Origin of the sequence: Pseudomonas sp. P4795 (genome assembly GCF_048822895.1) — a bacterium.
Lineage (GTDB): Bacteria > Pseudomonadota > Gammaproteobacteria > Pseudomonadales > Pseudomonadaceae > Aquipseudomonas.
In genome coordinates this window covers 114,743-171,150 of record NZ_JBMFBT010000011.1, presented here as the reverse complement: position 1 = coordinate 171,150, position 56,408 = coordinate 114,743, and the positions used below count along the sequence as shown (strand labels likewise).

Annotated in this window: 55 protein-coding genes and 2 pseudogenes (1 of these 57 cut by a window edge); 35 read left to right on the top strand and 22 right to left on the bottom strand. The window is 58.6% G+C overall.

Translation table 11 applies throughout. The features are described from left to right. Positions 1-35 precede the first annotated feature (35 nt). The 3 genes from ACOI8A_RS25970 to ACOI8A_RS25960 form a co-directional block, all read right to left on the bottom strand. Positions 36-398, bottom strand: coding sequence for a DUF6124 family protein (locus ACOI8A_RS25970; RefSeq protein WP_420650226.1), 363 nt, complete (start codon positions 396-398; stop codon positions 36-38). Between the two features lie 590 nt (positions 399-988). After that, a complete protein-coding gene (locus ACOI8A_RS25965; RefSeq protein ID WP_420650227.1) occupies positions 989-1,987 on the bottom strand; it encodes an NADP-dependent oxidoreductase in 999 nt (332 codons plus the stop codon). A gap of 3 nt (positions 1,988-1,990) precedes the next feature. Further along, complete coding sequence (locus tag ACOI8A_RS25960; protein ID WP_420650228.1) at positions 1,991-2,779, bottom strand: SDR family NAD(P)-dependent oxidoreductase; 789 nt, start codon at positions 2,777-2,779, stop codon at positions 1,991-1,993. A gap of 174 nt (positions 2,780-2,953) precedes the next feature. Between ACOI8A_RS25960 and ACOI8A_RS25955 the strand changes: the two genes are divergently transcribed. Together ACOI8A_RS25955 and ACOI8A_RS25950 are read left to right on the top strand one after the other, a co-directional pair. Continuing rightward, positions 2,954-3,538, top strand: coding sequence for a TetR/AcrR family transcriptional regulator (locus ACOI8A_RS25955; RefSeq protein WP_420650229.1), 585 nt, complete (start codon positions 2,954-2,956; stop codon positions 3,536-3,538). A 12-nt stretch (positions 3,539-3,550) separates the two neighbouring features. Further along, entirely contained in the window at positions 3,551-4,312 is a 762-nt protein-coding gene (locus ACOI8A_RS25950) for an alpha/beta fold hydrolase (RefSeq protein ID WP_420657876.1), read from the top strand. A gap of 10 nt (positions 4,313-4,322) precedes the next feature. On the opposite strand, the gene ACOI8A_RS25945 is transcribed toward ACOI8A_RS25950, so the two are convergent. Continuing rightward, entirely contained in the window at positions 4,323-5,135 is an 813-nt protein-coding gene (locus ACOI8A_RS25945; RefSeq protein WP_420650230.1) for a DUF1206 domain-containing protein, read from the bottom strand. Positions 5,136-5,327: 192 nt separating this feature from the next. Here ACOI8A_RS25945 and ACOI8A_RS25940 point away from each other — a divergent pair, with 192 nt between their 5' ends. Both ACOI8A_RS25940 and ACOI8A_RS25935 read left to right on the top strand, forming a co-directional pair. After that, complete coding sequence (locus ACOI8A_RS25940) at positions 5,328-5,903, top strand: TetR/AcrR family transcriptional regulator (RefSeq protein ID WP_420650231.1); 576 nt, start codon at positions 5,328-5,330, stop codon at positions 5,901-5,903. A gap of 141 nt (positions 5,904-6,044) precedes the next feature. Beyond that, positions 6,045-6,599, top strand: a complete 555-nt coding sequence (locus ACOI8A_RS25935) for an OsmC family protein (protein ID WP_420650232.1) — start codon at positions 6,045-6,047, stop codon at positions 6,597-6,599. A gap of 164 nt (positions 6,600-6,763) precedes the next feature. Here ACOI8A_RS25935 and ACOI8A_RS25930 read toward each other — a convergent pair whose 3' ends face one another. Together ACOI8A_RS25930 and ACOI8A_RS25925 are read right to left on the bottom strand one after the other, a co-directional pair. Beyond that, positions 6,764-7,870: an alkene reductase gene (locus ACOI8A_RS25930; RefSeq protein WP_420650233.1), complete on the bottom strand. Its 1,107-nt coding sequence runs from the start codon at positions 7,868-7,870 to the stop codon at positions 6,764-6,766. Between the two features lie 43 nt (positions 7,871-7,913). Continuing rightward, entirely contained in the window at positions 7,914-8,246 is a 333-nt protein-coding gene (locus ACOI8A_RS25925; protein ID WP_420650234.1) for a carboxymuconolactone decarboxylase family protein, read from the bottom strand. 339 nt (positions 8,247-8,585) lie between these two features. Between ACOI8A_RS25925 and ACOI8A_RS25920 the strand changes: the two genes are divergently transcribed. Further along, positions 8,586-8,834: a hypothetical protein gene (locus ACOI8A_RS25920; protein ID WP_420650235.1), complete on the top strand. Its 249-nt coding sequence runs from the start codon at positions 8,586-8,588 to the stop codon at positions 8,832-8,834. Between the two features lie 53 nt (positions 8,835-8,887). On the opposite strand, the gene ACOI8A_RS25915 is transcribed toward ACOI8A_RS25920, so the two are convergent. The 3 genes from ACOI8A_RS25915 to ACOI8A_RS25905 all read right to left on the bottom strand — a co-directional run bounded on the left by ACOI8A_RS25915 (position 8,888) and on the right by ACOI8A_RS25905 (position 10,948). Continuing rightward, positions 8,888-9,349, bottom strand: a complete 462-nt coding sequence (locus ACOI8A_RS25915; RefSeq protein WP_420650236.1) for a hypothetical protein — start codon at positions 9,347-9,349, stop codon at positions 8,888-8,890. Between the two features lie 86 nt (positions 9,350-9,435). Next, on the bottom strand, positions 9,436-10,008 hold the full coding sequence (locus tag ACOI8A_RS25910; RefSeq protein WP_420650237.1) for a hypothetical protein: 573 nt from the start codon (positions 10,006-10,008) through the stop codon (positions 9,436-9,438). A 142-nt stretch (positions 10,009-10,150) separates the two neighbouring features. Beyond that, positions 10,151-10,948 (bottom strand): helix-turn-helix transcriptional regulator, encoded by a 798-nt coding sequence (locus ACOI8A_RS25905; protein WP_420650238.1) that lies wholly within the window; start codon positions 10,946-10,948, stop codon positions 10,151-10,153. Between the two features lie 105 nt (positions 10,949-11,053). On the opposite strand from ACOI8A_RS25905, the gene ACOI8A_RS25900 reads away from it, so the two are divergent. Next, entirely contained in the window at positions 11,054-12,013 is a 960-nt protein-coding gene (locus tag ACOI8A_RS25900; RefSeq protein WP_420650239.1) for a threonine dehydratase, read from the top strand. Between the two features lie 66 nt (positions 12,014-12,079). Here the strand turns inward: ACOI8A_RS25900 and ACOI8A_RS25895 are convergent, their stop codons facing one another. The 3 genes from ACOI8A_RS25895 to ACOI8A_RS25885 all read right to left on the bottom strand — a co-directional run bounded on the left by ACOI8A_RS25895 (position 12,080) and on the right by ACOI8A_RS25885 (position 16,844). Continuing rightward, positions 12,080-13,357: a carbohydrate porin gene (locus ACOI8A_RS25895; protein ID WP_420650240.1), complete on the bottom strand. Its 1,278-nt coding sequence runs from the start codon at positions 13,355-13,357 to the stop codon at positions 12,080-12,082. Positions 13,358-13,452: 95 nt separating this feature from the next. Next, a complete protein-coding gene (locus ACOI8A_RS25890) occupies positions 13,453-15,858 on the bottom strand; it encodes a glucose/quinate/shikimate family membrane-bound PQQ-dependent dehydrogenase (RefSeq protein WP_420650241.1) in 2,406 nt (801 codons plus the stop codon). 86 nt (positions 15,859-15,944) lie between these two features. After that, positions 15,945-16,844 carry a LysR family transcriptional regulator gene (locus ACOI8A_RS25885; RefSeq protein ID WP_420650242.1) on the bottom strand — a complete coding sequence of 300 codons (900 nt, stop codon included), beginning with the start codon at positions 16,842-16,844 and terminating at the stop codon, positions 15,945-15,947. A 115-nt stretch (positions 16,845-16,959) separates the two neighbouring features. Here ACOI8A_RS25885 and ACOI8A_RS25880 point away from each other — a divergent pair, with 115 nt between their 5' ends. The 17 genes from ACOI8A_RS25880 to ACOI8A_RS25800 all read left to right on the top strand — a co-directional run bounded on the left by ACOI8A_RS25880 (position 16,960) and on the right by ACOI8A_RS25800 (position 39,435). Beyond that, on the top strand, positions 16,960-18,000 hold the full coding sequence (locus ACOI8A_RS25880; protein ID WP_420650243.1) for an AbrB family transcriptional regulator: 1,041 nt from the start codon (positions 16,960-16,962) through the stop codon (positions 17,998-18,000). Positions 18,001-18,091: 91 nt separating this feature from the next. Next, complete coding sequence (locus ACOI8A_RS25875; protein ID WP_420650244.1) at positions 18,092-19,216, top strand: alkene reductase; 1,125 nt, start codon at positions 18,092-18,094, stop codon at positions 19,214-19,216. Between the two features lie 52 nt (positions 19,217-19,268). Next, positions 19,269-19,589: an ArsR/SmtB family transcription factor gene (locus ACOI8A_RS25870; RefSeq protein ID WP_420650245.1), complete on the top strand. Its 321-nt coding sequence runs from the start codon at positions 19,269-19,271 to the stop codon at positions 19,587-19,589. Positions 19,590-19,878: 289 nt separating this feature from the next. Further along, on the top strand, positions 19,879-20,412 hold the full coding sequence (locus ACOI8A_RS25865) for a fimbrial protein (RefSeq protein WP_420650246.1): 534 nt from the start codon (positions 19,879-19,881) through the stop codon (positions 20,410-20,412). A gap of 85 nt (positions 20,413-20,497) precedes the next feature. Further along, positions 20,498-22,942 carry a fimbria/pilus outer membrane usher protein gene (locus ACOI8A_RS25860; protein WP_420650247.1) on the top strand — a complete coding sequence of 815 codons (2,445 nt, stop codon included), beginning with the start codon at positions 20,498-20,500 and terminating at the stop codon, positions 22,940-22,942. A 48-nt stretch (positions 22,943-22,990) separates the two neighbouring features. Next, positions 22,991-23,728 (top strand): molecular chaperone, encoded by a 738-nt coding sequence (locus tag ACOI8A_RS25855; RefSeq protein ID WP_420650248.1) that lies wholly within the window; start codon positions 22,991-22,993, stop codon positions 23,726-23,728. After that, positions 23,725-24,744, top strand: a complete 1,020-nt coding sequence (locus ACOI8A_RS25850; RefSeq protein ID WP_420650249.1) for a fimbrial protein — start codon at positions 23,725-23,727, stop codon at positions 24,742-24,744. The genes ACOI8A_RS25855 and ACOI8A_RS25850 overlap by 4 nt, the downstream gene beginning before the upstream one ends. Before the next feature lie 117 nt (positions 24,745-24,861). Further along, positions 24,862-26,049, top strand: coding sequence for an EAL domain-containing response regulator (locus tag ACOI8A_RS25845; RefSeq protein WP_420650250.1), 1,188 nt, complete (start codon positions 24,862-24,864; stop codon positions 26,047-26,049). A 42-nt stretch (positions 26,050-26,091) separates the two neighbouring features. Beyond that, positions 26,092-26,718 carry a response regulator gene (locus ACOI8A_RS25840; protein ID WP_420650251.1) on the top strand — a complete coding sequence of 209 codons (627 nt, stop codon included), beginning with the start codon at positions 26,092-26,094 and terminating at the stop codon, positions 26,716-26,718. Further along, on the top strand, positions 26,719-30,357 hold the full coding sequence (locus ACOI8A_RS25835; protein WP_420650252.1) for a transporter substrate-binding domain-containing protein: 3,639 nt from the start codon (positions 26,719-26,721) through the stop codon (positions 30,355-30,357). 206 nt (positions 30,358-30,563) lie between these two features. Then, the gene (locus ACOI8A_RS25830; protein WP_420650253.1) at positions 30,564-32,774 is read left to right on the top strand and encodes an autotransporter outer membrane beta-barrel domain-containing protein; all 2,211 of its coding nucleotides are present in this window, start codon (positions 30,564-30,566) and stop codon (positions 32,772-32,774) included. Positions 32,775-32,889: 115 nt separating this feature from the next. Next, the gene (locus tag ACOI8A_RS25825) at positions 32,890-34,095 is read left to right on the top strand and encodes an EAL domain-containing response regulator (protein WP_420650254.1); all 1,206 of its coding nucleotides are present in this window, start codon (positions 32,890-32,892) and stop codon (positions 34,093-34,095) included. A gap of 198 nt (positions 34,096-34,293) precedes the next feature. Then, complete coding sequence (locus ACOI8A_RS25820) at positions 34,294-35,079, top strand: EAL domain-containing protein (RefSeq protein WP_420650255.1); 786 nt, start codon at positions 34,294-34,296, stop codon at positions 35,077-35,079. Positions 35,080-35,162: 83 nt separating this feature from the next. Further along, positions 35,163-35,984, top strand: coding sequence for an alpha/beta fold hydrolase (locus ACOI8A_RS25815; protein WP_420650256.1), 822 nt, complete (start codon positions 35,163-35,165; stop codon positions 35,982-35,984). Continuing rightward, positions 35,974-37,479, top strand: a complete 1,506-nt coding sequence (locus ACOI8A_RS25810) for a PAS domain-containing sensor histidine kinase (protein ID WP_420650257.1) — start codon at positions 35,974-35,976, stop codon at positions 37,477-37,479. Before ACOI8A_RS25815 ends, ACOI8A_RS25810 begins: the two co-directional genes overlap by 11 nt. Before the next feature lie 123 nt (positions 37,480-37,602). Then, positions 37,603-39,045, top strand: a complete 1,443-nt coding sequence (locus ACOI8A_RS25805) for an ATPase domain-containing protein (RefSeq protein WP_420650258.1) — start codon at positions 37,603-37,605, stop codon at positions 39,043-39,045. Between the two features lie 24 nt (positions 39,046-39,069). Next, a complete protein-coding gene (locus ACOI8A_RS25800) occupies positions 39,070-39,435 on the top strand; it encodes a response regulator transcription factor (RefSeq protein ID WP_420651473.1) in 366 nt (121 codons plus the stop codon). A 14-nt stretch (positions 39,436-39,449) separates the two neighbouring features. Here the strand turns inward: ACOI8A_RS25800 and ACOI8A_RS25795 are convergent, their stop codons facing one another. After that, positions 39,450-40,337 (bottom strand): LysR substrate-binding domain-containing protein, encoded by an 888-nt coding sequence (locus tag ACOI8A_RS25795; RefSeq protein WP_420650259.1) that lies wholly within the window; start codon positions 40,335-40,337, stop codon positions 39,450-39,452. A 110-nt stretch (positions 40,338-40,447) separates the two neighbouring features. Here ACOI8A_RS25795 and ACOI8A_RS25790 point away from each other — a divergent pair, with 110 nt between their 5' ends. The 7 genes from ACOI8A_RS25790 (at position 40,448) to ACOI8A_RS25760 (ending at position 45,805) form a co-directional block, all read left to right on the top strand. Further along, the gene (locus ACOI8A_RS25790; protein WP_420650260.1) at positions 40,448-40,873 is read left to right on the top strand and encodes a VOC family protein; all 426 of its coding nucleotides are present in this window, start codon (positions 40,448-40,450) and stop codon (positions 40,871-40,873) included. Positions 40,874-40,988: 115 nt separating this feature from the next. Beyond that, on the top strand, positions 40,989-42,248 hold the full coding sequence (locus ACOI8A_RS25785) for a cation:dicarboxylate symporter family transporter (RefSeq protein WP_420650261.1): 1,260 nt from the start codon (positions 40,989-40,991) through the stop codon (positions 42,246-42,248). A gap of 75 nt (positions 42,249-42,323) precedes the next feature. Continuing rightward, positions 42,324-42,905 carry a TetR/AcrR family transcriptional regulator gene (locus ACOI8A_RS25780; RefSeq protein ID WP_420650262.1) on the top strand — a complete coding sequence of 194 codons (582 nt, stop codon included), beginning with the start codon at positions 42,324-42,326 and terminating at the stop codon, positions 42,903-42,905. A gap of 57 nt (positions 42,906-42,962) precedes the next feature. After that, complete coding sequence (locus ACOI8A_RS25775; RefSeq protein ID WP_420650263.1) at positions 42,963-44,066, top strand: alkene reductase; 1,104 nt, start codon at positions 42,963-42,965, stop codon at positions 44,064-44,066. A 39-nt stretch (positions 44,067-44,105) separates the two neighbouring features. Further along, the gene (locus ACOI8A_RS25770; RefSeq protein ID WP_420650264.1) at positions 44,106-44,849 is read left to right on the top strand and encodes an SDR family oxidoreductase; all 744 of its coding nucleotides are present in this window, start codon (positions 44,106-44,108) and stop codon (positions 44,847-44,849) included. A gap of 59 nt (positions 44,850-44,908) precedes the next feature. After that, positions 44,909-45,295: a nuclear transport factor 2 family protein gene (locus ACOI8A_RS25765; RefSeq protein ID WP_420650265.1), complete on the top strand. Its 387-nt coding sequence runs from the start codon at positions 44,909-44,911 to the stop codon at positions 45,293-45,295. Positions 45,296-45,310: 15 nt separating this feature from the next. Continuing rightward, the gene (locus ACOI8A_RS25760) at positions 45,311-45,805 is read left to right on the top strand and encodes an SRPBCC family protein (protein WP_420657875.1); all 495 of its coding nucleotides are present in this window, start codon (positions 45,311-45,313) and stop codon (positions 45,803-45,805) included. A gap of 3 nt (positions 45,806-45,808) precedes the next feature. Here the strand turns inward: ACOI8A_RS25760 and ACOI8A_RS25755 are convergent, their stop codons facing one another. From ACOI8A_RS25755 to ACOI8A_RS25740, 4 genes are read right to left on the bottom strand one after another with little or no spacing between them, the layout of a single operon-like run. Further along, complete coding sequence (locus ACOI8A_RS25755; RefSeq protein ID WP_420650267.1) at positions 45,809-45,949, bottom strand: DUF2256 domain-containing protein; 141 nt, start codon at positions 45,947-45,949, stop codon at positions 45,809-45,811. Then, positions 45,946-47,484 carry a cryptochrome/photolyase family protein gene (locus ACOI8A_RS25750; protein ID WP_420650268.1) on the bottom strand — a complete coding sequence of 513 codons (1,539 nt, stop codon included), beginning with the start codon at positions 47,482-47,484 and terminating at the stop codon, positions 45,946-45,948. Before ACOI8A_RS25750 ends, ACOI8A_RS25755 begins: the two co-directional genes overlap by 4 nt. Positions 47,485-47,515: 31 nt before the next feature. Next, the gene (locus ACOI8A_RS25745; protein WP_420650269.1) at positions 47,516-48,727 is read right to left on the bottom strand and encodes an MFS transporter; all 1,212 of its coding nucleotides are present in this window, start codon (positions 48,725-48,727) and stop codon (positions 47,516-47,518) included. A gap of 58 nt (positions 48,728-48,785) precedes the next feature. Continuing rightward, positions 48,786-49,808 carry an alpha/beta hydrolase gene (locus ACOI8A_RS25740; protein ID WP_420650270.1) on the bottom strand — a complete coding sequence of 341 codons (1,023 nt, stop codon included), beginning with the start codon at positions 49,806-49,808 and terminating at the stop codon, positions 48,786-48,788. A gap of 222 nt (positions 49,809-50,030) precedes the next feature. On the opposite strand from ACOI8A_RS25740, the gene ACOI8A_RS25735 reads away from it, so the two are divergent. Next, positions 50,031-50,891 (top strand): AraC family transcriptional regulator, encoded by an 861-nt coding sequence (locus ACOI8A_RS25735; protein ID WP_420650336.1) that lies wholly within the window; start codon positions 50,031-50,033, stop codon positions 50,889-50,891. Positions 50,892-50,935: 44 nt separating this feature from the next. Here ACOI8A_RS25735 and ACOI8A_RS25730 read toward each other — a convergent pair. From ACOI8A_RS25730 to ACOI8A_RS25715, 4 genes and pseudogenes are all read right to left on the bottom strand, one after another. After that, positions 50,936-51,073: pseudogene (locus ACOI8A_RS25730) on the bottom strand (NAD(P)-dependent alcohol dehydrogenase); the annotation flags it as partial. A 41-nt stretch (positions 51,074-51,114) separates the two neighbouring features. Then, a complete protein-coding gene (yghU, locus tag ACOI8A_RS25725) occupies positions 51,115-51,954 on the bottom strand; it encodes a glutathione-dependent disulfide-bond oxidoreductase (RefSeq protein ID WP_420650271.1) in 840 nt (279 codons plus the stop codon). 29 nt (positions 51,955-51,983) lie between these two features. Continuing rightward, positions 51,984-52,556, bottom strand: coding sequence for an AAA family ATPase (locus tag ACOI8A_RS25720; protein WP_420650272.1), 573 nt, complete (start codon positions 52,554-52,556; stop codon positions 51,984-51,986). Positions 52,557-52,649: 93 nt separating this feature from the next. Then, a complete protein-coding gene (locus tag ACOI8A_RS25715) occupies positions 52,650-53,063 on the bottom strand; it encodes a barstar family protein (RefSeq protein ID WP_420650273.1) in 414 nt (137 codons plus the stop codon). 3 nt (positions 53,064-53,066) lie between these two features. Between ACOI8A_RS25715 and ACOI8A_RS25710 the strand changes: the two genes are divergently transcribed. After that, positions 53,067-53,303 carry a hypothetical protein gene (locus ACOI8A_RS25710; protein ID WP_420650274.1) on the top strand — a complete coding sequence of 79 codons (237 nt, stop codon included), beginning with the start codon at positions 53,067-53,069 and terminating at the stop codon, positions 53,301-53,303. A gap of 100 nt (positions 53,304-53,403) precedes the next feature. Next, positions 53,404-53,784: a type 1 fimbrial protein gene (locus ACOI8A_RS25705; RefSeq protein ID WP_420650275.1), complete on the top strand. Its 381-nt coding sequence runs from the start codon at positions 53,404-53,406 to the stop codon at positions 53,782-53,784. A 1-nt stretch (position 53,785) separates the two neighbouring features. Here ACOI8A_RS25705 and chrA read toward each other — a convergent pair whose 3' ends face one another. Then, entirely contained in the window at positions 53,786-54,997 is a 1,212-nt protein-coding gene (chrA, locus tag ACOI8A_RS25700) for a chromate efflux transporter (RefSeq protein WP_420650276.1), read from the bottom strand. A 126-nt stretch (positions 54,998-55,123) separates the two neighbouring features. Here chrA and ACOI8A_RS25695 point away from each other — a divergent pair. Both ACOI8A_RS25695 and ACOI8A_RS25690 read left to right on the top strand, forming a co-directional pair. Beyond that, positions 55,124-55,634 (top strand): annotated as a pseudogene (locus ACOI8A_RS25695) (GNAT family N-acetyltransferase). 109 nt (positions 55,635-55,743) lie between these two features. After that, positions 55,744-56,408, top strand: partial view of an EcsC family protein gene (locus ACOI8A_RS25690; protein ID WP_420650277.1) — the 5' portion only. 46 nt of this gene lie beyond the right edge of the window; only the first 665 of its 711 coding nucleotides appear in the window; the start codon lies at positions 55,744-55,746; its stop codon lies off the right edge, out of view.

Sequence of the window (56,408 nt, the reverse complement as noted above, 5' to 3'; positions counted from 1 at the left end):
GAGGCGCCTTACTACCAGCAGTCCTCAGCAACCGATCAAACCTTCACCTCAACATTATCCAGCGCCTGATTCACCGCCAATTCCCCCAACATCACCACCTGCGCAATGCCCAGCGCAGTCTTGCGGTGGGCGGGGTCCAGCACGGCAGCAAAGTTGTGGAGCATTTCCCCAGCCGACCCCAGTGATTCACTGGCGTTAGCAAGCAGCGATTCAGTGTCGTAGGCCGTATTGGCGATGAACATTGGGTCGTGTTTGTGGTGGCTGCCCATGATGCGTTGCTTGGGACTCAGGTAATGATCGAGGGCGCGTTCGGCGGCTTCGTTGAGGGTTTTGGAATCAGGGAATTGATAGGGCGAAACTGGATCGGTTTCTGGGGGATTCGGTGTTGGTTTGATCATGAGTGAAACTCCAATGCTATTTAAAGGAGCTTTCACCCTCTCGCTACCAAACGGAGGGTGGCGGCCATACGAAGGTTGGTAGACCGGGCATTGGAACCGGCGCTTCCGAGGAAGCCCTGCGCATGGCCACCGTCAAAACAACCCACTGGGAGGGGTTGTGTCGGGGTGACGCAATGCGTCAATGCTGCGGGTCTACCAAACCCGATCACTGTTTCGCAGTGACCGGCCAACGATAGAACCCGAGCCCAAGACGCACAAGCCGGCGGATTCTGGCGTAGTCGTAGGCAATGGCGCAAGCTGCTGTAGCCTTTAGGGAGTAACGTTTAGTGTCTTTAAACGCCATCGCAAAATCCGATTAAACACGCCAGCTGATTAACCTCTAGCCGATCGAATCTTCCCGAGTTCCCCGCCTGACTCTCATCACTGCTCAAGCATCAAACTCCGCCAAACGATCATCGGCTTTTCTACCGGCGCGACTATTGGCTGCATCTGCTCCGGTGCGTCGCAAGGTGGCTCTTCCTCCGATGCAGGCGCTGGACTCTGATGCTCCGCACCATCCACGTTATCTACTGACATTCTTCGCAATGCACTTATCTCAGTGTCACGGTGACTTTGCCCTTCGATCTGCCTTGCTCAACGTACCGCAACGCCTCCGCCGTCGATTCAAAAGGGAAGGAGCGATCAATAACCGGTTTGATAACTCCAGCCTCGATCAGCGCAGTGATTTTTTGCAGCTGTTTCCTATCAGCCCGCATAAATAAAAACGCATAACTCACCCCGCGCTTGCGGGCCTTCCTGCGAATGCCGCTGCTCAGCAACCGCATGACTTGCCCCAACACCCAAGACAATCCTTGTTCTCGGGCAAATTGCGCAGTCGGTGGCCCTGATAGGGAAATCAGCTTTCCACCAGGCTTGATGACGTTGACCGATTTCGCCAGTACATCGCCGCCGAGGCTGTTCAGCACCACGTCGAAGTCGCGCAGTTCGTTGGCAAAATCCTGCCGTTTGTAATCGACAACCACATCCGCCCCGAGTGCTTTCACCCACTCGACATTCGCCGTACTGGTGGTGGTCGCAACGAAGGCGCCGAGGTGTTTCGCTAGCTGGATGGCAAGCGTGCCGACGCCGCCAGACCCAGCATGGATCAACACCTTCTGACCCTTTTTCACCTGAGCGATTTCAACCAGCGCCTGCCACGCGGTTAACGCGGCCAAGGGGATGGACGCCGCTTCGGCCATGTCGAGATTCGCGGGTTTCAGCGCGAGCGCGTTTTCATCCACGGCGATCAGTTCAGCAAACGTCCCGATCCGCGTCTCGGGAGGTCGGCCATAGACGTGGTCGCCCGGCTTGAATTGCGTCACCGCCGAACCTGTGCGCACGACCACGCCGGCGAGGTCATTGCCCAATACCAGTGGAAATTTGTAGGGCAGAATCAGTTTGAATTCGCCGGTGCTGATCTTCGAATCCAACGGGTTGACGCTGCTTGCATGCACCTCGACCAGAACGTCATGTTCACCGACAGCCGGGTCGGGCACTTCGCCGATCATGCCGTTGTGCTTGCCGTAGCGCTCGATAAAAAACGCCTTCATGGTTCAGACTCGAGTCAAATAACGTTGCGCCACGGCCGACTGGCGGATCTGCGTCAACAGGCCCTGACGCGCGTTTTGCAGGGCATCCCAGCGCTCGCCTTCGTGCAGCGGGGGGATGGTCACTGGTTCGCGACGGTCGAATCCCACCAGCGCGGCATCGACCAGATCACCGACTTCCATGATTTCGCTCAAGGTATTGATGTCGATCCCGGCGCGATCCCAAATCTCGGTGCGGGTGGCGGCGGGCAGTACGGCTTGCACGTAGACACCTTGAGGCGACAGTTCCAGGCTCAGGCCTTGGGACAGGAACAGCACAAACGCCTTGGTCGCTCCGTAGACAGTCATACCGAACTCAGGTGCCAGACCCACCACTGAACCGATGTTGATGATCGCGCCGTCACCCGCTTTGGCCAGACGCGGGGCGATGGCGCTGGCGAGCCGCACCAGCGCGGTGGTGTTGAGGGCCACCAGTTGCGCGACGCTGTCGGTGCTTTGATCGATGAAGTTGCCGGACTGGGCGGCACCGGCGTTATTGACGAGGATGCCGATGCGCGCGTCATCACGCAGACGCGCTTCGACGGTGTGCAGGTCGCTGAGTCGCGTCAGGTCGGCCGCAAGCACTTCAATGGCGACGTTGTGTTCGCCACGCAGTTTCTCGGCGAGGGCTTCCAGGCGCGATTGGTTGCGGGCGACCAGCACCAGATCATGCCCGCGCTGGGCGAAACGCTCGGCGTAAACCGCGCCGATGCCAGTGGAGGCGCCAGTGATGAGAACGGTAGGGCGGTTAGTCATGATGTCGGCTCTTTTCGCAAACGAGGATTGGGATTGATGGGCGAGCGGGACGTCGAAACCGGATCGCTTGAGTTTAGGATGATGACCGAAATCTAAACTGTCAACGGTTTTGATTACGGTCAACATCTATGTATTATCAGGCGATGAATTTCCTGCGGTAGCGAGGTATCGAACATGCGAGTGTCCAAGGTTCAGGCCCAGGCAAACCGCGAGCACATCGTCGAAACGGCTTCAGTGGTGTTTCGCGAACGCGGTTTTGACGGCGTCGGCGTGGCCGATCTGATGGCCGCCGCCGGTTTCACTCACGGTGGTTTTTACAAACATTTCGGTTCGAAGGCTGACCTGATGGCCGAAGCCTCGGCCAACAGTCTGGCGCAGTCGCTGGCCAGTGCCGAAGCAATGAGCGTGCAGGACTTCATCGACGTCTATGTATCCAGAGATCATCGCGACGGGCGCGCCACGGGTTGCACCATGGCGGCGTTGTGCGGTGACGCGGCGCGTCAGTCGGGTGATTTGAAATCGGCCTTCGCCGAAGGCATCGAGCGCACGTTGCAAACGCTCGGCGATAAATACCCGACCGGGCCGGACGCTGCGCCGGATGAGGCGCGGGTGAAAATGATCGACCTGCTGGCGCGCGCAGTGGGCGCGATCATGCTATCGCGCGCCTGTCCTGACGACTCGGTGCTGGCCGATGAAATTCTGGCGGTGTGTCATGCGCAGATGAGCGAATCGCTGGCGGGTCAGTCAGAAGGAATCTAAAGGGAGAAATCCGTGACCACACGCCGACTCACCATTGATGGCCTCACAGTGAATATTTCAATCTGCGGCCAGGGCTCACCGCTACTGTTGCTCAATGGTTTGGGTGGCTTGATGCGTACCTTCGATCCGCTGCGTGAGGAACTTGGGGACTACACGACCATCACCCTGGACGTGCCCGGAGTCGGCAAATCGCAAATGCCCCGTTGGCCAATGCGTCTGCCGCGCCATGCCGATTTGATCGCTGAGATGCTCAAGCAATTGGGAATCGACCAGATCGACGTGTTCGGCGTGAGTTGGGGCGGTGCATTGGCGCAAGAGTTCGCCCTGCGTTATCCGCGCAGGGTGCGCCGGCTGATCCTCGCGGCGACTTCAGCAGGCCCGGCGATGCTGGTGAAGCCTGCCGACATCCTGGATTTTTTTAGCTCAAGCAAAAACGCCAACCTGCGCAAGCAAGAAGGCTCGCGCAATTCGATACAGACGCTGCTGCGCTTGGGTGTGGCGAAGCGCATGCTAACGACGAACCCGCGCAGCTATTTGTACCAACTCGCGGCTCTGGTCGGCTGGACCAGCCTGCTCAGGCTTTTCCGTCTGCGCCAGCGCACGCTGATCCTCACCGGCGACCGCGACACCCTGGTTCTGCCGTACAACGCGCATATCCTGCGCCGCAGCATTCGCCGTGCTGAACTCCAGGTCATAGAGGGCGAGGGGCATTTTTTCGTGGTCACGAGCGCCAAGCGGACTGCCGAAGCAATCCGCGAATTTCTCAGCAAGTGATTGCGACACCTTAAAGTCTCGATACTCCCGGCACATCCATATTGATCTTGCGCCAGAAAGCTTCCGAGAAGCTGTACACGGAGAAGGCAATCAGCCCGAACGCCATCACCATCAAAATCAGCCAGCCAGCGGGGAGATTCTGCAGCGCGTCGAGGGCTTCCTTCATGCCGGGTGGATCCATGGCTTTATAAGCGGAACCGCTGATCGCCAACAGCAAGGCAATCTCGATAAACACCACCCCGCGGGCGATCAACCCGAAGCGCGAGACCGGGCGCACGTAGCGCATGACGTCTTCGTCGTCCTCAAAGTATTTTTCGAACGACGCCTTCCAGCCTTTGATGATGTGCGCAATGCCTACACCCAGCGGAATCAGGGCGACCACATAAATCAACAAGTTCGAGTAATCCCAAGACAGAAGATGCGCCAGCCAATCTTTGGTTTGCCCGCCGGAATTGCCCGAGCTTCGAATACCGCTGATGAGCAAGCCCAGTGCGAAGAGCGCCAGAGCGCCATTGACCAGACCTCCTGCAAACAGCCCCGCGCGAATCACCAGACCTTTGAGATTTTTGCCGTGATGATCGACATCACGCGTCGCTTGCAGCACGCGCCACGCCGCAAATGCCAGCAAGCCTGCCACCACAAGCCCGACTAAAAAATGGCCGAATGGCTGAGCCAGCAATGCTTCCAGGCTCTTGTGGCTATCCTTTGGTTTTGTCGAATCCTGCGCTGCCAGCAGCGCGAAGATACCGATGATCAGATAAAGCACTCCCCGCGCGGCGTAGCCTCCCCGAGCGAGTAGTACAAGACTGTGTTGTGCGGACATGGGTTGTATTTCCAAAAGGTAATACAGAGCAGACCAGTCTCGCCGGGAGGGGTTCTATTGAGGTTGAGCAGGTTTGACTGGAATCCAAGTCCCTTATCTCTTTACAGGGAGGCCTGGCTGAAAATGTCGAGTGCTGTCTTATGAACAACCACTAATTTATGATGCGTGATTACCGATTTTGGAAGCGACCCGATGAGTACACGTTCCGACCTTCTTGCCAGCGCTGAGATTTTGTTGCGTACCAAGGGCTATGCCGCGTTCAGCTACGCCGATCTGGCTGAGGAAATCGGTATCAAGAAAGCGAGTATTCACCATCACTTTCCAACCAAAGAGGGGTTGGCGATCGCCATCGTCGAGAGTTATCTGTTCCGGTTCAAGAATCAGCTGGAAAGCATCGACGATACACATCCCCTTATTATCGACCGACTTAATACGTTCGCCCTGATGTTCGCGCACAGCAGCGAAAGTGCGTTGCTTCCGCTATGCGGCGCGTTGGCGGCGGAGCTATCGGCTTTGCCTGAAAGTCTGAAAGAGATGACACGAGATTTTTTCGAAATTCATCTGAATTGGCTTCAGGCCAATATCGTGCGGGGCCAAGAGGCTGGTGAAATTAAAATCGAGCTCGACAACGTCAAGGTCGCACGACTCATTTTGAATACGCTGGAAGGCGGCAGCTTTGTATCTTGGGCGCTGAACGACAACTACCAACATTTTTCCGGTATCGAGATCATTTTAGATGGACTGCGCACTACCGGGACGCAGCACTGAGGCTCAACCATACGGTAATCGTCTCGGTCGATACTCCTTCTCATTGCAGAACAAAACAATCTGTTGATGATCAACCTACCAGTTGGTAGGCTTGTTTCTCTTTCGGGCTGCTGCCCAGTAAAATTCAAGAGGAACAAGCATATGAGTAACAACCTGAACGGTATCGATGTCGCCGCGCTCCAGCAGTTTGCCCAAGGCGTAGCCGAGGATCAGACAAAACGACTTGCAAGCTTTAACGTAAAGACCGAGTGGAAAGGCCAGACCCGTTCCTTGGCAAAGGTCAGCCGTTACAGCTTGGCGGGTGAAACCTATGCGCGGGATTTCGAAATCACTGCCGACGAACCAAACGAACTGCTCGGGCAGAACTCCGCGCCTAATCCGCAGGAACTGCTGATGGCGGCTCTCAACGCGTGCATGTCGGTCGGTTATGCCGCCAACGCCGCAATGATGGGCATCAAGATTCACAGTCTGGAAATCGAAACTGATGGCACGCTCGACCTGCGTGGTTTTCTGGGTATCGACGAAAGTGTTAACCCGGGTTACGACGAAGTGAGTGTGGTGATCCGCCTGCACACTGACGCATCGCGTGAGCGCGTTGAAGCATTGCACAACGTGGTGCTCAAGACCTCGGTCAACTACGCCAACTTCTCCAGGGCTATCCGCATGGTGCCGACGCTCGAAGTTCTTGAGGGCTGATCGTTTTAGTCTTCGACATTGAACGATGAAACCGGTTTGTATGACACAAAAACGCTCCTTGGACATTGAGTACAAATGCACTCAACGACCAAGGAGCTTTTTTTATTTGAAAGTGCCGCTGATTACTCACTGGCCCGCAATTTCAATTATGTCTCAGCCGGGATTCAGGCTATGGCCGCAGCATATTCCGGATAATCGGTGTACCCCTTGTCAATGGAATCGCTGACACCGTAATAGGTTGCACGATCTCCCTCAGCCAATGGCCAGTCGTTCTGCATACGCTCTACCAGATCCGGGTTGGCAATGTAGGGTGTGCCGAAAGCGATCAGGTCAAGTTCACCTTTGGCCAGCTCAGACTCCGCAAGATCTTTGGTGAAGCCGCCGGCAGCCATCAAGGTGCCTTTGTAAACTTCGCGGAATGCGGCGCCAAAGCCCGGTGGTGTTTGTGCGGCGACGATAGTGGGTTGGTAGTTCAGGTGAACGAACGCCAGTTCGCGCTCATTGAGCGCCGCCGCCATGCTCATCCAGGTTTGTTCTTCGCCCTCGTACACGCCAAAGTCATACAGGCGGCCGAAGGGCGACAGGCGTACACCGATCTTTGAGCCACCGATTTCAGCTGCAATCGCATCAATGGTTTCCAGCAGGAAACGCTGGCGATTGGCGATCGAGCCTCCGTACTGGTCGGTGCGGGTGTTCAGGGTGCTGCTCAGGAACTGGTCGAACAAGAAGCCATTGGCGGCCATGATTTCAATACCATCGAAACCGGCATCCATGGCCATACGCGCAGAGCTTACGAAGTCCGCAATGACGCGTTGCACTTCAGCAGTCTCCAACGCGCGGGGTGCGCTGGGTTGCACTGGGCCTGATTTGCCAGGCTCGATCCAGGCATACACCGTGGTATCAACCGCAGCCACCGTGCCCGAAGAGACTGGCACCATGCCATGCACCGAGACATGGGACATCCGGCCAACGTGCCAGAGTTGCGCAAAAATCTTGCCGCCCTTGGCATGCACTGCGTCAGTCACTTTGCGCCAGCCAGGCAAGTGCTCATCAGCGTAAATGCCCGGCGTATAAAGATAACCGCGCGCCTCGTCGGAAATCGGCAGGCCTTCGGTGATCAACAGGCCGGCGGAAGCACGTTGCGCGTAATACAGCGCGTTGGACTCATTGGGAATGTTGTCCAAAGTTCGGGTGCGAGTCATGGGGGCCATAACCACTCGATTCTTGAGCGCGGTACCTGAAAGATTGTACGGGGTGAACAGCTTATTCATGATTGATCTCGACGTGGTTGACGAATAGAGGGCCGGCGATGCATCAGGACTTGTCGAACGCGTCGAGCACGTGAGTGCTGTAGACCAAAGCGGCACCGGCATTCATGTTGATTGCCACGCCTAGGGCTTCAGCGACTTCTTCGCTGGTGACTCCGACTTTCTTCGCTTCGGCAGCGTGGAACGCGATGCATCCGTCACAACGCGTAGTTACGGCTACGGCCAGGGAGATCAGCTCCCGAGTCTTGGCGTCCAGATGATTGGTTTTCGCGCCAGCGGCACCGAGCGCTGCCATTCCCTTCATGGTTTCAGGGCTCAAAGCGTTGAGTTCCATCAGGCGGGTGTTGATGTCTTTGCGGGTTTGTTTCCAGTCTTGCATGGGATTCTCACGAGAGTAGAGATACGGTGGGAGTCGCGTTGGTGAATCTGCGAAGAACACTACCATCCAGTTGGTAGGCTATCAAATGCCGCGCGTTGATATTAGCTATCAACGATATTTCTATCGTGACGAATCGAGTGCAGATTGGATGCAGATCACGTGGATGACAGATTGAGCATTCGGGTTTGAGTGAGGTTCCGTTTTTACCCGCTTGCCCATCGCGTATCTCTACGCGCAAGAAAATTTGAACCGCCTTCACACGCGTACGCCTAATGATCAGCGTGCGGATAATCCCGCAGGCATTTTGCCAATGTCGGCATACTCCGAGAGGTGGACAACGTGGCTAAAGACGAGAAGAAAAGCAAAAGTGACGCTTCGAAAGCCAGCAAGGACTTGAAAGACAAAAAGTCATCGCCGGAAAAGAAATCAGCAGCAGCCTCGGCTCTGTCGAAATCTTCCGACAAGAAAGACAAGAAGAAAGACGCCGAACCGAAGAAATCTGCAAAGAAAGCTGACAGCAAGCCGGAAAAGGCCAAGAAGTCGGACAAGTCAGAAAAGTCGGACAAACCTGCGAAAAAGAAAAAGTGATCTACGATCTGCCAGGGCTTTATGCCCTGGCTTTCTCTTGGATACAGGCAGACTTAGCGCTCGCGGGTACTGACTACTTCACCCGTGGCTGCATCCTCCAACCACACTTCCAGTCGGTTGAGGCCCACATATTTTGAGCGAGCCATGATTTTCTGACCCGGTTTGCCAACGAACTTCAGATCTGCGAACAGAAAGTGGCGGGGCAGCCGATATTCCAACTGAATAACGTACGTGCCCGGCGTCAGCACAGCGCGTTGTGGGGAATCGTTTTTGTAGTAATAGGTAGAAAACGGGATATTGCCGACTTTTTTATCGTTGATTCTGATGATGTTCAGATTCGGCTGGAGATCGGCATAGTGGCGCTGCGGCCGGCCTGCATAAGTATCAGTCTCGACGACGGTATAGCGCGACTCATCACTCGATGCACCGGACTCCACGTTCGAGTAGGCAGGCATCTCCGCGCACCCTTGCAGGCACAACATCGCCAGGACGAATGGCATGAAAAGCTTGGTCATCGGTAAAACCTTTTCGCTAAAAAAATCGCGGAATATGTGAGTAAGGGGAAGTAATTAACATCTGGCACGGTGAACGCCTCCCCAGGTCATTCTTCAATCAATGAATAATCCGTAGTCGGGTAGACGACTTCCTTGGTATCCAGATTGCGAATCTCGGATTCGATGTTGATTGTTGCTACTTCACGTCCCGGAGGTCCGCTGATGTGGTTGCTGGTGGAGAAATCCACGATGTAGCGCTGGCCCGCGCGGAACTCGACATCGTTCGCACCGAAGCCGCATTTGGCGCCGCCGGTACCCAAGCCGTTCATCGATGCCCAGCACCAGCCCAGCGAGTGCTTGCCCGGCGTAAGGCGAAGTGCCTGCTTGCCGGAGACGTCGAGAATCGACAGGCGCCCGGCACCTGGCAACGATTGGCCATCTACCTGCGTTGCCAACAACAGCCGGTGGAAGGGCACGCCGAGGGCCCGAAATTGAGTGGTCGCGAAGTAAACAACCGGTGCGTCGGCGGCGCCATCGGACAGGTCATACGGCTTCATCGACTCCGGCGCCCACTCGCCTTGGTAATCTTTGTAGTGGTAGTTGGAGCAAGCGGTGGTCAGAGTGGCGGCCAACAGGACCGTGGACAGCTTGAGAAGCGAAATGAATTGCGACGAGCGCATTGTTCTTCCTTGGGGAGATGCCTAAAGTGATGTCTATATGCTATCACTTTCGTTTTGCTCATGGCATCCCGCAAGGTTGCGGTGGACTGATGTTGATCCGAAGTTTGCCGTAATTGATGAGGGATAAATAAATCTGTCCCCATTAAAAAATCTTGCGCAACTCCCCCGGACTCACCCCAAGCCGTTGCCTGAAAACCGTCGTCATATGCGCCTGCGAGTTAAACCCGCACGCCAGTGCAATCTCCGCCAGACTCGCCGCCGAATCGCGCATTTGCGCCCGCGCCTTGGCCAGGCGCCGGTCAATCAGATAGCTATGCGGACTTTTCCCCGTCGCTTGCTTGAAGGCGCGCATGAAATAGCCTTCAGACAACTCGAGCAATTGAGCCATCGCCTGAATACTCAGTGGCCCATCGAGTCCGGCGTCAATGAACTCATCCAGCAAGCGCATGCGATTACCGGTCAAGCAATGCGGATGTTCAAAAGAAAAATCCCCCTGAACCCGCTCAGCCATCGCCAGCGCCCAAGCTTCGATATCGTCATCAACCGAGGCCTGCAACAACGCGCGGCGCATTTGCAGGGCCAGCTCAATCGCCTGCGGATCAACCCGGTTACTGAACTCCCGATCCCCGACCAACGCCGCGCCGTCAGTACGAATCACCCGCAGATATTCGCCACCTGACGGCGACTCGGACAACACGTCACACCCCACCGGCACGAATGCCAAGCCATTGGGTAACGCAGCAAACGGGCGCACCCGGTCACTGCCAATCGCGTGTACGCCGCGCTGGCTGTCGAAGGCGAAACCGATAGCTGACTGAGTCGCCACATAGCGCGTTGCGTAAGCGGCGCCGGGCAGCAGTTCGATCGCCCACGGCCCGGCTTCGATTCGGCAAATCGTTTGCGGGGCGGGCGAGGGCGATGGGCGATTTCGGGCATTCATGAACTGCATAGTAGTGAAGTGCCGAGGCAAAAGTCAGGTGAGTTTTTTGAAAGCCGACGTGTTGCGCCCGCTCCTAGACTGGGCACAATTTCAGGGAGACGACTCATGCACACACTGACTCGCGACGATATCGAACAAGCTGCGCAGCAGGTTTATCAGGTTATGCAGCCTACTGCGCAATACCGTTGGCCGTTGCTGGCCGAGCGCTTGGGCTGCACGGTGTGGGTCAAGCACGAAAACCATACGCCGACCGGCGCGTTCAAGGTGCGCGGCGGTATTACCTTCATGAACTGGCTGCGTCGTGCGCATCCGCATGTGAAGGGCATTGTTTCGGCGACGCGCGGTAATCACGGCCAGAGTCTGGCGCTGGCAGCCAGTGCGGTGGGTTTGCAGGCATTGATTGTGGTGCCGGAAGGTAACTCGGTGGAGAAGAACAACGCCATGCGCGGCTTCGGCGGGGAAGTGGTCGAGTGCGGGAAAGACTTCGACGAGGCCCGCGTGGAAGCCTGGCGTCTGGCGCAAGCGCGCGATCTGTATCTGGTGCCGCCGTTCCACAAAGAATTGGTCAAAGGCGTGGCGACCTACGCGCTGGAGCTGTTCACTGCCGCGCCGGATCTGGACACGGTGTATGTGCCAATTGGCTGCGGCTCTGGCGTTTGCGCCGTGATCGCCGCCCGCGATGCCCTGGGCCTGACCACCGAAGTGGTGGGCGTGGTATCCACCGAGGCCGCCGCTGCGAAGTTGTCGTTTGAAGCGCAGGAGATCCGTGAAACTGCCTCGGCCAACACCTTCGCCGATGGCCTCGCGGTGCGCATGCCGATTCCCGATGCGTTCGCCATTTACGGCGCCGGTGCCGCGCGAATCGTCTCGGTCAGCGAAGAGGAAATCGCCGAGGCGATCCGAGTGTATTACACCGACACCCACAACCTGGCGGAAGGCGCGGGCGCGGCGGCGTTGGCCGCGCTGATGCAGGAACGCGGGATGATGGAGGGCAAGAAGGTCGGGGTGATTTTGTCCGGCGGCAATATTGATCGCTCGGTGTATGCGCGGGTGATCGGCGAGTAGAACTTCAGCAGAACTGAGCCCCGCCGGAATGCAATGGATGAATCCGGCGGAGCTGTACTTTGAGGGTCAGAGCGCGGCTTTGACCTGCAAACCGACCACCAACGCATTGTCGATGTCCTGCCCGGAAAACGCGCCCGGCTCGATGATGTATTGCAGGTTCGGGCGCAGGGTCAGCCAAGGCGTGGCCTGATAACCGTAGCCGAGTTCGATCAACTGCTCGGCGCTGTCCAGATTGGACAGCGGCGTGCCATTGGCCAGCGCGGCGTCTTGCAGCACATCGCGGCTGCGCGGGTTGGGCACGGCGCGGCCGTAGCCCAGAGCCAGGGTGTCACGCGGGCGACCTTCGAACGGCTTGTACAAAACCACGCCCGTGCCGTACCACTTGCTGAACGGCGAGGCCGCTTGGCTGGCCGCCGAATACTGGCCGAAGGCATGCAGGCTGCGGCCCTCGGAAGTCGGCGAGCGCCAGACAGCTTGGTCGACCAGCAGATAATGGCCGCCGCGACCGGAGACTTCTTCGTCGCTGCCGATGCGCTTCACATCAGAACTGTCGTAGTAGTAACCGAGCTTGTATTCGCCGGGCAGGCTGCCGGCGTGTTTGTACACCAGCTCGATTGGCACCACGGTGCCGGTGGTGTGTTTCGGGCCCAGATGCCAGGCGCGACTGGAGTTGCCGTTGCTGTCAGGGTCGACGTTGAACGCGGCCACGCGCAATTGCCAGGCTGACGACAAGTCGTATTTGACCCGCACGCCGAGACGCGCATTCGGGTAGTTGGTCCAGCCGCTGCCGCCGGACATGTTCAGCGGATGGCCGCAGAAACCGGCGTTCATGAAGTTGCACAGAATGCCGCTGTCGAGGCCGCCGAGGTCGTTGCCCATGGCCATGTAGCCGAGTTTGACGTTCAGCGCCGGGGTGAACAGGCTGCGCTCGTAGCTCAATTCGGTCAGGCGCGTGTAGAGGCCGCCGTAGTTTTCCTGGATCGGCAGACGGTTACCAACCAGATCTTCGGAGGCGCTGTTGCCGCGTCGGTCGTTGATCGTCAGCTGGACCTTGCCGGCGTTGTCGACGCCATACAATTTGCTCAGATCGAACTGCACGCCGAGCTTGATGTTCTGCGAGTAACGCGCCGACCGGTGCAGGCCGCCATCGGCGTTGTACGCGGTCTCGCCGCTGTAGTCGCCGGTGAACTTGACGCCGTCTGCGTCGAGCTGATGGCGCAGGCCACCCCAGTCGCCGGTTAGCGTGTTGCGGGTGAATACATTGGAGTCGGTATCGGCGAGGGCGGGCAGGGCGGCCCCGCAGGTCAGGCCTGCCAGCAAGGCGTATTGAGAGAAACGAGACATGTGGATCTTCCTGCTGAAATCTGAAACGCGGGACAAAAAACGACGCGGCACCCGAAGGTGCCGCGCACTGTTGCGATGAAGTTGGGTGCGGCGGTTTACGGCAGGGCGTACGCCATCACGTAGTCGCCACGGTCGGTCGATTGACGCGCGCCACCAGCGGTTATGACGATGTATTGCTTGCCGGTTTTCGGCGAAACGTAAGTCATCGGGCCGCCCTGACTGCCGACCGGCAGACGTGCTTTCCAGACTTCTTCACCGTTGCCGCTGTTGAAGGCGCGCAGGTAGAAATCCTGAGTGCCGGCGATGAAGATCAAGCCGCCCTGAGTCGACAGGGTGCCGCCGAGGGTTGGCAGCCCGATCTTGATCGGCAGGTGCATGCGGATGCCCAGCGGGCCAGTGTCTTCAACGGTGCCGACCGGCACTTGCCAGGCGACTTTCTGGGTCTTCATGTCGATAGCGGTCAGGGTGCCGAATGGCGGCGCCTGGCACGGAATGCCGGCCACCGACAGGAAGCGGTTTTTGTTCACCGCATACGGCGTGCCTTTCAGCGGAACCGCGCCCATGCCGGTGTTCAGCGCTTCGCCGCCGGAGGTTGCCTGACCTTTGTTCTGCGACGGGATCATCTGAATCCACAGGCCCAGACGCATGTCGTTGACGAAGATGAAACCGTGCACCGGGTCAGTCGAGATGCTGCCCCAATTCATGCCACCCAGCGAGCCGGGAAAGCTCAGGGATTTGTCGGTGCCCGGCGCGGTGTACAAGCCGTCATAACGCATGCCTTTGAAGTCGATGCGGCACAGCAATTGATCGTATGGCGTGGCGCCCCACATGTCCGATTCGGTCAGATGCTGAGCACCGATCTGCGGCATGCCCACCGATTTTGGTTGGGTCGGCGAGTAAGGTTCGTTGGGGATATTGGCGGCTTTGACCGACACTTCATCGACCTGAGTCAGTGGTTTGCCAGTAGCGCGGTCGAGCACGTAAATCTGCCCGGCCTTGGTGCCGATCACCAGCGCTGGAACGGTTTTGCCGTCCTTGGTGAAGTCGATCAGGCTCGGCTGCATCGGCAGGTCGAAGTCCCACAGATCGTTGTGTACGGTCTGGAACACCCACTTTTCCGCGCCGCTGTTGGCGTCCAGCGCGAGGATCGAGGCGCCGTAGGTGTGATCGAGTTTGCTGCGTTCGACGCCATAAATGTCGGTCGAAGAGCTGCCCATCGGCAGGAAAACCGTGTTGGTTACAGAGTCATAAGACATCGGCGCCCAGCTGTTCGGCGTGCTGCGCACATAGGTGCTGCCGTCGGCCGGAGCGTTGCGATCCTGCGGGTTGCCCGGATCGAAGGCCCAACGCATGGCGCCAGTGATCACGTCGAAACCACGGATCACGCCGCCCGGCATGTCGGCTTGCACGTTGTCGGCAACTCGACCGCCAACTACCACGGTAGTGCCGGCCATCAGCGGCGCGGAGGACAGTTGGTAGTAGCTGTCCGGCACATCGCCCAGACCAGCCTTCAGATCAACCTGACCGTTGGTGCCGAAACCCTGGCAGAACTCGCCGGTGTCGGCATCGACCGCGATCAGACGCGCATCGATGGTGTTGGTCAGCAAGCGGCGCGTGCAGTTGGCACCCGGTGCAACTGGTGTTTCGGTAATCGGCGAACTGCTCGGTTTGGCCACCGCAGCGCTGGCGTCAAAATAGGCCATGCCACGGCAACGCTGCCAGACTTTCGACTGAGCATTGATGGCGTTTTTCCACAGTTCTTTACCGGTGTCGGCATCCAGTGCGATGAGGTTGTTGTGCGGGGTGCAGATGAACACCTTGTTGCCGATTTGCAGCGGCGTCAGCTGGTCTTCGGCGCCATTGCCGTCGCTCTCGGCGATGTCGCCGGTGTGGTAGGTCCACGCGACTTTGAGTTTGTCGACGTTGCTGCGGTTGATCTGATCCAGCGCAGCAAAGCGGCTGCCGCCTTCGGTATTGCCGTAGTGCGCCCAATCCTTCTGGGCCTTGTCCGGTTCAACCGGGGTCAGGCCCGGGCCGGTACCGGTCGCGGCGACGGTCGGATGCGCGACGAACATGTTGCCGACAGCAACGGCCAGGCCCACTGCCAGAACAGCCGCAACGGCATAAGCACCACGCCCGGCAATGCCACCGTTGGCACGTTTGAGCAGCGGATAAACCAGCGTCACGGCAAGGCCGACGGCGCTGAACATGAACAGCCGCGAGAACACCGGCCAGAATTCCAGACCTACATCAACCACAGCCCAGATCGCCGTGCCGAGCAGAAACGCGGCGAACACCCACGCGCCGGCAGGCTTGTAGCGAGCGATCAACAGACCGGACACGGCCATCACCAGACCGCCCACCAGGAAGTACCACGAGCCTCCCAGACTGACCAGTTTCACGCCGCCAGCAGCGAGTGCCAGGCCGAGCAGGGCGATGATCACCCCGAGCCCGACCAGTATGAATTTTGATACGCCGGAGACGCGTTGACTTGGCTTCACGTTGGGAGTCCCGTTGGAAATGAAGCGGCGATTATATAGGGAGCTATCTATTTAGTAACTGTTTAGTTCAAAGTTGAGCATAGCTGTCATTTCTCGCGCAGGGTTTGCTCGATCACATCGACAAAAGCTTTTACCAACGGACTGCGCTCGCGCTTGCGGGTCAACACCTGCAGGGGGGCGGTGGCACCGGCTTCGGCCAATGGACGATAACTGACGCCACGTTTAACCAGGGCCTGTGCGCATTGCGGAACAATAGCGACACCACGGCCGGCGGCGACCAAAGCGATAATCGAGGTGATCTGTTTGCCCGTCGGCGCCGGTAAAGGCGTCAGCCCATGGCGGCGATACAGCGCTTCGATGATGTCATTCAAGCCGGAACCGTAATCGGTCGGGAAGGCGATCAGCGGGTAGGCGCTCAACTCGGCCAGTGTCACTTGTTCCCTGCGCGCAAGTGGGCTGTCGCTGGCAATCGCCGCGACCAATGGCTCGTTATCCAGGCAGATGGCCTGAACCTCTGAATCGTCTCCGGGCGGCTGCATGCGACTCATGCCGATGTCGAGCCGACCTTCGGTAATCTGCGCACACTGGGTGCTGGAGGCACCTTCTTCCAATGTCAGTTGCACGTCCGGATACAGCGAGCAGAACGCCTGAATCGTCTGGCTGAAGATGTCCGACAGCGCAATCGAGCTGGCGTAGCCCACCGCCAGATGGCCAACGCTACCGGCCGCCAATTTGCTGGTGATGGCTTCTGTGAGGTCGACCTGCTCCAGCACCGCCCGGGCGTAGGGGAGGAAATGCCGGCCCTCGGAGGTCAGCGTCACGCTGCGGGTGTTGCGGTCGAACAGGCGAAAACCCAGTTCGCTTTCGAGTGCCGAAATCTGCCGTGTCAGCGGTGGTTGGGCAGTGTTCAGGCGCAACGCGGCACGGCCAAAGTGCAACTCTTCGCTGACAACCAGAAAGCAGCGCAGGCGGCGGAGATCGATCATCGTCATCCTTGGGTATCAATCGGTCGAAAATAGGTATTGGATCCTTTCGTCGGCCCATCTTATAAAACTGTTTAAAAATATTACGAAGTTTTTCACCCCTCCACGGAATGGACAGATGACCCGAAACAGGCTGCTGGCACTGCAAAACGTTATTCCTGTCCCGGTGGCGGCATTGGGCGCATGGATCGGCTACATGACCGGGTTGCCGCTTGGCGAGTTGATCGGTGCGATTTGCCTGGTCACCGCGCTGAGCAAAATGGGCGTACGCATGCGCATGCCTTACCCGTTTGTGGCCGCGGTGCAGTTGCTGCTCGGGGTCAGCGTCGGCTCGATCGTCACCGCGTCGATGATCAGCGAGTTAAGCGATGTGAGCATTCTGGTCGGCCTGCTGATCTGCATGACCACGCAGATTTTTGTCGGCTACAACTGGCTGCGGCGCATGGAAAAGTGGGGGCATATCGAGAGTTTGCTGGGTTCGATTCCAGGGGCGATGGCGGCCGTGATGACGGTGTCGGGCGAGGAGGGACCAGCGTCCGGGCGCATCGCGTTCGTGCACATCGTGCGTCTGCTTGCGCTGCTGCTGGTGGTGACGATCATTGCCGGTGGGCATGCCGACAGCGTGGCGCCCGCGCTGGGCACTCTGGACAACTACCTTGGCGTCATTCCGCCGGCGATTGCGGCAGTCGCGCTCGGTTATCTGCTCGAGCGTTTCGATGTACCAGCGCCGTACATGCTGACCGGGCTGATTTGCAGCGCAGCGGTGAATGTGGTTTTCCCCCAAGCCCATCTGCGTGTGCCCGACCCGCTGGCGATTGTCGCGCTGATTCTGCTCGGCGGGCTGATCGGCATTCGCCTCAAAGACATCACCTTCAAGGATTTCGTGCGCTACATCCGCGCGGGTCTGGTGGTCACCGCGCTGACCTTTTGCACGACCCTGGTGGTCGCGTTCGGGTTCAGCAAACTGACCGGCAAACCGTTTCTCGCTTTGTTCATGTCTTGGGTCCCCGGCGGCGTCGAGGTGATGACGGCCGCGGCGTTGCTGCTTAAACTCGATCCGGCGTTTGTCATGCTCAATCATGTGGTGCGTATGTCGATCATCCATATTTCGCCAGCGTTTCTGCCCAAGCGTTTGCTGCAAGAGAGTCCTTCAGCCTGATTGAGCGGGGAACAGGTTCTTAAACACAACGCATTCATGTATTCGAATGTGTTAATGTGTGGCTCTCATTCAGCAGAGCTGCAGAAATTTCATGACCGAATCAAGCTTGTTCGCCCCGTTGTCACTGGGCGGCCTGACCCTTAAAAACCGCATCGCACTGCCGCCGTTGACCCGCTCGCGAAGCTCGCAGCCGGGTGACATTCCCAACGACCTGATGGCCACCTACTACCGTCAGCGCGCCACGGCGGGTTTCATGGTCACCGAAGGCACGCAGATCGAACCGCGTGGCCAGGGCTATGCATGGACGCCCGGCATCTACAGCCAGGAACAAGTGGCTGGCTGGAAGAAAGTCACCGAAGCCGTACACCAGGAGGGCGGGGTGATTTTCTGTCAGCTCTGGCATGTCGGCCGCGTATCGCATACGAGTCTGCAACCCGACAACCAAGCGCCAGTCGCGCCTTCTGCGCTGCGTGCGACTGCGGTGAAAGTCTTCATCGAGACCGGCCCCGAGGCGGGCGCATTGGCGGATCCGAGCATGCCAAGAGCGCTGAGCACCGCTGAGGTCAAAGAGTTGGTCGAGCTGTATCGGCTGGCGGCGGTGAACGCCAAAGCCGCCGGCTTCGATGGCGTAGAACTGCACTCGGCGAATGGCTATCTGCTCAATCAATTCATCTCCGAGCACACCAATCAGCGCACCGACGAATACGGCGGCTCACTCACCAATCGCCTGCGTTTTCTGCGCGAAGTCACCGAAGCGGTGATCAGCGTATTCGGCAGTGAGCGGGTCGGTGTGCGCTTTGCACCGTTGTTCGAAACCACTGACGAAGAGCGCGTGTATCTGGGGTTGGTCGAGAGTGACCCGCACGCAACCTACGTCGAGGCAGCCGCCATGCTTAACGAGTTGGCCATCGGTTATCTGTCGATTGCCGAAGCCGATTGGGACAACAGCCCGGACTTGCCAGTGACCTTCCGCGCTGCACTGCGCGAAACCTTCAGCGGGCCGATCATGTACGCCGGGCGCTACACCGAAGCCAAGGCCAAAAGCATCCTCGGTCAAGGCTATGGCGATCTGTTCGGCTTCGGTCGTACGTTCATCGCCAACCCCGATCTGCCGCACCGATTGCAGAATAATTTGCCGCTGAACCCGGTCAACCCCGCAACGCTGTATGGCGGTGGTCAGCAGGGCTACATCGACTATCCGTTCAGCCCGGCATAAAATGCGCCGCTAATCCCGGGGCTCGCTCCGACCGCAAAGGAGCGAGCTGCACATGACCGATCTGAACGAGACGCTCAAAGTCCTGGCAAGCCCGGTCAGGCGCACGGTGCTGACCTGGCTGAAAGACCCGCACACATCGTTCGCTGGCTACGAGCAGCTCTACGATTTCAGCGTGTATGGCGTCTGCGCCAGTTTGATTCAGGACAAGGCCGGTCTGGCGCAACCCGCGACCTCGCTGTGCCTGAAAGCCCTTGGCGACGTTGGCCTGGTGAAAGCCACCAAAGTTGGCAAGTGGACTTATTACCAGCGTAACGAGGAACAGGTAGCTGCTGCCATGGCGGGTTTGTTGGCAGACCTTGAAGTCAATCTCTGAATGCCGACGCGCTGATTTATTCCGCCGGAAAAATCCTACAAATCGGGCGGAAAGAACTTACATTTCCAGTCTTGGGTAACGCGCATTATTTTCCCCGGAGCAGAGCGATACGACTTGCATGATTATTATTGCCGCATAACTTCTCAACTACTGCCGAGCATATGAAAGGGGGCGCCGCAGTTTTTCAGAAGTTCTGGATTTTCCTGAGGGGAAGTTGGATTTCCGGCAATCAATAGTCTGCAAGTCGATCGCTGGGCCTGATAAATAATTATCCCAAGAGATGGATTAAATGAAAAAGATTGTCGCTGTTACCGCCGCTACTGTTGTCATGGGCCTTGCTTCCTTCGCCAACGCCGCCACGCCGCCAAGCGGCAACCCGGGGACTGTGCGTTTCATCGGTGAAATCGTGTCCGGCGCTTGCGGTATCGACGCCAGCTCCCTGGACCAGACCGTGTCCCTGGGCCAGGTGCCATCGAACCAGTTCAAGGCAATTGGTGATCGTTCGACGCCGACCAAGTTCGACATCATCCTGACCGACTGCGACACCGCGACTCAGAAGAACGCGCGCTTCACCTTCAGCGGCGTGCAGGATCCTGCGGTTCCGGCGCTGTTCGCCACCACCGGTCTGGCGCAAAACGTCGGCATTCGTCTGCAGGCCAGCGCCGGCGAAATGCTCGACAACGGCAAGGAGCAAGTTGCACCGGTTGTTCTGCAAAACGGCAACAACACCGTCACTTTTGCGGCCATGTACGAAGCCACCGCCGCGACCGTGACCACCGGTGAAGCAGACAGCGTTGCCAACTTCACCGTGGCTTACAACTGATACGCCCGTATCGAGTGTTGTAAGGAAAAGGGGCGAAAGCCCCTTTTTTCTTGTCCGTTACGCTGCTAATTGAAGGGTACTTTCCGTGTACTGCCGCAAACTATTGGTGTCTTGCGTATTGATCTCCTGCGCGCGTTATTCCGCTGCGCTGGAATTCAATACCGAGTTTCTGAACATTGATCAAAATGACGATATCAGTCTCGGCCAGTTCACCCATGCGCAATACACAGTGCCGGGCAACTACTTGTTGGACATCGTGGTTAATCAACGTTATTTCGGCACTCGCTCCATCGAATTCAAACCTGGCGACAACCCGCAGGAAAGTTACGCGTGCCTGGACGAAGAACTGGTGGCCAAGTTTGGCCTTAAACCGGACTTGTTCAAAAACTTGCCGCGCCTCGCCGAAGGCCAATGCGTGGAGTTGCGTGCCATCGACAACGCCACGATCAAATACCTGAAAAACCTCGGTCGTCTGTCGATCAGTCTGCCGCAGGCGTCGTTTGAATATGACGATCCCAACTACATTCCTCCGGCGGCCTGGAGCGACGGGCTCGATGGCGCTTTACTGGATTACCGGCTGATTGCCAACGATCGCCAGTCCACTGCCGCTTCGGGCGATTCGCGTTCATTGCAGAGTTACGGCACCGCCGGGCTGAACATCGACGCCTGGCGGGTGCGCGCCGACTATCAGGCTCAGCACAATTCCGGCGAGCAGAATCGCGGTTTCAACGACAAGGCATTTCAGCTCAATCGTCTGTACGCCTATCGCGCACTGCCGGCGATTCGTTCGAAATTGTCGGTCGGTGAAGACTATTTGAACTCCGACGTGTTCGATACTTTCGCGCTGCGCGGCGCGACCCTGAGCAGTGACGATCGGATGTTGCCGCCCAACCTGCGCGGCTATGCGCCGTTGATCAGCGGCCTGGCGCGCACCAACGCGACGGTCACTGTTTCGCAGCAGGGCCGGGTGTTGTACTCGACCACCGTGACGCCGGGCGCGTTCAGCATTCAGGATCTGAACAGCAGCGTCCAAGGCACGCTCGACGTGACCGTGCGCGAGGAGGACGGCAGCGAGCAGACCTTCACCGTGTCCACGGCGGCGGTGCCGTTTCTGTCGCGCGAAGGCGAGTTGCGCTACAAGATATCGGCCGGCCAACCACGGCTGACCGGCAGCGGCGGCACGGAGCCGGGGTTTGTCGCCTCGGAAATGGCTTACGGCTTGCCCCACGACTGGACGCTTTACGGCGGGGTGCTGGCGGCCAGCGATTACCTGTCCAACGCGTTCGGCGTCGGCAAAGACCTCGGCGTTTTCGGTGCGCTCTCAGCCGATATCACCACCTCGCGCGCCAAGTTGCGCTGGACCGGCGAGACGGCGGTGGGCAACTCGTACCGCATCAATTATTCCAAGCACTTCGATGGCATTGGCACCGATCTGCGCTTCCTCGGTTACCGTTTTTCCGACCGGACCTTTACCAACTTCTCGCAATTCGTCGGCGACCCCGATTCCTATGCACTGAACTCGGGCAAGCAGCGCTATTCGGTGACGCTGGCCAAGCATTTCGGCTGGCTGTCGACGAGTTTTTCCTACGATCACTCGACCTATTGGGACGCGGCGCCGTCCGACCGTTTCGGCCTGTCGCTGGCGCGCAGTTTTTCCGTGGGCAACGTCAAGAACATCAACGTCAATCTGTCCGCGTACCAGACCCAGAATGCGCAGCGCAACGACTCGCAGATCTACCTCGGGGTGAGCATTCCGTTGGGCGGCAATTCGATGTTGTCGAGCAACGTCCAGCGCTCCGGTTCCGGTGGGTCATCGGCCAACGTCGGTTACAGCCACGACGACGGTCAGGGCGTGAATTACCAACTGTATGGCGGCGTCGGCGACAACAAATACGTGAATGCCTACGTCGGCAAACGTGCCTCGACTTATCGCGCCAATGCTTCGGCGACCACCGATGGCAGCACCTATCGCTCGCTGACCGGCGAACTCGACAGCTCGCTGGTCGTGACCCGTTATGGCGTGTCGGCGCATGGCAACGGTTCCAACGGCGACACCCGACTGCTGGTGTCCACCGACGGCGTGCCGGACGTGGCCTTTACCGGCCAGGCGCGGACCAACAAGGATGGCTACGCGGTGATGGATGGCCTGCCTTCGTTTCAGGCCTATGAGGCGCGGGTCAACATGGAAAAGTTGCCGCTCAATACCGAAGTGACCAACCCGATCCAGCGCCTGGCCTTGACCGAGGGCGCAATCGGCTACGTCAACTTCGCCACCGGCCAGGGCCACAACGCGCTCGTAGCGTTGACTCAGGCCAATGGTCAGCCGGTGCCGTTCGGCGCATCGGTTCAGGACAAGGACACGAACAAGGAAGTCGCAATCGTCGGCGAGGCGGGCGTGACCTATCTGCTCGGCGCCAAAAGTGGCGCGCAACTGGTTGCGCGCTGGGACGACTCGAAAAGCTGTGCGCTTGCCGCGTTACCCGACGAAGACGTGCTGAGCAACGTCGCCAAGCCCGTGCGGTGCCGGTAATTCGGGCATCGATGGATGCCTGTTCCTTGATTTTTGTGGAGAACCCTTATGTCAGTTTTCAAGATCCAGCCTTTATTCAATCGCCTGAGCCTGCTGGTCGGGTTGTGTGTCCCGCTGCTCGCCAACGCGGCCGTGGTGCCGGATCGCACGCGAGTGATTTTTGAAGAGAGTGCGCCGTCGGTGAGCGTCACCCTCAGCAACAAGAACCCGCAATTGCCGTTCGTGGTGCAGTCGTGGATCGAAGACCAGAACAGCAAAAAGGTCAGTTCACCGTTCATGGTGCTGCCGCCCTTGCAGCGCATCGAGCCGAATGAAAGCAGCGTGCTACGCATCGTCAAGCTGCCGGATGTGGCGTTGCCCGCCGATCGGGAGTCGGTGTTCTATCTCAACGTACGCGAGATCCCACCGAAGACCGAAGCGGTGAATTCGATGCAGATTGCCCTGCAATCGAAGATCAAACTGTTCTACCGCCCGGCGGCCGCCAAGCGTGAGCGCGGTGAAGATCTGGCATTGCGCATGAACCTGAAAATCGATCCGGTCGGCAAGCAATTGCTGGTGGACAACCCTTCGCCGTTTCACATCACTGTAGTCGGGCTGCTCACTGGGCCTGACAAGACCAAAATGCCCATGGATACCATCATGATCGCGCCCTTCAGCGGCGCGCGGATTGCCCTGAGCAACACCGGTTTCAGCGAACTGCGGGTGTCGAACATGAACGACTTCGGCGGCCAGACCGACTCGCTGTTCACCTGCGCAGCCAATGTCTGCAAGGCCCTGAAGCCATGACATACCGTGCGTTGCTCAGGCTGGGCGTTGTCGCGTTGTTGTTGGCGTTTTCTCAGGCGTCGTGGGCGCTGGTGTGCAAATCGGCGGACGGCGGCAATTACCTGAGCGAATACATCGGCCCGGTCTCGGTGCCTGACACCGTGCCCGACGGCACAATCATCTGGCGCTCGAAAACCCACGTGGTGCCCGCCGATTGCTGGAAGGTGCACGACATTCACTATCAGGAAAACGATCCGATCTATTTCTACGGCAACCCGGCCGGCCTCGACGCCACGCCATGGGGCATCGAATTCGGCCTGGTGTACCGGCAGGTCACGTCGTGGGACGGTGACTGGAGCGCCAATCCGACGCAGGGCGTCAACAGTGGCTATATATCCCGTGGCTGTCCCGGCGCGGCCAATGATGCCGACATGTTGGCCTGTTCGCGCGTGACCCCAAGCATCGCGTTCCAGGTGGTGATTCGTAAACGCGGGTTGCTACCGTTGCAGCGTCCGTCACAGGACACCTACGACGTGTTTCAGTTTGACGGCCTGTACGGACTCAACGGCGGCCCGAGCAACCCGTTCGGCAACTTCCGCTTTCAACTGAGCGGCTTGCAGAACATTGTCGGCACCGCGTGTACGGTCGATGTCACTGTGACTCCGGAGCCGGGGATCGTCGACTTCGGCGTGATCCAGAAAACCGCCACCGGGTTTTCGCCGCCGAATCCGACCAAGCCGTTCAGCCTGGCGCTGGAGAAGAAATGCAGCAGCGCGATCAACATCGGCGCGACCTTCGTTACGGCCAGTCAGCAGGGTGAGTACAACGTCTTGCCCGCCGCTGACAGCCAGTTCGGTATTCAGGTCAGGGACGCGCACAACAACCTGGTGCCGATCAATGAGCCATTCCCGCTGGCGAATTTTCCGGCGGACGTCAGCCACATTGATGTGCCTTTCAGTGCCTCGGTTGTTTCGCTGGGTGACCCCAAGGTCGGGCCGTTCGAGGCGATCATGGTGGTGCAGGTGATTTACTACTGACTCTTTCAGGGTGTCCGTGGGAATTTTCCTACAAGACGCTCGGATGAATCCTTCGCTCGGCATCACGCACGCTCGCCACTATGCGCTATCACGGGTCGATTGAGCGACGGAAAGACGATGGCCTTCCCACGAGTGTTGGTGCTGGAAAATCAGGGTTTCGCGCGCAGTGTGCTGGTCAGGATGCTGCAGCGACTCGGTGCGCGGGATGTGCTGCAAGCCAGCGATGGCGAACACGCCATGCTGCAACTGCATTTGCTGGGCAAAGTCGATGTAGTGTTCTGTGATCTTGGTGATCGAGGACTGGACTGTCTGGAATTCCTGACCCGTGCCAGCCAGGGCGCAATGGTCCGTTCGGTGGTGCTGTGCGGCGAACTGCAACCGGAGTTACAGCGCACGCTGGGTCAGTTGAGCTCGCTCGCCGGGTTGCGGCTGCTCGGTATGCTGAGCCATCCGATCCAGTTGCGCGCCTTGCATCGTGTCCTGCACGGGTTCACCTTCACACCGCTTCCACGGCATGCACCGTTACCACCCCGCGAGCTGCCCAGTGAAAACGATGTGCGCCGTGGCTTGGCCCTCGGCGAGTTTCGTGGCTGGTTTCAGCCGCAGTTCGATCTACGTAGCGGTGGTGTGGTGGCGGCGGAAGCGCTGGTGCGCTGGGAGCATCCGGCGCGAGGCGTGCTGTTGCCGTGCGATTTTCTCGCCGCGGTCCTCGCGTATGACTTGATCGACCAGATGTTCTTGCAACTGCTCGAACAGGGCTTGAGTCTGTTGCAGATCCTGCGTCGTCGCGGTGTGACCCTGACGCTGGCGTTCAACCTGCACGCTTCGCAGTTGGCGGGCGATGGCTTGATCGAAGACATCAAGCGCACGCTGGAACGCCATGGGTTCAAAGGCTCGACGCTGGTGTTCGAGCTGGCGGAAAACGGCTTGCTCGATTGCCCGCCGCAGACCCACGAAAACCTGTTGCGCCTGCGATTGCTCGGCTGTGGTCTGGCGATCGATGATTTCGGCGTGGGATTTTCCTCGCTGAAATGGCTTTGCCAGCTACCGTTCAACCAGATCAAGCTCGATGGCCGCTTTGTTCAGCGTCTGGATCGCCCGGCTGACCGCGCGATGGTCGCCAGCACCCAGGCGCTGGTGCGGGCATTGGGCATGAGCCTCTTGATAGAAGGCATCAGCAGCCCGCGCATGCGCGACCGACTGCTGGAGCTGGGTTGCGAAACCGGCCAGGGGTTTTATCTGGAAAGGCCCATGAATGGCCATGCGCTGCTGCAATGGCTGGATAAAACCGCAGACGTACGGTAAAAAACCTGGCGCGCTCGCGAAAACATGTCGACAGAGGTTTTTATGTTTAAAGCGATGGTTGTGGACGATCATCCGTTCATTCGCTCTTCGGTCAAGATGCTGCTCAAGCAAGAAAACTTCGACGTGGTGGCTGAAGCGGATAATGGCGCCGATGCGGTGCAAATGGCCCGCGAGCACGCCCCGGATCTGATCGTGCTCGACATCGGCATGCCCAAACTGGACGGCCTCGAAGTGATTTCGCGGATCAGCGGGCTGGGCCTGTCGTCGAAGATTCTGGTGCTGACTTCGCAATCGGCGCAGTTCTATTCGATGCGTTGCATGAAGGCCGGTGCGGCCGGATTCATCTCCAAGACCAACGACATCAACGAGCTGATCAAAGCCATCAAAGCGGTCATGGATGGCTACACCTTCTTTCCCAATCTGGCTGGCAGTTCGGTACGGCGCAGCGATGTCGAGGCTACGGAGCTGGACCTGATTCAGACCTTGTCCGACCGCGAGCTGACTATCCTGCAACAGTTGGCCAATGGTCTGAGCAACAAGGAGATCGGCGAGGCGATGCTGCTCAGCAACAAGACTGTCAGCACCTACAAGACGCGCCTGATCGAAAAGCTCAACGTCAAATCGGTGGTCTACCTCGCTGATTTCGCCAAACGCAATCACCTGGTCTAGATGAATATTTCCGTCAAAAAATGCCTGGCCATTGTGTGCCTGTTCGGCACCTTCGGCGTGTTCAGCGCAGCGGCTGCCGAACCCGATGCCTTGCAAGTGCTCGGCCGTTCGACGGTGGACGAGTATTCAGTCTCTCTTGATGAAGCAGACTGGCAGTGGCTGCGGCACAAACGCAGCTTGCTGCTCGGTGCATCGGCGCCCGATTACTCGCCGTTCGGCATCACCGGCAACAGCGACGATTACGAAGGCCTGACGGCGGATTACGCGCAGTTGGTCTCGCAACTGCTGCACATCAAGGTCGAGGTGCGGCGTTATGCGTCGCGCGCCGAAGTGCTCGCCGCGCTGAAGAACGGCGAGATCGACCTGCTTGGCACCGCCAACGGTTTTGAAGCCAGCGACCCGCAGTTGGCGATGTCCGAGGCCTATGCCGACGATCAGCCGACGCTGGTAACCCGCGTCGGTGACAGCCAGAACCTGCCGGCAGACCTGGCCGGCAAGCGTGTTGCCATGCTTTATCACTATCTGCCGCCGGACACGGTCAAGGCGTTTTACCCCAAGGCCACGGTGCAGCTCTATCCATCGACCCTGAGCGCAATCGGCGCCGTGGCGTTCGGTCAGGCTGACGTCTATCTCGGCGACTCGATCAGCTCCAATTACCTGATCAGCAAGAATTACCTGAACAACGTCCAGCTCAGCGATTTCTCGCGCATGGAAGTGCAGCCGTTTGCGTTCGCCGTGGCTCGGGACAACGCGCGTCTGCTGCGAATTCTCAACGTGGCGCTGAAGGCTATTCCGGTCGACGAACGCATGACGATTCTGCGCCGCTGGAATGCCGGTGGCGCGACAATGCCAGGGCGCAAGGTATTGCACTTCAGCGTCAGTGAGCAGCGTTGGCTGAATCAGCACCCGCGGATAAAAGTCGCGATCAACGAAAACTTTCTGCCGCTGACGTTCATCGACGACGACGGTAACTTTCGCGGCATCAGCGCCGACGTGCTGGCGAAGATCAGCCTGCGCACCGGCCTGAAATTCGATTTGCAGCGCGCTGACTCGGTGCATGACCTGATCGACCGGGTGACCGATGGCGAAGCGGACATGCTCGCCGCGTTCACTCCAAGTGTGGAGCGCGAAAACGAGCTGCGCTTCACCCGGCCGTACCTGACCAATCCGTTTGTACTGGTCACGCCGGTTGGCGCTGATCGGCCGCAAACCCTGGACCAGATGGCCGGCAAACGCCTGGCGTTGATTCGCGGCAACGTGCTGCGCGAATACCTGATCGAGCATTATCCTCGGGTGCAACTGCTGCCGGCGGATAACGCCGTCGACGCCATGGCCATGGTCGAGCGCGGTGACGCCGACGGCGCGATCAATTCGTTGATCAGCGCGCGTTACATGATCTCCCGCCAGTACCGCAATCGCCTGCAAGTCACCAGCACCGTCGGCACCTTGCCGGCGCGCATTGCGTTTGCCACCAATCGTGGCGCGCTGGAGCTGTATTCGATTCTCGACAAGGCTTTGCTGAGCATCCCCCCGGAAGAAATGGACGAGCTGACCAATCGCTGGCGCAGCGAGATCGTCATCGATGACAGCTATTGGCTGCGCAACCGCAGCGCGATCATCCAGGGCTTCGTGGTGGCGGGCGTGTTGTTGCTGGTGGCGCTGGGCTGGATTGCCTATTTGCGCTTGCTGATCCGCAAACGGCGGCAGGCTGAAGCCGCGCTCAATGATCAGATGGAGTTCATGCGCGTGATGATCGACGGCACGCCGCACCCGATTTACGTGCGCGACCGCAATGGTCGTTTGATGACCTGCAACAGCGGTTATCTGAAAGTGTTCGGCGTCGAGCGCGACGCGGTGATCGGCAAAACCGTGACCGAAGGCGTGCTCAATGACGCTGATGAGGCGCGCGCCTATCACGAGGATTATTTGCAGGTCATGGATGAAGGCCTGCCGCGTATTCAGGATCGTCGGCTGACGTTGGCGCAGGGGCGAGTACTGACGATCTACCACTGGATGCTGCCGTACCGTGGCAGTGACGGTGCGGTGAGCGGCATGATTGCCGGATGGATCGACGTCAGCGAACGTCAGCAGCTGTTGCAGCAATTGCAGGAAGCGAAGGAGGGCGCCGACGACGCCAACCGGGCGAAGACCACGTTCCTGGCGACCATGAGCCACGAAATCCGCACGCCGATGAACGCGGTGATCGGCATGCTCGAATTGGCGATGAAAAAAGCCGATCAAGGCGTACTGGATCGTTTCGCCATCGAAGTCGCCTCCGGTGCCGCGCGCGGTTTGCTCGATCTGATCGGCGACATTCTCGACATTGCCCGGATCGAATCCGGGCGTCTGTCACTGGCCCCGGAGCGCGCCAATCTGCGTGAACAGATCGAATCGGTAGCGCGTATTTTTGACGGCCTCGCACGGCAAAAGCAGCTGCGCTTGCAGCTCAATCTCGATGCGCTGAGCAATGTTGAAGTGCTGGTCGACCCGCTGCGCTTCAAGCAGATCCTGTCGAATCTGGTGAGCAACGCAATCAAATTCACCGACACCGGGCATGTGCGCCTGAGCGTGCAAGTCGATACGAATGGCGGGCCGGAGCGTTTAGCGCTGTGTGTGCGGGTCGAGGACAGTGGCCGCGGTATTTCGCTGGAGGATCAGCAGCGGCTGTTCAGCCCGTTCACCCAGGCTGGCAATCACGGACAGACATCGCGTGGCGGCTCCGGGCTGGGCCTGGTGATTAGCCGCACACTGTGCGAAATGATGGGCGGCACCTTGGTGCTGCACAGCACGCCGGGGCAGGGCACGCAGATTGAGGTGCGGCTGAATTTGCCGTTGCTTGAACCTCTGGCCCATGTGCCGGTGGCCGAGGCAGAACCGGTGGAAGTCAGTCGCGCGTTGAATATTCTGGTGATCGACGACTACCCGGCCAACCGTCTGCTGCTGTCGCAGCAACTGAGTTATCTCGGCCACCGGGTCACGGATGCCGAGGACGGTGCCCATGGCCTGCGTGCCTGGCGCAATGAGCACTTCGACGTGGTGATTACCGACTGCAACATGCCGATCATGAACGGCTATGAACTGGTCAGGGCGATTCGTGACGAGGAGGCGGCACGTGGCTTGCCACGCAGTCTGGTGCTGGGTTTCACGGCCAACGCGCAGATCGAAGAAAAGCAGCGCTGCGCCGAAGCCGGCATGGACGATTGCCTGTTCAAACCGATCAGCCTTGAAAGTCTCAACGCACGGCTGGCTTCGGTCACACCGCAGCCTCGCGCAGAACCAGACGACATGCCTGCGGCGCCCGGCCCGGGCGACATAGACCTGAGCAGCCTCGAGCAACTGACTCGCGGCGATCAGGCCTCCATAAAAAGCCTGCTGGCCGATCTGGCGACCAGCAACGATGACGACATGGCCAAGCTGATCCGCTTGTTCAGCCACAACGACTTGCCCGGCCTGGCCGATCTGGCGCACCGGGTAAAAGGTGGCGCGCGAATCATCAAGGCGCAGGCGTTGATTGAGGCCTGCGAAGCGTTGGAAGTCGCCAGCGAGGGCATGGATGCCCCAGCGCTGACCGAGGCGGTCGACAACTTGCAGCAGGCCATGGAGCGGCTGGCCGGGCAATTGGAGATCCATTTGGCTTGATCGAGTGGTTTTTCCTGTTAACGCGTGACCGCTGATTGGCGTGGGAAAATTCCTACAAATGTAGGGAATTTTCCTACTCTTTTCCTCCGCTCTGATCTCTAAATTAGGTACCTCAACTGAGCCACTGGCCTCCCGTCAGATGCTGCTCAGCCTTATGCCATGGGCATTTGCATCGCCGGATCGGCGGTAAGACTGAGGTACTGAACATGACGACCCTTCACCCGAAAAAATCTTCGATTCTGGTTCTGTCGCCACTGGCGATGGCCATCTTCATGCTGCAGCCGATGCAGGCGCAGGCGTTTACTTCGACGGTCAACAACGGCGCGGTCGTTGACGGCGAAACCGTGACGGGAGGGCAGCAGACCATCGGCACTAACGGTACGGCGAACAATAGCCTGATCGAGGTGACCGGCACTCAGGTTGTATTCCTGAATGGCGTGTCGAGTGATGCCACGGTCAATGGTCTTCAAACGGTGCAAGGCGGTACGTCCAATCGCTCTATCGTCAACGCTGGCGGCAGACAGGATTTGAGGATGGGGGGTATCTCTAGCGGCACCGTTTTGAATGGTGGTATGCAGACTGTGGAAGCACTCAATAAATTCGGCCATAGCCGCGCCATTGGCACTGAGATTAACGCTGGCGGCGTGCAAGCTGTTTCGTTTGATGGCGTAGCTGTCGATACGGTTATCAATGACGGCGGGGTGCAGACCCTGCACAGCCTAGGCATGGCCGGTAGGACCGTGGTGCACACCGGTGGTGTGCAGAACATCGAGCGCGGTATCCTGGGCGGTGCGGTGGCAACCGGTACCTTGATCGACGGTGGCGTGCAAAACGTAAGAGACACCGGCACTGCCAACAGCAGTACCGTCAGCAACGGCGGCCAGGTCAACCTGTACAGCGGCGCCCAGGCTAACGGCCTGGTGGCAGAGGCGGGCGGCACGGTCAATGTGATGGAAAACGGCGTGAAGACGGTCGATTCGCTGACCCTCAACGGCGGCCGTCTGGCGTTCATGCCGAGCACCGATGGTACGTTCAAGACGTTTACCGTCAATGCATTGTCCGGCAGCGGCAGCATCTCGATGAACACTGACATCGCCACCGCCCATGATGATTTGCTGGTGGTTGAGGGGGCCGGCCTGGCGAATGGCGACCACACTTTGATCGTGGGCGACTCGGGCCATGAACCGACTACGTCTGACGGGCGTTTGCTGCTGGTCGACACCAACGGCGGTAACGCGAAGTTCGGTCTGTACGGCGGGCATGTCGACGCGGGCGCGTTCCGCTACACATTGCAGCAGGAAGGCAATGACTGGGTACTGGCGAGTGGCGGAACGACTCCAGTGACGCCGGTTGATCCGGTGAATCCAGTCGACTCGGTTAACCCGGTGGATCCGGTAAACCCAGTAAACCCAGTAAACCCGGTCGATCCCGTAAACCCTGTTGATCCAGGCCAACCCGTAGACCCGGTAACCCCTGTTCGCCCGGTCAATCCGGCCCCGGAAAACCTGTCCAAGGGCGCCAACGCCGCCGTGGCCGCGCACACCGCCAGCGCCAGTCTCTGGAGCGCGCAGATGAACGCGTTGGTCAAACGCATGGGCGAATTGCGCATGGGCAAGGATGACGGTGGCGTCTGGACGCGTGCCATCAGCAAGCGCTTCGATATCAGCGAGCAATCCAGTCGTGCCTATACCCAGGACATTTCGGGTGTCGAGATCGGTGCGGACAAGGCTTTCGCGCTGAACAGCGGCAAGGTCTACGTCGGTGGCATGGTGGGTACCGCTCAGTCGGACCTGGAATTCGGTGAAGGTGCGTCCGGCAAAATCGACAGCAAGATGTTCGGCGTTTACGCCACCTATCTGCACGACAACGGCATCTACGTCGACAGCGTTTTGAAGTACAGCCGTTTCGACAACGACATCAAGATGCCAAGCAACCTTGGAGAGTCGGTCAAGGGATCGTATAAAACCAACGGCGTGGGCGCGACTGTCGAGGTCGGCAAACAGATCAAACTGGGCAACGGCTGGTTCGTCGAGCCGCAAGTGGAACTGACCGCAACCCGCACCCAGGGCGCGAGTTACACCGCGAGCAATGGCTTGAAGGTCCAGTCCGACGACATGGATTCCCTGCAAAGCCGCGTCGGTACGCTGTTCGGCCGTAGCATGGAACTGAGCAACGGCATGAAGGCCCAGCCCTACGTCAAAGCCTCTTACGTGACCGAACACGCTGGCAGCAGCAAAGTCAGCGTCAACGGCAACAAACTGGATGCTGAAGTGCCGGGCAATCGGGTCGAGTTGGGTTTTGGTGGTGTGCTGCAAGTCAGCGAGAAGAGCAAGATTTCCATCGATGCCGAATACGCCAAGGGCAACTCCATCGAACAACCGTGGGGTGTCAGCGTGGGCTATCGCTACCTCTGGTAAAGCTGGAAACGTCGCGGATGCTTGGGACATTTCGTACAAGCATCGCGGCATTTTCCTGAATAGATTGGCGCTTGAATGCCGGACACTGTCCTGAACAACAGAGGAGTTGACTACCATGCCCTGCCTTCCACTTCGCGTACTGGTTCTTGAGGATCACACGTTCCAGCGCTCCGTGGCGGTGAGCATGCTCAAGCATCTGGGCTGCAGTGAAGTGCTGGAGGCGGTCGATGGCGCGCAAGCGTTGGCGCTGCTGGAGACTTCAGGCCCGGTCGATATCGCGCTGTGCGATTTGCAGATGGAGGGCATGGACGGTCTGGAGTTCATCCAGCGCATCGGAGCGAGCGGGCAAGTGCGCTCGATCATCATCAGCAGCTCGCTGTCCGCGGATTTACGCCGGGCGGTGCGGCAGATCGTTTCGCTGCTGGGGCTGGAGTTTCTTGGCGACGTGGGTAAACCTTTGCACGCCGAGGCGTTGGGCAAACTGTTGAACAAACAGTTGAATGCCTGCCCGGTCCCGGCATCGCCAGCAGCCGTGGCAACTGACCCGGCCAGTGAATCAGACGTACGCCGGGCGCTCGCCACGCAGCAACTCAAAGCGTTTTACCAGCCCAAGTTCAACCTGCAAACCGGCGATGTGTGTGGTGTCGAAGTCCTTGCGCGTTGGCTGGACCCCTGCAAGGGCGTGATTTCTCCGGCGGCGTTTCTGCCGACGCTTGAGCGCTGTGGCCTGATGGATCAGTGGTTGTATGCGCAAATGGATCAAGCGCTGCACGTACAGGGGCAAGCCAGGCATCAGGGCGTTGTGTTGAACATGGCCTTCAATCTGCATGCTGCGCAATTGGCCAACCCTGAGCTGGCGAGCAACATCCGCCAGTTGCTGACACGTCATGGCGCTGCCGGCAGCGCAGTGACGTTCGAGGTGACCGAAAGCGGGCTGCTGGAGGCGCCGACCATCAGTCTGGAAAGTCTGGTGCGCCTGCGCATGATGGGCTGCAGGCTGTCGATCGACGACTTCGGCGCCGGATTTTCTTCACTGCAACGCCTGTGTCAACTGCCGTTCAACGAAATCAAACTGGACGCCGAATTCGTCCGCACGCTGGAACACGAACCGCGCTGCCTGGCGGTCATCGGCAGCACCCTGGCGTTGGGCGAAACCCTCGGCATGTCAGTGGTCATCGAAGGCATCGAAACCGAAGCGCAGTGTCAGCAATTGCGCGCGCTCGGCTGCACGCAAGGGCAGGGCTACTGGTACGCCCGACCCATGGCCGCTGAAGATCTGCTGAAATGGTTGCCCCGAGCAAACGCTGCTCAGAACGCCTGACCCCTCACAATCGCGCCGCGCCGGCCGATAACGATAACCTTGCACACGGCTGATTGCTCCAGCGACATGCGGCTGACGGGTTGTATGTGAAAAATACAGAACGTCCGCTTGCTGTCCGGGGTCTACGGTCAATAATCCATGCAAGCAGTCTCAAGAGTCACGCCATGGAAGGTGGCACATTATTTGGGCGAGGGCGTCATGACAGATTTTTCAGAACTATTCCCGCCACCCAGTGGCTGTCAGGGATGCAAGCGTAGCGGCGGATCCGATCTGGATTTTTCCTTTGCCTATCAACCTATCGTCGATCTGCGTGATCGAACGGTTTTCGCCCATGAGGCGCTGGTCAGAGGGCCGAATGGCGAGGGTGCCTTGACGGTGCTTAGTCAGATCGACGACCAGAATCGCTACCGGTTCGACCAGCTGTGTCGGGTGCGCGCGATATCCACCGCGGCGCAGCTTGGCATGACGCAGCACTTGTCGATCAACTTTCTGCCCAACGCGGTTTACCGCCCGGAGCTGTGTATTCGCAGCACCCTTGAAGCCGCGCGCACGCACAACTTCCCACTGGATCAGTTGATCTTCGAGGCGGTTGAAAGTGAACACGTAGAAAACAACAAACACTTGACGAACATTCTGCGCGAGTACCGTGAGTTTGGCTTCAAGACCGCCATTGACGACTTCGGCGCAGGCTATTCAGGCTTGAATCTGCTGGCGGATTTTCAGCCGGACCTGATCAAACTCGACATGGCGCTGATCCGCGATGTCCACCTTGATCGTGTACGCCAGGTGATCGTGCGCAGTGTGGTGAATATGTGCATGGAGTTGGGCGTCGAGGTGATCGCCGAAGGCATCGAGCTGTCCGAAGAGCGCGACTTTCTTGCCGACTGCGGGATTTATCTGATGCAGGGCTTCTGGTTCGCCAAACCTGCGTTCAAGTCTCTGGCCGAGATTCCGGACGATGCCTGGCCATCGCTCTCGGAATGAATTAATCATCGCCAGGCATGTCCGAGTTTTATTCGCGCAGCGCGCCTGTGTGCCAGCAACTTCCTTCCATGCAGGAGCTTCATTTGTCCGTCCAGGTTCGCAACAACGTCCGTGTTCGAGGTTCGGGGCCGGCGACGTTGGTATTCGCCCACGGTTTTGGCTGCGACCAGAATATGTGGCGGCTGGTAGAGCCTGCCTTCAGCGAAGGCTATCAAACCGTGCTGTTCGACATTGTCGGCTGTGGCAAATCGGATCTTGCAGCCTATGACGTCGCGCGCTATTCGTCCCTCAAAGGCTATGCGCAAGACATCATCGAGATCATCGAGGAATGCGCGGACGGTCCGGTAATTTTTGTCGGACACTCGGTGAGTGCGATGGCCGGAGTGCTTGCCGCGAATATGCGCCCGGGTTTGATCGGCGCCCACGTGATGGTGGGGCCGTCGCCGTCGTATATAAATGATGGCGATTACTTTGGTGGATTCAGCCGCGAAGACATCGAATCGCTGCTGGAAACCCTGGAAAGTAATTATCTCGGTTGGTCGAGTGCGATGGCGCCGGCGATCATGGGCGCACCTGAGCAGCCACAGCTGGGCGTTGAGTTGACCAACAGTTTCTGTCAGACCGACCCGGAAATCGCCCGGCGCTTCGCCCGCGTGACGTTCCTTTCGGACAATCGCAGCGACGTGGCGAAGCTGGATGCGCCAGCGCTGATCCTTCAGTCCAACGAAGACATCATCGCGCCCGTCGAGGTCGGCGAATACCTGCATCGGGTGATTCCGCACAGTCGACTGGAAGTGATCGACAACGTTGGCCACTGCCCGCACCTGAGTGCGCCAGACCTTTGCATCGATGCGATCCGAAGCTTCCTCGCAAGCGTTCAGGATCGCATCGTCAATGCCGATTGAGTCTGTCGAGCTGCCGGACGCCGAAGCACTTTTCGAGCATGCGACCTGCGCACTGATTCTCACTGACAAGACCGGCCTGATCCTCAGAGCCAATGCCACGTTTTGCGGCTGGCTCGGATATGCCCGCGAGCAACTGGTGGGGCGGCGCAAGTTGCAGGAGCTGCTGAATATCGGTGGGCGGATTTTCCACCAGACTCACTGGATGCCGCTCCTGCAGATGCAGGGTTCGATTTCCGAAGTCAAGCTTGAGTTCAAGGCGCAGGACGGCAAGACCCTGCCGATGATCCTCAACGTCGTCAGGCGCGAACATCCGACTGGCACCTTCGACGAAGTCTCGGCGTTCGTGGTGATCGAACGTCATCGGTTCGAGCAGGAAGTGTTGATCTCCAAGCGCCAGGCCGAGGACTCGCTGGCCGCGCACCTGGCGCTGCAACGCGACCTCTCGGTCGCTGATGCAAGGCTGCGCGTTGCGCTGGAATCGGCGCAGATGCACGTCTGGGATGTGGATCCGGTGACCCGTGAGCGCCGCTATGACGACAGTGTTGCGCAATTGTTGGGTTATGCGTCGAGTCAGACGGTCAGCGCTGCCGAATACTCAAGCTGCATCGAGCCCAAGGATCTGCACAAGGAAGTCGATCTGTTTGCTGCGGCACTCGGATCTGTCGCCCAGGAGTATCGATGCATCTACCGCTTGAATGGCATTGACGGCATGCAGCGCACCGTACTTTCGACCGGGCGCGCAGCGTTTGATCCGGATGACCGGCTCGTGCAGTTTGTCGGCATTCTCCACGACATCACCGATGTCACTCGAGCTGCCGAAGACCGCGCGTTGTTCGCCGAACAGATGGTCGGGATTGTCAGCCATGACCTGCGCAATCCGCTGTCGGTGATCTCGATGGCGGCGGAAATGCTCGAGCGCCAGGGGCTTACGCCAAAGCAGCAGAAATTCGTATCTCATGCGCAAGACGCCGCGCAGCGTGCGCGCAGGTTGATCAATGATCTGCTGGACTTCACTCAGGCGCGGATCGGCCGCGGTATCGGCGTGACAACCGGGCCTGTCGACCTGCACCGGTTGATCGCCGGGACGGTCGAGCAACTGCGCATCGTTTATCCGGCACGCGAACTCGTCCACATCAGGCATGGCGAGGGCGCGTGCATTGCCGATGCCGACCGACTGTCCCAACTGGCCGGCAATCTGATTTCCAATGCGGTCGCGTACGGTGCAGTTGACCGCCCGATAACCGTCTCCACCGTCGTGACCCACGACCGTTTTGAACTGGCGGTACACAACTGGGGGACGCCGATTCCCGAGCAGTTCATCGCCAATGTCTTCAGTCCGATGACCCGCGGCGTCAATCTCCCGCAGGACACGCGCAGCGTGGGCCTGGGATTGTTCATCGTCAGCGAAATCGTCAAGGCTCACGGCGGGACGGTTGCAGTGACATCGACGGCAGAAGAAGGGACGACCTTCAAAGGCGTTTTTCCGCTGATCTGACTTGGTCATCGGCAGTTTATTTTTTCTGCCTTCCTGTGGAAGTGGCGATAGCCCCGGCGTGGAAATGGCGTTAGCATCCATTCCATTGGTTAAACAGCGTGTTTTTCAGATCAGGGTCGCATTGTGGAAAAGCTAAATCGCCTTCAGAGCGGAATCGAAGGTCTGGATGCTCTGCTCAAGGGAGGGTTTGTCGCAGGTGCCTCCTATATCATTCAGGGGCGTCCGGGGTCTGGCAAAACCATCCTCGCCAATCAACTTGGATTTCACCATGCAAGCAATGGCGGCCGGGTGCTGGTCGCCACGCTGCTGGCCGAATCCCACGACCGGCTGTTTCAGTTCCTGTCGACATTGAGCTTCTTCGATGCGGCCAGGGTTGGCGCTGAAATCCAGTTCGTCAGCGCGTTCGATACGCTGGAAAACGAAGGGCTTGATGAGGTCGTCAAGTTGCTGCGCCGCGAGATCAGCCGTCAGAAAGCCACAGTGATGGTGGTCGACGGCTTGCTCAATGCGCGATCGAAGGCCGACTCACCGATCGACACCAAAAAATTCATCTCCGAACTGCAAGGGCATGCCGCGTTTGCCGGTTGCACGGTACTGTTTCTCACCAGTTCGCGACTGGACGACGGCAGCCCTGAACACACCATGGTCGATGGCGTCATCGAAATGGGTGAAGAGCTGTTCGGCACACGCTCGGTACGCCGCATTCAGATGCGCAAGACCCGCGGCAGCGGTGCCCTGACCGGGTTGCACGAGTGCGAAATCACCGATCAGGGGCTGGTGGTCTATCCGCGTCTGGAGAGCCTCTACAGCCATCCGTCATCGGCCGACAGCGCCGACATGACCCGGATTGGCAGCGGCATTCCTGCACTGGACCAGATTTTGGGCGGCGGCCTGTACAGTTCCAGCGTAACGCTGGTCATGGGGCCCTCCGGGATCGGCAAGACAACACTGGGGCTCAAATTCCTGTCCGAGTCGACGGTCGAGGAACCGGGCCTGCACTTCGGTTTCTATGAGAGCCCGCAGCGCTTGCGCCTGAAGGGCGAGTCGCTGGGGATCGATATCAAGAGCATGGAGCGCAGCGGTGCCTTGAGCATTGTCTGGCAGCCGACCACCGAAGGCCTGCTGGATGGGTTGGGCGCGCGCCTGCTGAGCATTGTCGAGGAGAAGGGCATCAAGCGTCTGTTCATCGACAGCTTGAGCGGCATGACCCGGGTTTCGACCAATCCGGCACGCATCACTGACTTTTACAGCGCGCTGATGAACGAGTTGCGCTCGCGCGGAGTGACAGTCTTTGCTTCATGGGAAATGCGCGGAATGTTCGGCTCCGAGATCAGCGCACCGAACTCTGACCTGTCGAGCATTGTCGACAACCTGATGCTCATGCGCTTCTTCGAGAATCGCTCTGAACTAAGCAGGACCGTTTCCATTCTTAAAGTTAGAGATAGCTCTTATGACCCCTCACTCTTCGAGGTGGTTATCCGTGACCAAGACGTTGATCTGAAAAAGGCTTCAAGTAATGAACCGCCAGTTCCCACTCATTCAGCGCTGCCTGGTTCAACATCCTAAGTCTTTGATTCGGGTTAAATTGACATGACCACTATCCTGGTCGTCGACGACGAGTATTTGATCGCTGATATTCTCGGCTATGCACTGGAAGACGAGGGGTACATGGTCGTGAAGGCCAGTAATGGCCAGAAAGGGCTCGAAGTGCTGGACCGCGAACGCCCCGCACTGATCATTACTGACTTCATGATGCCGGTGATGGACGGCCTCGAGTTTGCCAAAGCCGTCCGCGCACAGCCCTCCGTCAATCATCTGCCGATCATTCTGGTCAGCGGCGCGCAAGCGCATATCGGCATGCAGCGCTCGGACCTGTTCGATGCGGTGCTGGACAAGCCGTTCAACATTGACGTGGTGATTGCCGAGGTCAAAAACCTTCTGCGGGCTGGCAGCTGATCCAGCCTTACTGACTATTCTGGTTGTCCAGACTTGCCCAACGCATGCTCGATGATCAGCGCGGCCAGCAAGCGTACCGGTTCTGTCAGGCTTTGCCGGGACCGGTGGATCAGCCCGATATCACGATGAAATGTGTGCTGCCCCAGATCCAGCGCGCGCACTCCCGCCGGTAGTTGTTCGAGCGTTGCGGTCTGCGGTACCAGCGCCACGCCGACGCCGTTCTCCACCAGTTTGACGATCGCTTCCAGCTCATCCAGTTCGCAAACCTCGCGCAAGCTGAAATGCATCTGCCGCAGGAAGCGGTCCACCTGCCTGCCACCAAATGACGACCGGTCGTAGCGAACGAACGGCTGACTCGAAAGCAATTCGACCCAGTCTTCGCCCGACAGGTCTTGGGGCACGAGCAAGCGATAGGGCTCAAGCGCCAGCGTGGTCCAGCGCAAATCGCTGTGCAGCGAAAAGGGCGGACGGATGATCGCCGCCATGTCGATCTCCCCGGCATCCACCAGATTGACTAACTCCATCGACAGACCGGGGACGACCCGCGTCCGGCACTGCGGACTTTGCTGGTGAAATCTGGCGAGTGCATCCGGCAGAAACGAGCGCTGCACAGACGCGATGGCCCCGACATTGACCAGCACGCTCGCCGGCAATCCGACCGTGCTCGACCCCAGATTGTCGTAAAGGCGCAACAGCTCCTGAGCTTGCAGAAGTATCTGATGACCCATTCGATTGAGATGGGCAGTGCGGCCCTTGCGATCAAATATCTCAAAGCCGAGCTCGGCCTCCAGGCGCTGGATCTGCGCGCTGACGGCGGCCTGCGTCAGGCCGATTTTATTACCCGCAGCGGCGAAAGTGCCTTCGCGTGCAACCGCGATGAGTGTCTTCAGTTCTTTGATCATTCACAAATATTAATTGTGTTTCTGAGAAATATATATTGATTTTTTTGCTGGAATTGCCGGCCTAGGATGGGCCTGTCATCCACCAACAACAATATCGCCCTGGAGTTCTGATGAGCCTCTCGCCTTTCCACCTCGCAATCCCGGTCTACGATCTCGCAGCTGCGCGCACCTTTTACGGTGACGTGTTTGGTCTGCAAGAAGGTCGTTCCAGCAATCAGTGGGTCGACTTCGACTTTTACGGCCATCAACTGGTGATTCACGAACACCCGAAAACCGCCTCGCAGGAAAGCGTCCATAGCAATCCGGTCGATGGGCATGACGTCCCCGTTCCGCACTTCGGGATCATTCTGGGTTGGGCCGAATGGGAAGCACTGGCGGAACGCCTGAAGTCTTTCGGCACCGAGTTTGTCATCGAGCCCTACATCCGTTTCAAAGGCCAGGTCGGCGAACAAGCCACCATGTTCTTGTTCGACCCGTGCGGCAACGCGCTTGAATTCAAGGCCTTCAAGGATATGAGCCAACTGTTCGCCAAGTAACCGCAGTACCCATGGCACAACCCTGTTGTGCCATTTGATTTCAAGTGAGCTGGAAGCTCATGACTCTAGCAACTGCCATTAACGCAGACCTTTCATTCCAACAAGAAGGCTAGACATGAAACGTATTCCCTTGGTGTGGCAAATCGTTGCCGGGCTGTTGCTCGGCGTGTTCGTCGGTTGGTATTTCAATACGCATCCGCAGTATCAATCGTGGGTCAGCGCGGAAATTCTCAAACCGCTCGGCGACATCTTCATCAAGATGATGAAGATGGTGGTGGTGCCGATCGTGTTCTGTTGCATGATTCTCGGCATCGCGGGTGGCGGTGATAACAAATCCTTTGGGCGAATGGGGGTCAAGTCACTGGGCTATTTCTTCGCGATCACCGGGCTGGCGATTGTGCTGGGCCTGGTTTTTGCGAACATCTTCGAGCCTGGCAGCGGGACTGATATTTCCGGTATTACCCATAGCGCTGCGGCGATAACCATGGAGCCGTCGAAGGGCGCCCTGGTGATCGTGCAGAACATCGTCCCTGATAACGTGTTTGTGGCGATGTCGGAAGCGAAGTTGCTATCGGTACTGTTCTTCGCGGTGTTGTTTGGCATGGCATTGAATGCGCTCCCACGAGAAAAAAGCGCACCCGTGGTAGCGGTGGTACAGGGCATTTCCGATGCGATGTTCAAAGTGGTGTCGATCGTCATGGCGTACGCGCCCATTGGTGTGTTCGGCATGATCGGCGCGACGGTCGCGACCTTTGGTTTTGCCTCGCTATTGCCGCTGCTCAAACTGATCGGTGTGGTTTATCTGGCACTGATTGTCTTCGCCGTGGTGGTGCTGGGCGGGATCTGTTATCTGATCGGCGAGAACATCTTCAAGTTGATCAAATACTTTCGCAACGAACTGATTCTGGCGTTCTCAAGCGCCGCTTCCGCAGCGGTCATGCCGCAGTTGATGAGCAAACTGGAAAGTTATGGTGTGCCACGGCGGATCGTCAGTTTTGTGGTGCCGGTGGGCTATGCGTTCAACCTCGATGGCGCGTCGATCTTCCTCGGCGTGGCGACTATTTTTGTCGCGCAACTGTATGGCATCGACTTGTCACTTTCGCAGCAGATCTTGCTGGTGGTGACGATGGTGCTGACCTCCAAGGGGGCGGCCGGAGTGCCGGGGTTCGCCATCATTATTCTGTCGGCGACGCTGGCATCCGCCGGTTTGCCATTAGAAGGCGTAGCACTGATCGCGGGTATTTTCCGGATCATCGACAGCGGCACCACGACGCTGAACGTGCTGGGTAATGCGGTTGCACCGTTGGTCATTGCGAAGTGGGAGAGGGCCGTGTTAGAGCCTTCTTCAACGAGATCGGCAGTGCAAAAAGTCTAATGTTCCAGGTCACTTCGTCAGGTGGCGATACGAGTTGCTAGACGACCGGTCTAGTTTTGTATAGGCTGCTTCCCCATGAAGAAACCTATCCAAGACATGCGACAGCACATCATCGATGTGGCCAAGTCGCTGATGACCAACAAAGGCTACACCGCCGTCGGCTTGTCGGAAGTGCTGACAACCGCCGGCGTGCCTAAGGGGTCGTTCTATCACTACTTCCGTTCGAAAGAGGAATTCGGTCAGGCGCTGCTCGAAGAATACTTTCAGGAGTACATCGGCCGTGTCGACATCGTCATGGCGGCGGAGGGCACCGGCGCCGAGCGGTTGTTGGGCTACTTGAACTATTGGGCCAAGACCCAGGCGTTCGATCACCCCGAGGAGAAATGCCTGGTGGTGAAACTCGGTGCTGAAGTCTGCGACTTGTCCGAAGACATGCGCACGGTGCTGGAGGAAGGCACCGCCCTGATTATTCAGCGTATCGAACGTTGTGTTGAACAGGGCATGGCGGACGGCTCTGTGACAACGACCCAGGATGCGGCGACGTTAGCCGAATCGCTCTATCAGCTCTGGCTGGGTGCTTCGTTGCTGGTCAAGGTCAAGAAGACCACCGACCCCTTTGAAACCGCACTGATCACGAGCAAACGCCTGCTGGTATAGAGGCGTTTTTTTTAACCGGACTACTAGACGACCGGTCTAATATCTGAGGAATTCAACATGATTGATAACAGTTCCAACACCGATCTTTTTTCGCCCACGCAGATGGGCGCGCTGCAATTAGCCAACCGCATTGTGATGGCTCCCGTGACACGCAGCCGTATGGCCGAAGACGGCGTGCCCAACGAACTGCACGCGACTTATTACGCCCAGCGTGCCAGCGCCGGCCTGATCATCGCCGAAGCCACGAACATTTCGGCGCAAGGCCGTGGCTATGCCAAAACTCCGGGCATCTGGACCGAGGAGCAAGTCGCAGGCTGGAAAAAAGTCACCGACGCCGTTCACGCGGCGGGCGGCCAAATCGTCAGCCAACTGTGGCATGTCGGGCGCTTTTCCAGCGTCGAGTTACAACCGAACGGCGAATCGCCGGTGGCTCCGTCGGCGATCAAAGCCGAGGGCAGCACCTACACCGAAAACGGCTTCGTCGAGGTATCGATGCCGCGCGCCCTCGAGACCTCGGAAATCCCCGGCATCATCGAGCAGTACAAACACGCCGCCGAAAATGCTAAACGCGCCGGTTTCGATGGCGTGGAAGTGCATTCGGCCAACAGCTATCTGCTCGACCAGTTTCTGCGCGATTCGACCAATCAGCGCACTGACCAATACGGCGGTTCGATTGAAAACCGCACACGTCTGACGCTGGAAGTCACCGAGGCCGTTGTTGAGATCTGGGGCAGTGATCGGGTCGGCATCCGTCTTTCGCCAGTGACCCCGGATGCGGGTAATACGCCGCCCGACAGCAACGTCATGGCGACTTACGGCCATCTGATCCAGCAGCTCAATCGCTTCAATCTGGCCTATTTGCACTTTGTCGAAGGCGCCACTGCCACCTCGCGCACCGTTCCGGAAGGCGTGGATCTGGACGCACTGAGCGTGCAGTTCGAAGGGGCGTTCATCGGCAACAACAACTACGACCTGGACATGGCGCTGGAGCGTCGGGCGCAGGGCCGCATCGACGCGGTGGCATTCGGTCGCCTGTTCATCTCCAACCCGGATCTGGTGCAACGACTGCGCCGCGGCCTCGAGCTGACCATCGCCCCGCGTGAGAGCTACTACGGCGGCGGCGCCAAGGGTTACACCGACTGGCCGAACGCTGCTGCTTGAGTCCGGCCGATCAGAATTCACCGCGAAGAGACATTGAACATGAATTATCTGCAGAACAAAGTCGCCATCGTCACCGGCGCGTCCTCCGGCATTGGTGCCGCTACGACCCGCGCGCTGGCCGCACATGGCGTCCGCGTCGTGGCCGCTGCGCTTGATCAGCAAGGACTCGAAGCGTTTGTCGCCGAGCTGCGCGAAGCGGGCCGCGACGTGGTCGCTTTCACCACCGACGTGACCCGGCCGGAGCAGACCAACGCACTGGCGCAGTTTGCCCACGACACCTACGGCGCCGTCGACATTCTGGTGAACAACGCCGGCCTGATGCTGTTCTCCAACTGGGTCGATCTTGCGGTACAGGACTGGGACAAGATGATCGACGTGAACATCAAAGGCTATCTCAACGCTACTGCCGCCGTTCTGCCGTTCATGCTTGAGCAGAAGTCCGGGCAGATCCTCAACATGGACTCCGTGGCCGGCCATCAGGTCGGGCCGGCGGCGGGCGTGTACAGCGCTACCAAATTCTTCGTCCAGGCCATGACCGAGTCGATGCGCAAAGAGCTCGGCGTGCAGCATGGCATTCGCGTCAACACCGTCAGCCCCGGCGTGATCAACACCGGTTGGGCCGACAAGGTCAGCGATCCCGAAGGGCGCAAAGCCGCGCAGGAACTGAACAAAATCGCCATCGCGCCGGACGACATTGCGCGCGCCGTGATCTATGCGCTCAACCAACCGGAAAACGTAACGGTCAACGACCTGATCATCTCGCCGACGCGCCAGGATTGGTAACGCTAGGCGGCCATCAACTCCAGCACTCAATCCCGAGTGCTCACCCAAAGGAAACCACCATGTCGAAGAACATCAAAGCTGTAGCCACCGCTGACTACAACGCGGTCATCGCCACGGCCAATCAATACGTCGAAGGCCTGCGCGTCGGTAGCTCGGCCGATATCGCCAAAGCTTTCCACCAAGACGCCGTGATGTACGGTTTCACCAACGGCCAACTGCTCGGCGGCCCGATCAAAAACCTGTTCGATTTTGTCGACAGCAATGGCAAAGCCGCCAACATCACTACCCGACTCGACGTGCTGGCGATCACGCCAACCACCGCTGTGGTACGCGTTGATATGGAGCAGGACGCCATCGGCGCCGACTACAACGATTACCTGACCCTGATCAAAATCGACGGCAGCTGGAAAGTCATCGCCAAGGTCTATCACCAGTTCGAAAACTGAGTCCCGCTCGCCCCGGTGGAAAGTCAGCCGGGGTGGCTTTCACGCCTGATTAATCAAGAGGAAATCACAGTGCCGATGGTCGAGTTTTCCGCTGTCCTGGACAGCGATACAGGACACGCATGGAGCGTGTTGAAGCAGTTTGGCGAGATCCACAAATGGCATCCATCAATTGTGCAAAGCACGATTGAGGGCAATCAGCCTGACGCCATCGTGGGATGCGTGCGCAAACTGGTATTGACCGATGGCGCGATTGTCAGAGAGCGTTTACTGGCAGTTGATGATCGGAATCTGACGCTGTCGTACCGCTTCGAAGAAGCGCCGCTCCCGCTGGATAACTACGTGGCCACGGTGAAGCTTGAGCCACTCACCGGCCAGGCAAAATCCTTTATCAAATGGTCGGCCAGCTTCGATGTGCGCGATCTGGCGACTGCGCAGCACTATGAAGCGCTGATCCGTGGACTGATTGTGGACGGTCACAACAGTCTTCAGGAATTCCTCGCGACGTCGTGAGCCTTACTGCACCGAACCTTTCTGCCGGCGGCAACGCTCCGAGCAATAACGCACCTCGTCCCAACAGCGCGCCCATTTCTTGCGCCACGCAAAGGGTAGCCCGCAGACCACGCAGGTTTTGACCGGGAGTTCGCTTTTCTTCAAAGCGCCTCCCCGGCGTCCAGTTTCGCCAGCAGCATCTGCCCGCGTTGCCACAGCGCTTGCTGCTTGGCCTCGGTCATACGATCAAGGTTTTTGTAGAGCATGCCCATGCGCTGATTGCTGCGCAAAACGTCGCCGTGGCGCATCAGGAAATGCCAGTACAGCGAGTTGAAAGGACAGGCGTTGTCGGCGGTGCTTTCAGTGACTTTGTACGCGCAGTCGCCGCAGTAATTCGACATGCGTTTGATGTACTGGCCGCTGGCGCAATATGGCTTGGAACCCAGATAACCGCCGTCGGCGTGCATGACCATGCCCAGCGTATTGGGCAGTTCGACCCAGTCGAAGGCGTCCATGTAGATCGCCAGATACCATTCGCAGATCTCGCTCGGCGCAATGCCGGCGAGCAGGGCAAAGTTGCCCGTGACCATCAAGCGCTGAATGTGATGCGCGTAGGCGAATTCCAGACTTTGGCCGATCGCCTGGCGCATGCAGTTCATCTTCGTATCGGCTGTCCAGTAGAATTCCGGCAGCGCGCGGCTGTTTCCGAACACGTTGCCATTGGCGTAATCGGGCATCTTCAGCCAGTACACGCCGCGCACGTATTCACGCCAGCCGATCAACTGACGGATAAAGCCTTCAGCCGCATTCAAAGGCACACCACCCGACCAGTAGGCAGACTCGACGTCGCTGCATACCTGACGCAAATCCAGCAGGCCAATATTCAGCGCCGCGCTGATGCGTGCGTGAAACAGGAACGGCTCGTTGCTGGCCATCGCGTCCTGGTAATCGCCAAATCCCGCCAGCCCGTAGTCCAGAAAATACGCCCACAGTTCTTGAGCCTCGGCGTGGGTCACCGGGTAGTCGAAATTGTCCACGGCGCCGTAGTGATTGGCGAAACGTTCCTTGACCAGTGCGATGACCTCGCGGGTAATCGCATCTGCAGAGAAACGTGCCGGGTAGGGCGCCTTCACGCTCTTGGGCAATGCCTTGCGATTGTCCGCATCGAAGTTCCACGCCCCGCCGACCGGAGTGCCGTCGCCATTCAGCAGCAGCCTGCTTTTGCGACGCATCTCGCGATAGAAGAACTCCATGCGCAGCTGCTTTTTGTCCTTGGCCCAGGCTGCGAATTCCTCGCGGCTACACAGGAAACGGCTGTCGGCGTGCCACTCGATCGGCAGGCCGCAATTCCTCATCGATTGCTCCAGCCGCCAGTCGCCGCACTCGGTAATGTGCACCTCTTCGGCGTGCGTCAGCGATTGCCAGCGCTGTAGCTCGCCGGGTACTGATCCGGAGTTTTGCGGGTCATCGAGGGTGACGTACTGCACTTGAAAACCGCGTTGGCGCAGTTCTTCGGCGAAATGGCGCATGGCACTGAAGATCAGCACGATCTTCTGCGGATGGTGCGGTACATGGCTGGCTTCCTCCATGACCTCGACCAGCAACACCCTGTCGCGCTCGGCATCCAGCCCCTGCAACGAGGCGAGATCGAAGGACAACTGGTCGCCAAGAACCAGGCACAAGCGGCGAATCGCGTTCATTTGACTCAATCCAATAGGGTGGCCATGAGGTCTAGACCCTATTTTCGCCTGCAAACTCCACGCGCCTCAATGCCGTTGTTGCGGCGCGCCCGGCGATCAACGCCAGAACAGCCGCTGCGCCGAGCAAAACCGCACTCAATTCGAACGTTGCACGGTAGCCGTTTGCATCGAAAACCAGCCCGCCGAGGGTGGCGCCCGAAGCAATGGCGAGCTGGATGATTGCCACCATCAGCCCGCCGCCTGCTTCGGCATCATCGGGTAAGGTCCTCGCCAGCCACGTCCACCAGCCGACCGGCGCGGCGGTCGCAACCAGTCCCCACAAGCCCAGCAATACCGTGGTGATCAGCGCCGAGCTGCCGAACGCGACCAGCGCCATGGCGATCACCGCCATCAACATCGGGATCACGATCAACGTCCGCTGCAGGCCTTTTTTGATGAAAGCTTCAATCAGGAACGTCCCGGCAAGCCCGGCCAGTCCCAACACCAGCAGCATCAGCGACAACATGGAAACGCTGACGTGGGTGACGGTTTCCAGGAACGGTCGCAGGTAGGTGAACAGCATGAACTGGCCCATGAAAAACACGCTGACGGCAATCATGCCCAGTGCGACGGGTCCGCTCTTCATCAACCGGAAGACATTGGCGCTAGCAGTACTGGCCTGGGCTTTCATTGCCGGCAGGCTGAACAACAGCCAGACCGTGGCGATCAGCCCCATCGGCACCACGCAAAAGAACGCGCCGCGCCAGCCGATCAGCGAACCGAGGAAACTGCCCAGCGGCGCTGCAACCACCGTCGCCAGTGCGTTGCCGCCATTGACGATGGCCATAGACCGCGTCACCTGATCGTCAGGTACCAGACGCATGGCCGTCGCAGCCGACAGCGACCAGAAACCCCCGATGGCTACGCCGATCAGCGCACGGCCAAGCATGAATATCGCGTAATTCGGTGCAAACGCTACCACCGTTCCTGACACGATCATCAGCACGGTCAACGACACCAGCAGCGGTTTGCGTCCGACCCGCGCCGCGACCAGCGGGATCAACAGACTGGTGAACAAGGCAAATACGCCCGACACGGAAATGCCCTGACCGGCCTGACCTTCAGTGACGTGCAGATCCGCCGCGATTGGCGTCAGCAGGCTGACCGGCATGAACTCGGACGCCACCAGCACAAATGCGGCCAGCGACATGGCGAAGACCGCGCCCCAGGAATGCCCGGGCGATGTAGGAGGGGAATGGGTCATGGTTTGAATCCTGTATTGCGTGAAGCGTCGCGGCCTCGCGAGCGAGGCCGCGATCAGGCTACTTCAGGTGAGTTTTGAAAAACGCAGTCAACTTGGCGAACGGAATCAGCTCGACCCGATCGTAAAGATCCACGTGCCCGGCGCCCGGGACGATCACCAGCTCTTTAGGCTCGGCGGCGCGCGCAAAAGCGTCCTCGCTGAACTCACGCGAGTGCGCCGCAGCGCCGGCGATGAACAGCATTGGCCGCGGCGAAATGCTCTCGATATCGTTGAACGGATAGAAGTTCATGAACTTCACGTTGCTGGTCAGCGTCGGCATGGTGGTGGTCTGCGCCGAGGCACCGGCCGGGGTGACTTCGCCGCGCGGGGTGCGATAGAAGTCGTAAAACTCATCGCCGATGGCATTGCCGGTCAGTTGCAGCGGCGTGCCGCCGGTGTAGCGCACCGCGCCGCCCTGGAATTCCACATCACGCTGCGCGGCTGCTTCAGCAATGATTTTCTGACGCTGGGCCAGTGTCACCGAGTGTTTGAGGCCGTTACGGTTGGCCGCGCCCATGTCGTACATGCTCACCGTGGCGATGGCCTTCATGCGCGGATCAATCTTCGCCGCGCTGATGGCGAAGCTGCCACTGCCGCAGATGCCGATCACGCCGATACGTTGGGGATCAACCAGGGGTCGAGTGCCGAGGAAATCCACGGCGGCGCTGAAGTCCTCGGCGTAGATATCCGGCGACACGGCCTGACGCGGCGTGCCGGCACTGGCGCCCCAGAACGACAAGTCCAGCGACAAGGTGACAAAGCCTTGCTCGGCCATTTTGGTGGCGTACAGGTTGGCACTTTGTTCCTTCACTGCGCCCATCGGATGACCGACGATGATGGCGGCGTTTTTCGAGTCGGATTTCAGGCCTTTTGGGGTGAACAGATTGCCCGCGACCTGCATACCGTACTGGTTATTGAAGGTGACTTTTTCCACGTTCACCTTGGCGCTTTTGTAGAAATTGTCGGCACCGTTTGACATATCGGCTCCCATTGAAGAAAACGAGGTCACAAGCAGCCCGAGGGCCAGCAAAATTCCTTTCACGGGTAAATCCTTTCGAGTGAGTGGGCGAGCCAACATTCTCCCGCCCACGCCAGGCGTGCCGTAGTGCAATGCGCTGGATTGCTTGCCTGATCCTATGAGTCTCGGGTGTTTTGCGCGACGCAGGTGCGCGGGGGCGTTAGAGTTCAGGCAAAGAGGGATTGAGCGAATATGACCAGCCAGCAAGAAATCACTACTCAGCACATCGCGCTCCAGCAAACGCTGATGCAGATCATCGCCGACCGGGTTGCAGAACCGGGTGACTTCCCGATGCCGATTGCCGGGCTTGGCTTCTTCCGCCGCGAACAGCCATCAGCGCCGGTGGTGTGCATGGTCGAGCCGAGCATCATTCTGGTCGCGCAAGGCGAGAAGCAGCTGTGGGTCGGCGGCGAGGGGTATCCCTACGACACTTCGAGGTTTCTGGTCACGTCGTTGAACCTGCCGGCCAATTCCGAAGTGCTGGTGGCCAGTCCGGCTCTGCCGTGTCTGGGGCTGACGTTCAAGCTCGACCTGCGCATGCTCGCCGAGCTGGTGGCGCAGAGTGAAACGCCGCCGGCCCGCGAGCGACCGGTGTCCAAAGGGGTGGGCATCGGCACGGTGACTGTCGATATGCTTAAGTCATTCGAGCGGCTGCTGGCACTGCTGGATGAACCCGAAGCGATCCCGGTGCTCGCTCCGCTGATCCAGCGCGAAATCCACTATCGTCTGCTGCAAAGCGATCAGGCCGGTCGGCTGCGGCAAATCATCGCCGTCGACGGGCAGGGTTACCGGATCGCCAAAGCCATCGACTGGCTGAAAGTCAATTACACCTCAGCGGTACGCATCGAAGAACTGGCCGCGCGTGTGCAGATGAGTTCGCCAACCTTCCATCACCACTTCCGCCAACTGACCGCCATGAGCCCGTTGCAGTACCAGAAATGGCTGCGCCTGAACGAGGCGCGGCGACTGATGCTGGTCGAGCATCAGGATGCGTCAACGGCGGCGTTCAAGGTCGGTTATGAAAGTCCGTCGCAATTCAGCCGCGAGTACAGTCGGCTGTTCGGGGCGGCGCCGAAGCGTGATATCGAGGCGTTGCGTGGGGTTTGATGCCCACCCGCAGATGCTTTTCCGCAGATAGGCATCGCGGACGTTTATCCAGCCAGCGTCGCGTTATCAATCACGAAGCGATACTTCACATCGCCCTTGAGCAGGCGCTCGTAGGATTCGTTGATCTGATCCGCGCGAATCAGTTCGATATCCGACACGATGCCGTGCTCGGCGCAGAAATGGGCACAATCACGCAGGCGAGGTGTGAGACATCAGCAGGGATTTAATCCAGATCTGCAGCTTCATGCCGCTCGGGCACCTGACTCGCCTCATCGCCCCACGTGCGATTGACGCGCTGACCGCGAATCACCGCCGGGCGATTGGCAATTTCTTCGGCCCAGCGCTGCAGGTGGACGTACTCGTGGGCCGACAGAAACTCGGCAGCCGAGTAGACATTGTTGCGCACCAGTTGCCCGTACCACGGCCAGACCGCGATGTCGGCGATGGTGTAGCTGTCGCCCGCCAGGTAACGACTTTCGCCGAGGCGTCGATCCAATACATCCAGTTGACGTTTGGTTTCCATGGTGAAGCGGTTGATCGGGTACTCGAGCTTCTCCGGCGCGTACGCATAGAAGTGCCCGAAGCCGCCGCCCAGATAGGGCGCCGCACCCATTTGCCAGAACAGCCAGTTCAAGGTTTCGGTACGACCGGCCGGATCGGTTGGCAGGAACGCGCCGAACTTCTCCGCCAGATAAAGCAGGATCGCACCGGACTCAAACACGCGAATCGGCGGCTCGACGCTGCGATCGAGCAACGCCGGAATCTTCGAATTCGGATTGATCTCGACGAAGCCGCTGGAAAACTGATCACCCTCGCCGATACGGATCAGCCAGGCGTCGTACTCGGCCGCGCTATGCCCCAGCGCCAGCAGTTCTTCGAGCAGAATCGTGACCTTCACGCCATTCGGTGTGGCCAGCGAATACAGCTGCAACGGCTGCTTGCCGACCGGCAGAGTTTTTTCATGCGTCGGCCCGGCAGTCGGGCGATTGATGTTGGCGAACTGGCCGCCGGACGGGGCGTTGTTTTTCCAGACTGCGGGCGGAACGTAAGTCGCTTTGCTCATGACACAGACCTCATCAGTTGCTTGCTGGGCTAGGCGCCGATTCTGTCGGTTGATTGTGGGGCGGACAAGCAGTCATTGGTGAAATCAGCAGCCGGCAAGCTCGCGACAAACGCTGCGATTTGCCCAGTACTGCGTAAATGCACTACGGGAACGTGGGGGCCGACGGCCAAGCGCACTGCGTCGATGCCCGGCCGATAGCCACGATCGAAAGTCCACACGAACTTGAGAAAGGTCAGGAATTCCCGGTCGAGTTTCTCTGTGCAACCAGCGGCGAGATCCGCGCGAGGGCGGTTCATGACGCTGCGCACGATCACCCGCCAGAAACAGGTCAGCCGCGGGGTGTCGAGCCAGATAATCAGGTCGGCACGCGGCAGGCGCAACTCGAAGGTGCGCCGCGCATAGTTGCCTTCACACACCCAGTTATCGGCGGCGATTGCTTCGCGAACCCTTGCGCGAAATTGCTCAGCGTCTGGTTCGACCCAGCCGGGTTCCCAGAACAGCGTGTCGAGGTGTATGACCGGCAGGTCCAGACGCTTGCCGAGCGCGCGGGCGAGGGTGGATTTGCCGCTGCCCGCGTTGCCCAGAATCACAATCCGTTGCATGAAGCTTTCCTGTTTTGAAAAAGCCGAAGATTGTGCCGGTTTTGGATTAACTGCTAAAGCGCTTGCTTGCGGTTAAACATATGCAAAAAGCCTTTAGTCGAACACCAGATCCGGAACGAGCGCTGGATATTCGGTTTCCATGTCGGCGAAGCATCGCTGCATGAGCTGTGCATCTCTCGGCAAGCGTTCGGACAACGTTTCCCACCCTGAGATTTTCAGCTGTACAGGCATTTCGACCAGCCCGGTGATCGCATCCCAGAAAGCATCCCAGTTACCGCCATACCACTCAGGGAATTCAAGTGCATCCTTCAACAGTGTGTGCAGCTGTTCAGAGTTTTTCACCTTGCTCACGTCAATCTGTACAAGCGGTTTGCGCATCATCATAGGCGTCTCAAGGTCGTGCGGCTCACGCCGGAATATCGCAGAGGGCAAACATAGCAGCTGAACTAAAACGCTGACCATCAAGTCAGCATATTCAGTTGCTATCTTCCCTGCACGAGAATTCATCCCATGCACAATGTCACTGTCGAATACCTTTTCAACGGCGAACTGCGCACGCATACCTTTGAGTTGGAATACTCTGAACTGTCCGGCGACGAAGCCGCGATGCACCTGTTGCAACTGCATTTCGGGGATGGCGAGAACAGTCTGATCATGCCGAGTGCGGACGCAACGCCGGAGGAGATTCTGGAGCAGGCTGAGCTGATGGGGCTGACGCAGATCCAGGTGGTCGATCACCCGGTTTGACTTGACGTGCCGTTAACCGTTTCCAACAAACAACATTAAAAAACTCAAGTTTCCGGGCAAACCTGTCGATGCACTCCATATACCTCACGGAGTGTTGGCCATGAACTTGAATCGTCTGTCGGTCGGTATCAGCCTGTTATCCGCACTGAGTGGAACCTGCCTGGCGGCGACCCCGTCCAGTCAGGGTGTCATTCATTTCACCGGCAGCATCGTGGAGCCGGGATGTACGTTTGACGGCGGGACGAGTTCGACCTTCGAACTCAACGGCTGCGCAACCCCGGCGCGAGGTAACGCTGTCAGTGCTCGCAGTGTCGAGCCCGTGCGTACGGTTACGGCGCTGGGTCGTTCCGCAGTCAATGTCAGATTGATCGCCGATAGCGGCGCAGGTGCTCGTTACTCTGATCAGCAGTATCAGTTGGTCGACGGTGCTGGAAAGCCGATCCGCTCGGGAAATTACGTGGTGACACTGACTTCGCCGTGACTCATGCCACAACGCTTAAACCCCATCCCACGATCCCGCTGATGACGACCACGAGCCACGGCGGGAGCTTCCAGAACATCAGCGCCACCAGTGCGAGCAGTGCGAGGCCAAAGTCTTGCACCTCAACGATCGCACTGGTCCAGACCGGCTGATACAGCGCCGCCAGCAGCAGCCCGACCACCGCCGCATTCACCCCGGCAAGCGCGGACTGTGTACGCCCGTTGCGACGTAATTGCTCCCAGAACGGCAATGCACCCATGATCAGCAAAAACGACGGCGCGAAGATCGCCAGCAGGCAGATCAGGCCGCCGATCGAGCCGGATGGAGCGGTATTCATCGACGCGCCAAGGAATGCCGAGAACGTGAACAAGGGCCCCGGCATGGCTTGCACAGCGCCGTAACCGGCGAGGAAAACCTCGTTGCTCACCCAGCCGGGTTGCACCACCTGCGCTTGCAGCAGCGGCAACACCACGTGCCCTCCGCCAAACACCAGCGCGCCTGCGCGATAGAAGGCGTCGACCACCGCGACAGTCTGATTGGGCAGCGCGTAGGCAAACAGCGGCAACCCCGCCAGTAATACGAAAAACAACGAAAGCCAGATCGCACCCGCGCGCCGACTGACCACGATCGGCAGCGGCTCATGCTCAGCGATCTGCCCCGGTTTGAATATCAGCAGTCCCAAAATGCCTGCGCCGACAATCACGCTGATCTGTCCCAATGCTGACGGTGCCAGCAGAGCAACGCACGCCGCAATGATCATGAGGCTGACCCGTATCAGGTCGGTGCACAAGTGTCGCGCCATCCCCCAGACCGCTTGAGCAACCACGGCAACGGCTACCACTTTGAGGCCGTGCAGTGCGCCGGACGAAAGCACCGAACCGTAATGGGAAATGCCCAGCGCAAACGCAATCAGCAGGACGGCCGACGGCAGGGTGAACCCGGCCCAGGCAGCCAGCGCGCCACGGTAGCCCGCGCGTGACAGACCCAAAGCGATCCCGACCTGACTGCTCGCAGGCCCCGGCAGAAATTGGCAGAGCGCCACGAGATCTGCATAGCTGCGCTCACTCAACCAGCGCCGTCTGGTGACGAACTCATCGCGAAAGTAACCGAGGTGCGCGACAGGCCCACCGAAAGACGTTAGCCCCAGACGCAAAAAAATCAGAAATACCGATGCCGAGCTGTCTCTACGGTCGATGCAACGGTCACTGGCCATGCCTGATCGCCCTGTCAAATGAACTCCGGGAACGCCTTGGGTACATAGATTTGCTATAGCATTTTGCGAAACATACGTTTCAGCGTGGATACAAGGCAATCTCAATCAACCCATCATGGCGGGTGCATGACTGATCAAACCACCATTGAGGCCGTGAACGCCTCCGACATTACTGAGGTTCTGCAATTTGTGCTGCAAGCACGCGCCGAGCTGTTTCCGAAGCTCAGCGCGACTGGAATCCCGGCTGATCTGCAAAATTTCGAAGAGATTTACGTGCGCGGCGAAGGCGCGTTTCTGGTGGCGCGTGACGGAGGACGGAGGACGGATTGTCGCCTCGATCGGCTATCTGCCCTACGACGGACGTTTTTCGCAGTTTGATTACCAGCAACTGAACGTCGTGGAAGTGGTGCGGCTTTTCGTCCTGCCCGCGTTTCGTCGTTCGGGACTGGCCGGCAAGCTCTATCGGGCGTTGAAAGCGCTGGCGGTGGAGAGCGGGGTGGAAGTGGTCTATCTGCACACTCATCCGTTCTTGCCGGGCGCGATTGATTTCTGGCTGCGGCAGGGGTTTGAGGTAATCGATGTCGAGGCCGATCCGCTCTGGCAGACGACGCATATGGAGAGTCGTCTGCCGTTGTGATCAGACCGAGCGCAAACGCAGGATCTACGCGCCGTCGACCGGATCGGTCAGGTAATGCGCCTGCACCTCTATCAGCGTCGTCATCGGCACCGAAGCCCGGTGAATAGCAATGCTGAAGCCCCTTGTTTCAAGCTTTCAGAATGTGGTTTTGTCTGGCATCATAGTGCCACTACCGCATCTTCTTGAGACGACAATGGAACTGATTAGTCAAGAAAAAATCATGCAAGCCCTCGATTGGGCTTATGAAAAATCTGTCAATGGATTCTCTGGGCTAGACTCCGCTGAAGAGTTGGCGGTCAGCTATTCCAACGACGATGGCACCACTTACGAACAAGCCAACTCGTTGATCCGCTGGCAAAATACCAAGTCGGGTACGTCCGGGTTCATTACAGGCCTGGGAGGGTTGATCACACTGCCCATCGCACTGCCTGCGAATATTACAAGTGTGCTCTTCGTACAAGTCCGCATGATTGCGGCCATTGCTCACTTGGGCGGATACGACATCAAGGATGACAAGGTGAAAACACTTGTCTTTGCCTGCCTGACAGCTAATTCTGCAAAAGAAGTGTTAAAGGATATCGGTATCGCGGTGGGCAACAAGCTTGCGCTTAACGCTGTAAAATCGATATCCGGTAAAACTTTGCTCGAGATAAACAAGAAGGTTGGATTCAAGCTTTTTACAAAGTTTGGTGAAAAAGGAATTATCAACCTTGGAAAGGCCGTTCCATTGTTGGGCGGCGTCATCGGTGGAACCTTTGACGCCTACACCACCAA

Excerpts from the sequence above, each read along its gene's own strand:
- ACOI8A_RS25970 (WP_420650226.1), bottom strand. The coding sequence starts at position 398 with ATGATCAAACCAACACCGAATCCCCCAGAAACCGATCCAGTTTCGCCC.
- ACOI8A_RS25965 (WP_420650227.1), bottom strand. The coding sequence starts at position 1,987 with ATGAAGGCGTTTTTTATCGAGCGCTACGGCAAGCACAACGGCATGATC.
- ACOI8A_RS25960 (WP_420650228.1), bottom strand. The coding sequence starts at position 2,779 with ATGACTAACCGCCCTACCGTTCTCATCACTGGCGCCTCCACTGGCATC.
- ACOI8A_RS25955 (WP_420650229.1), top strand. The coding sequence starts at position 2,954 with ATGCGAGTGTCCAAGGTTCAGGCCCAGGCAAACCGCGAGCACATCGTC.
- ACOI8A_RS25945 (WP_420650230.1), bottom strand. The coding sequence starts at position 5,135 with ATGTCCGCACAACACAGTCTTGTACTACTCGCTCGGGGAGGCTACGCC.
- ACOI8A_RS25940 (WP_420650231.1), top strand. The coding sequence starts at position 5,328 with ATGAGTACACGTTCCGACCTTCTTGCCAGCGCTGAGATTTTGTTGCGT.
- ACOI8A_RS25935 (WP_420650232.1), top strand. The coding sequence starts at position 6,045 with ATGAGTAACAACCTGAACGGTATCGATGTCGCCGCGCTCCAGCAGTTT.
- ACOI8A_RS25930 (WP_420650233.1), bottom strand. The coding sequence starts at position 7,870 with ATGAATAAGCTGTTCACCCCGTACAATCTTTCAGGTACCGCGCTCAAG.
- ACOI8A_RS25925 (WP_420650234.1), bottom strand. The coding sequence starts at position 8,246 with ATGCAAGACTGGAAACAAACCCGCAAAGACATCAACACCCGCCTGATG.
- ACOI8A_RS25915 (WP_420650236.1), bottom strand. The coding sequence starts at position 9,349 with ATGACCAAGCTTTTCATGCCATTCGTCCTGGCGATGTTGTGCCTGCAA.
- ACOI8A_RS25910 (WP_420650237.1), bottom strand. The coding sequence starts at position 10,008 with ATGCGCTCGTCGCAATTCATTTCGCTTCTCAAGCTGTCCACGGTCCTG.
- ACOI8A_RS25905 (WP_420650238.1), bottom strand. The coding sequence starts at position 10,948 with ATGAATGCCCGAAATCGCCCATCGCCCTCGCCCGCCCCGCAAACGATT.
- ACOI8A_RS25900 (WP_420650239.1), top strand. The coding sequence starts at position 11,054 with ATGCACACACTGACTCGCGACGATATCGAACAAGCTGCGCAGCAGGTT.
- ACOI8A_RS25895 (WP_420650240.1), bottom strand. The coding sequence starts at position 13,357 with ATGTCTCGTTTCTCTCAATACGCCTTGCTGGCAGGCCTGACCTGCGGG.
- ACOI8A_RS25885 (WP_420650242.1), bottom strand. The coding sequence starts at position 16,844 with ATGATCGATCTCCGCCGCCTGCGCTGCTTTCTGGTTGTCAGCGAAGAG.
- ACOI8A_RS25880 (WP_420650243.1), top strand. The coding sequence starts at position 16,960 with ATGACCCGAAACAGGCTGCTGGCACTGCAAAACGTTATTCCTGTCCCG.
- ACOI8A_RS25875 (WP_420650244.1), top strand. The coding sequence starts at position 18,092 with ATGACCGAATCAAGCTTGTTCGCCCCGTTGTCACTGGGCGGCCTGACC.
- ACOI8A_RS25870 (WP_420650245.1), top strand. The coding sequence starts at position 19,269 with ATGACCGATCTGAACGAGACGCTCAAAGTCCTGGCAAGCCCGGTCAGG.
- ACOI8A_RS25865 (WP_420650246.1), top strand. The coding sequence starts at position 19,879 with ATGAAAAAGATTGTCGCTGTTACCGCCGCTACTGTTGTCATGGGCCTT.
- ACOI8A_RS25855 (WP_420650248.1), top strand. The coding sequence starts at position 22,991 with ATGTCAGTTTTCAAGATCCAGCCTTTATTCAATCGCCTGAGCCTGCTG.
- ACOI8A_RS25850 (WP_420650249.1), top strand. The coding sequence starts at position 23,725 with ATGACATACCGTGCGTTGCTCAGGCTGGGCGTTGTCGCGTTGTTGTTG.
- ACOI8A_RS25845 (WP_420650250.1), top strand. The coding sequence starts at position 24,862 with ATGGCCTTCCCACGAGTGTTGGTGCTGGAAAATCAGGGTTTCGCGCGC.
- ACOI8A_RS25840 (WP_420650251.1), top strand. The coding sequence starts at position 26,092 with ATGTTTAAAGCGATGGTTGTGGACGATCATCCGTTCATTCGCTCTTCG.
- ACOI8A_RS25835 (WP_420650252.1), top strand. The coding sequence starts at position 26,719 with ATGAATATTTCCGTCAAAAAATGCCTGGCCATTGTGTGCCTGTTCGGC.
- ACOI8A_RS25830 (WP_420650253.1), top strand. The coding sequence starts at position 30,564 with ATGACGACCCTTCACCCGAAAAAATCTTCGATTCTGGTTCTGTCGCCA.
- ACOI8A_RS25825 (WP_420650254.1), top strand. The coding sequence starts at position 32,890 with ATGCCCTGCCTTCCACTTCGCGTACTGGTTCTTGAGGATCACACGTTC.
- ACOI8A_RS25820 (WP_420650255.1), top strand. The coding sequence starts at position 34,294 with ATGACAGATTTTTCAGAACTATTCCCGCCACCCAGTGGCTGTCAGGGA.
- ACOI8A_RS25810 (WP_420650257.1), top strand. The coding sequence starts at position 35,974 with ATGCCGATTGAGTCTGTCGAGCTGCCGGACGCCGAAGCACTTTTCGAG.
- ACOI8A_RS25800 (WP_420651473.1), top strand. The coding sequence starts at position 39,070 with ATGACCACTATCCTGGTCGTCGACGACGAGTATTTGATCGCTGATATT.
- ACOI8A_RS25795 (WP_420650259.1), bottom strand. The coding sequence starts at position 40,337 with ATGATCAAAGAACTGAAGACACTCATCGCGGTTGCACGCGAAGGCACT.
- ACOI8A_RS25790 (WP_420650260.1), top strand. The coding sequence starts at position 40,448 with ATGAGCCTCTCGCCTTTCCACCTCGCAATCCCGGTCTACGATCTCGCA.
- ACOI8A_RS25785 (WP_420650261.1), top strand. The coding sequence starts at position 40,989 with ATGAAACGTATTCCCTTGGTGTGGCAAATCGTTGCCGGGCTGTTGCTC.
- ACOI8A_RS25780 (WP_420650262.1), top strand. The coding sequence starts at position 42,324 with ATGAAGAAACCTATCCAAGACATGCGACAGCACATCATCGATGTGGCC.
- ACOI8A_RS25775 (WP_420650263.1), top strand. The coding sequence starts at position 42,963 with ATGATTGATAACAGTTCCAACACCGATCTTTTTTCGCCCACGCAGATG.
- ACOI8A_RS25770 (WP_420650264.1), top strand. The coding sequence starts at position 44,106 with ATGAATTATCTGCAGAACAAAGTCGCCATCGTCACCGGCGCGTCCTCC.
- ACOI8A_RS25765 (WP_420650265.1), top strand. The coding sequence starts at position 44,909 with ATGTCGAAGAACATCAAAGCTGTAGCCACCGCTGACTACAACGCGGTC.
- ACOI8A_RS25750 (WP_420650268.1), bottom strand. The coding sequence starts at position 47,484 with ATGAACGCGATTCGCCGCTTGTGCCTGGTTCTTGGCGACCAGTTGTCC.
- ACOI8A_RS25745 (WP_420650269.1), bottom strand. The coding sequence starts at position 48,727 with ATGACCCATTCCCCTCCTACATCGCCCGGGCATTCCTGGGGCGCGGTC.
- ACOI8A_RS25735 (WP_420650336.1), top strand. The coding sequence starts at position 50,031 with ATGCAGATCATCGCCGACCGGGTTGCAGAACCGGGTGACTTCCCGATG.
- yghU (WP_420650271.1), bottom strand. The coding sequence starts at position 51,954 with ATGAGCAAAGCGACTTACGTTCCGCCCGCAGTCTGGAAAAACAACGCC.
- ACOI8A_RS25720 (WP_420650272.1), bottom strand. The coding sequence starts at position 52,556 with ATGCAACGGATTGTGATTCTGGGCAACGCGGGCAGCGGCAAATCCACC.
- ACOI8A_RS25715 (WP_420650273.1), bottom strand. The coding sequence starts at position 53,063 with ATGAATTCTCGTGCAGGGAAGATAGCAACTGAATATGCTGACTTGATG.
- ACOI8A_RS25710 (WP_420650274.1), top strand. The coding sequence starts at position 53,067 with ATGCACAATGTCACTGTCGAATACCTTTTCAACGGCGAACTGCGCACG.
- ACOI8A_RS25705 (WP_420650275.1), top strand. The coding sequence starts at position 53,404 with ATGAACTTGAATCGTCTGTCGGTCGGTATCAGCCTGTTATCCGCACTG.
- chrA (WP_420650276.1), bottom strand. The coding sequence starts at position 54,997 with ATGGCCAGTGACCGTTGCATCGACCGTAGAGACAGCTCGGCATCGGTA.